Source organism: Exiguobacterium qingdaonense (genome assembly GCF_018617855.1).
Lineage (GTDB): Bacteria > Bacillota > Bacilli > Exiguobacteriales > Exiguobacteriaceae > Exiguobacterium > Exiguobacterium qingdaonense.
In genome coordinates, this window is record NZ_JACSKY010000008.1 from 1 (window position 1) to 57,671 (window position 57,671).

General features: G+C 50.1%; 53 protein-coding genes (1 of these 53 running past the window's edge). 11 read left to right on the forward strand and 42 right to left on the reverse strand.

All coding sequences use genetic code 11. The features are described from left to right. The 6 genes from KNP00_RS09730 to KNP00_RS09755 all read right to left on the reverse strand — a co-directional run. The coding region (locus tag KNP00_RS09730; protein WP_215144655.1) for an RNA-guided endonuclease TnpB family protein at window positions 1-854 on the reverse strand (854 nt) is incomplete at its 3' end. An 86-nt stretch (window positions 855-940) separates the two neighbouring features. Beyond that, window positions 941-1,651, reverse strand: a complete 711-nt coding sequence (locus tag KNP00_RS09735) for a hypothetical protein (protein ID WP_215144657.1) — start codon at window positions 1,649-1,651, stop codon at window positions 941-943. 121 nt (window positions 1,652-1,772) lie between these two features. Next, window positions 1,773-1,985: a DUF2922 family protein gene (locus tag KNP00_RS09740; protein WP_215144659.1), complete on the reverse strand. Its 213-nt coding sequence runs from the start codon at window positions 1,983-1,985 to the stop codon at window positions 1,773-1,775. Window positions 1,986-2,012: 27 nt separating this feature from the next. Then, window positions 2,013-2,225 carry a hypothetical protein gene (locus KNP00_RS09745; RefSeq protein ID WP_215144662.1) on the reverse strand — a complete coding sequence of 71 codons (213 nt, stop codon included), beginning with the start codon at window positions 2,223-2,225 and terminating at the stop codon, window positions 2,013-2,015. A 26-nt stretch (window positions 2,226-2,251) separates the two neighbouring features. Next, window positions 2,252-2,392, reverse strand: a complete 141-nt coding sequence (locus KNP00_RS09750) for a YvrJ family protein (RefSeq protein ID WP_215144664.1) — start codon at window positions 2,390-2,392, stop codon at window positions 2,252-2,254. Window positions 2,393-2,459: 67 nt separating this feature from the next. Then, window positions 2,460-2,669, reverse strand: coding sequence for a hypothetical protein (locus tag KNP00_RS09755; protein WP_215144666.1), 210 nt, complete (start codon window positions 2,667-2,669; stop codon window positions 2,460-2,462). A 279-nt stretch (window positions 2,670-2,948) separates the two neighbouring features. On the opposite strand from KNP00_RS09755, the gene KNP00_RS09760 reads away from it, so the two are divergent. Then, entirely contained in the window at window positions 2,949-3,431 is a 483-nt protein-coding gene (locus KNP00_RS09760; protein ID WP_240542822.1) for a MerR family transcriptional regulator, read from the forward strand. A gap of 49 nt (window positions 3,432-3,480) precedes the next feature. Here KNP00_RS09760 and KNP00_RS09765 read toward each other — a convergent pair whose 3' ends face one another. Genes KNP00_RS09765 through KNP00_RS09775 form a run of 3 tightly spaced genes read right to left on the reverse strand, consistent with a single transcriptional unit; the run spans window position 3,481 to window position 6,419 of the window. After that, a complete protein-coding gene (locus KNP00_RS09765; RefSeq protein WP_215144668.1) occupies window positions 3,481-3,825 on the reverse strand; it encodes a YxeA family protein in 345 nt (114 codons plus the stop codon). Between the two features lie 13 nt (window positions 3,826-3,838). After that, complete coding sequence (locus tag KNP00_RS09770; RefSeq protein WP_215144670.1) at window positions 3,839-5,671, reverse strand: ABC transporter permease; 1,833 nt, start codon at window positions 5,669-5,671, stop codon at window positions 3,839-3,841. Further along, window positions 5,658-6,419: an ABC transporter ATP-binding protein gene (locus KNP00_RS09775; RefSeq protein WP_215144673.1), complete on the reverse strand. Its 762-nt coding sequence runs from the start codon at window positions 6,417-6,419 to the stop codon at window positions 5,658-5,660. Before KNP00_RS09775 ends, KNP00_RS09770 begins: the two co-directional genes overlap by 14 nt. A gap of 106 nt (window positions 6,420-6,525) precedes the next feature. Here KNP00_RS09775 and KNP00_RS09780 point away from each other — a divergent pair, with 106 nt between their 5' ends. Then, the gene (locus tag KNP00_RS09780; protein ID WP_215144675.1) at window positions 6,526-7,215 is read left to right on the forward strand and encodes a response regulator transcription factor; all 690 of its coding nucleotides are present in this window, start codon (window positions 6,526-6,528) and stop codon (window positions 7,213-7,215) included. Window positions 7,216-7,227: 12 nt separating this feature from the next. Continuing rightward, complete coding sequence (locus tag KNP00_RS09785; RefSeq protein ID WP_338082270.1) at window positions 7,228-8,601, forward strand: sensor histidine kinase; 1,374 nt, start codon at window positions 7,228-7,230, stop codon at window positions 8,599-8,601. Between the two features lie 15 nt (window positions 8,602-8,616). Here KNP00_RS09785 and KNP00_RS09790 read toward each other — a convergent pair whose 3' ends face one another. Continuing rightward, window positions 8,617-10,464 carry a sensor domain-containing phosphodiesterase gene (locus KNP00_RS09790; RefSeq protein ID WP_215144678.1) on the reverse strand — a complete coding sequence of 616 codons (1,848 nt, stop codon included), beginning with the start codon at window positions 10,462-10,464 and terminating at the stop codon, window positions 8,617-8,619. Window positions 10,465-10,743: 279 nt separating this feature from the next. Between KNP00_RS09790 and KNP00_RS09795 the strand changes: the two genes are divergently transcribed. Both KNP00_RS09795 and KNP00_RS09800 read left to right on the forward strand, forming a co-directional pair. Continuing rightward, window positions 10,744-12,516 carry a C40 family peptidase gene (locus KNP00_RS09795; RefSeq protein WP_215144680.1) on the forward strand — a complete coding sequence of 591 codons (1,773 nt, stop codon included), beginning with the start codon at window positions 10,744-10,746 and terminating at the stop codon, window positions 12,514-12,516. A gap of 111 nt (window positions 12,517-12,627) precedes the next feature. After that, window positions 12,628-15,324 carry an EAL domain-containing protein gene (locus tag KNP00_RS09800; RefSeq protein WP_215144682.1) on the forward strand — a complete coding sequence of 899 codons (2,697 nt, stop codon included), beginning with the start codon at window positions 12,628-12,630 and terminating at the stop codon, window positions 15,322-15,324. Between the two features lie 12 nt (window positions 15,325-15,336). Here the strand turns inward: KNP00_RS09800 and KNP00_RS09805 are convergent, their stop codons facing one another. Together KNP00_RS09805 and KNP00_RS09810 are read right to left on the reverse strand one after the other, a co-directional pair. Then, complete coding sequence (locus KNP00_RS09805) at window positions 15,337-16,065, reverse strand: DUF3784 domain-containing protein (RefSeq protein WP_215144684.1); 729 nt, start codon at window positions 16,063-16,065, stop codon at window positions 15,337-15,339. Window positions 16,066-16,157: 92 nt separating this feature from the next. Continuing rightward, a complete protein-coding gene (locus tag KNP00_RS09810; RefSeq protein ID WP_215144685.1) occupies window positions 16,158-17,399 on the reverse strand; it encodes a UDP-glucose dehydrogenase family protein in 1,242 nt (413 codons plus the stop codon). A gap of 125 nt (window positions 17,400-17,524) precedes the next feature. On the opposite strand from KNP00_RS09810, the gene KNP00_RS09815 reads away from it, so the two are divergent. Further along, window positions 17,525-17,764: a hypothetical protein gene (locus KNP00_RS09815; RefSeq protein ID WP_215144687.1), complete on the forward strand. Its 240-nt coding sequence runs from the start codon at window positions 17,525-17,527 to the stop codon at window positions 17,762-17,764. A gap of 202 nt (window positions 17,765-17,966) precedes the next feature. On the opposite strand, the gene KNP00_RS09820 is transcribed toward KNP00_RS09815, so the two are convergent. The 20 genes from KNP00_RS09820 to KNP00_RS09915 form a co-directional block, all read right to left on the reverse strand. Continuing rightward, window positions 17,967-18,425, reverse strand: a complete 459-nt coding sequence (locus KNP00_RS09820; protein ID WP_215144689.1) for a GNAT family N-acetyltransferase — start codon at window positions 18,423-18,425, stop codon at window positions 17,967-17,969. Further along, entirely contained in the window at window positions 18,425-19,363 is a 939-nt protein-coding gene (locus KNP00_RS09825; protein WP_215144691.1) for a glycoside hydrolase family protein, read from the reverse strand. The genes KNP00_RS09820 and KNP00_RS09825 overlap by 1 nt, the downstream gene beginning before the upstream one ends. After that, window positions 19,360-20,334: a glycoside hydrolase family protein gene (locus KNP00_RS09830; protein WP_215144693.1), complete on the reverse strand. Its 975-nt coding sequence runs from the start codon at window positions 20,332-20,334 to the stop codon at window positions 19,360-19,362. Before KNP00_RS09830 ends, KNP00_RS09825 begins: the two co-directional genes overlap by 4 nt. Window positions 20,335-20,368: 34 nt before the next feature. Next, the gene (locus KNP00_RS09835; protein WP_338082271.1) at window positions 20,369-21,067 is read right to left on the reverse strand and encodes a WbqC family protein; all 699 of its coding nucleotides are present in this window, start codon (window positions 21,065-21,067) and stop codon (window positions 20,369-20,371) included. A gap of 37 nt (window positions 21,068-21,104) precedes the next feature. Continuing rightward, window positions 21,105-22,163 (reverse strand): dTDP-glucose 4,6-dehydratase, encoded by a 1,059-nt coding sequence (gene rfbB / locus KNP00_RS09840; RefSeq protein WP_215144695.1) that lies wholly within the window; start codon window positions 22,161-22,163, stop codon window positions 21,105-21,107. Beyond that, a complete protein-coding gene (gene rfbA, locus KNP00_RS09845; RefSeq protein WP_215144882.1) occupies window positions 22,069-23,040 on the reverse strand; it encodes a glucose-1-phosphate thymidylyltransferase RfbA in 972 nt (323 codons plus the stop codon). The genes rfbB and rfbA overlap by 95 nt, the downstream gene beginning before the upstream one ends. Continuing rightward, window positions 23,040-24,155: a DegT/DnrJ/EryC1/StrS family aminotransferase gene (locus KNP00_RS09850; protein ID WP_215144696.1), complete on the reverse strand. Its 1,116-nt coding sequence runs from the start codon at window positions 24,153-24,155 to the stop codon at window positions 23,040-23,042. Before KNP00_RS09850 ends, rfbA begins: the two co-directional genes overlap by 1 nt. Window positions 24,156-24,177: 22 nt before the next feature. Beyond that, complete coding sequence (locus tag KNP00_RS09855) at window positions 24,178-25,158, reverse strand: glycosyltransferase family 2 protein (protein WP_215144698.1); 981 nt, start codon at window positions 25,156-25,158, stop codon at window positions 24,178-24,180. A 14-nt stretch (window positions 25,159-25,172) separates the two neighbouring features. After that, window positions 25,173-26,285, reverse strand: coding sequence for a polysaccharide biosynthesis C-terminal domain-containing protein (locus tag KNP00_RS09860; RefSeq protein ID WP_215144701.1), 1,113 nt, complete (start codon window positions 26,283-26,285; stop codon window positions 25,173-25,175). Then, window positions 26,249-27,505, reverse strand: a complete 1,257-nt coding sequence (locus KNP00_RS09865; protein WP_240542823.1) for an ATP-grasp domain-containing protein — start codon at window positions 27,503-27,505, stop codon at window positions 26,249-26,251. The genes KNP00_RS09860 and KNP00_RS09865 overlap by 37 nt, the downstream gene beginning before the upstream one ends. After that, window positions 27,414-28,649 carry a glycosyltransferase family 4 protein gene (locus KNP00_RS09870; protein ID WP_215144703.1) on the reverse strand — a complete coding sequence of 412 codons (1,236 nt, stop codon included), beginning with the start codon at window positions 28,647-28,649 and terminating at the stop codon, window positions 27,414-27,416. The genes KNP00_RS09865 and KNP00_RS09870 overlap by 92 nt, the downstream gene beginning before the upstream one ends. 5 nt (window positions 28,650-28,654) lie before the next feature. Beyond that, window positions 28,655-29,698, reverse strand: coding sequence for a polysaccharide biosynthesis protein (locus KNP00_RS09875; protein WP_215144705.1), 1,044 nt, complete (start codon window positions 29,696-29,698; stop codon window positions 28,655-28,657). 125 nt (window positions 29,699-29,823) lie between these two features. Continuing rightward, entirely contained in the window at window positions 29,824-30,441 is a 618-nt protein-coding gene (locus KNP00_RS09880; RefSeq protein WP_215144707.1) for a sugar transferase, read from the reverse strand. Window positions 30,442-30,444: 3 nt separating this feature from the next. Beyond that, window positions 30,445-31,596, reverse strand: coding sequence for a non-hydrolyzing UDP-N-acetylglucosamine 2-epimerase (gene wecB / locus KNP00_RS09885; protein ID WP_215144709.1), 1,152 nt, complete (start codon window positions 31,594-31,596; stop codon window positions 30,445-30,447). Between the two features lie 11 nt (window positions 31,597-31,607). After that, the gene (locus tag KNP00_RS09890) at window positions 31,608-33,170 is read right to left on the reverse strand and encodes a lipopolysaccharide biosynthesis protein (RefSeq protein ID WP_215144711.1); all 1,563 of its coding nucleotides are present in this window, start codon (window positions 33,168-33,170) and stop codon (window positions 31,608-31,610) included. Between the two features lie 18 nt (window positions 33,171-33,188). Further along, window positions 33,189-34,235, reverse strand: a complete 1,047-nt coding sequence (locus tag KNP00_RS09895; protein ID WP_215144719.1) for an EpsG family protein — start codon at window positions 34,233-34,235, stop codon at window positions 33,189-33,191. Between the two features lie 15 nt (window positions 34,236-34,250). Beyond that, window positions 34,251-35,177, reverse strand: coding sequence for a glycosyltransferase family 2 protein (locus KNP00_RS09900; protein ID WP_215144721.1), 927 nt, complete (start codon window positions 35,175-35,177; stop codon window positions 34,251-34,253). Next, window positions 35,174-36,388, reverse strand: coding sequence for a glycosyltransferase (locus KNP00_RS09905; protein ID WP_215144723.1), 1,215 nt, complete (start codon window positions 36,386-36,388; stop codon window positions 35,174-35,176). The genes KNP00_RS09900 and KNP00_RS09905 overlap by 4 nt, the downstream gene beginning before the upstream one ends. A 9-nt stretch (window positions 36,389-36,397) precedes the next feature. Beyond that, the gene (locus KNP00_RS09910; protein ID WP_215144725.1) at window positions 36,398-37,096 is read right to left on the reverse strand and encodes a CpsD/CapB family tyrosine-protein kinase; all 699 of its coding nucleotides are present in this window, start codon (window positions 37,094-37,096) and stop codon (window positions 36,398-36,400) included. Further along, window positions 37,062-37,820 carry a YveK family protein gene (locus tag KNP00_RS09915; protein ID WP_215144727.1) on the reverse strand — a complete coding sequence of 253 codons (759 nt, stop codon included), beginning with the start codon at window positions 37,818-37,820 and terminating at the stop codon, window positions 37,062-37,064. Before KNP00_RS09915 ends, KNP00_RS09910 begins: the two co-directional genes overlap by 35 nt. A 445-nt stretch (window positions 37,821-38,265) precedes the next feature. On the opposite strand from KNP00_RS09915, the gene KNP00_RS09920 reads away from it, so the two are divergent. Genes KNP00_RS09920 through KNP00_RS09940 form a run of 5 tightly spaced genes read left to right on the forward strand, consistent with a single transcriptional unit; the run spans window position 38,266 to window position 45,152 of the window. Beyond that, the gene (locus KNP00_RS09920; RefSeq protein WP_215144729.1) at window positions 38,266-39,333 is read left to right on the forward strand and encodes a hypothetical protein; all 1,068 of its coding nucleotides are present in this window, start codon (window positions 38,266-38,268) and stop codon (window positions 39,331-39,333) included. Further along, window positions 39,314-40,171, forward strand: a complete 858-nt coding sequence (locus KNP00_RS09925) for a GGDEF domain-containing protein (protein WP_215144731.1) — start codon at window positions 39,314-39,316, stop codon at window positions 40,169-40,171. The genes KNP00_RS09920 and KNP00_RS09925 overlap by 20 nt, the downstream gene beginning before the upstream one ends. Beyond that, complete coding sequence (locus KNP00_RS09930; protein ID WP_215144733.1) at window positions 40,161-41,852, forward strand: DUF2334 domain-containing protein; 1,692 nt, start codon at window positions 40,161-40,163, stop codon at window positions 41,850-41,852. Before KNP00_RS09925 ends, KNP00_RS09930 begins: the two co-directional genes overlap by 11 nt. A 2-nt stretch (window positions 41,853-41,854) precedes the next feature. Next, window positions 41,855-43,102 carry a glycosyltransferase family 2 protein gene (locus KNP00_RS09935; protein ID WP_215144735.1) on the forward strand — a complete coding sequence of 416 codons (1,248 nt, stop codon included), beginning with the start codon at window positions 41,855-41,857 and terminating at the stop codon, window positions 43,100-43,102. A 13-nt stretch (window positions 43,103-43,115) separates the two neighbouring features. After that, window positions 43,116-45,152: a cellulose biosynthesis cyclic di-GMP-binding regulatory protein BcsB gene (locus tag KNP00_RS09940; RefSeq protein WP_215144737.1), complete on the forward strand. Its 2,037-nt coding sequence runs from the start codon at window positions 43,116-43,118 to the stop codon at window positions 45,150-45,152. A gap of 324 nt (window positions 45,153-45,476) precedes the next feature. On the opposite strand, the gene KNP00_RS09945 is transcribed toward KNP00_RS09940, so the two are convergent. The 10 genes from KNP00_RS09945 to KNP00_RS09990 all read right to left on the reverse strand — a co-directional run. After that, window positions 45,477-46,439, reverse strand: a complete 963-nt coding sequence (locus KNP00_RS09945) for an aldose epimerase family protein (RefSeq protein ID WP_215144739.1) — start codon at window positions 46,437-46,439, stop codon at window positions 45,477-45,479. A gap of 65 nt (window positions 46,440-46,504) precedes the next feature. Then, window positions 46,505-47,197, reverse strand: a complete 693-nt coding sequence (locus tag KNP00_RS09950) for an N-acetylmannosamine-6-phosphate 2-epimerase (protein WP_215144741.1) — start codon at window positions 47,195-47,197, stop codon at window positions 46,505-46,507. Beyond that, window positions 47,194-48,702 carry a DUF4127 family protein gene (locus KNP00_RS09955; RefSeq protein WP_215144743.1) on the reverse strand — a complete coding sequence of 503 codons (1,509 nt, stop codon included), beginning with the start codon at window positions 48,700-48,702 and terminating at the stop codon, window positions 47,194-47,196. The genes KNP00_RS09950 and KNP00_RS09955 overlap by 4 nt, the downstream gene beginning before the upstream one ends. A 9-nt stretch (window positions 48,703-48,711) precedes the next feature. Further along, window positions 48,712-50,370, reverse strand: coding sequence for an ROK family protein (locus KNP00_RS09960; RefSeq protein ID WP_215144745.1), 1,659 nt, complete (start codon window positions 50,368-50,370; stop codon window positions 48,712-48,714). Window positions 50,371-50,394: 24 nt separating this feature from the next. Beyond that, entirely contained in the window at window positions 50,395-52,887 is a 2,493-nt protein-coding gene (locus tag KNP00_RS09965; protein WP_215144747.1) for a glycoside hydrolase family 38 N-terminal domain-containing protein, read from the reverse strand. Further along, the gene (locus KNP00_RS09970; RefSeq protein WP_215144749.1) at window positions 52,884-54,227 is read right to left on the reverse strand and encodes an FAD-dependent oxidoreductase; all 1,344 of its coding nucleotides are present in this window, start codon (window positions 54,225-54,227) and stop codon (window positions 52,884-52,886) included. Before KNP00_RS09970 ends, KNP00_RS09965 begins: the two co-directional genes overlap by 4 nt. A 21-nt stretch (window positions 54,228-54,248) precedes the next feature. Then, complete coding sequence (locus KNP00_RS09975) at window positions 54,249-55,073, reverse strand: carbohydrate ABC transporter permease (RefSeq protein WP_215144751.1); 825 nt, start codon at window positions 55,071-55,073, stop codon at window positions 54,249-54,251. Window positions 55,074-55,086: 13 nt separating this feature from the next. Continuing rightward, window positions 55,087-56,022, reverse strand: coding sequence for a carbohydrate ABC transporter permease (locus tag KNP00_RS09980; protein WP_215144753.1), 936 nt, complete (start codon window positions 56,020-56,022; stop codon window positions 55,087-55,089). A gap of 70 nt (window positions 56,023-56,092) precedes the next feature. Further along, a complete protein-coding gene (locus KNP00_RS09985) occupies window positions 56,093-57,415 on the reverse strand; it encodes an ABC transporter substrate-binding protein (protein ID WP_215144756.1) in 1,323 nt (440 codons plus the stop codon). Window positions 57,416-57,643: 228 nt separating this feature from the next. Then, window positions 57,644-57,671, reverse strand: partial view of an acetylxylan esterase gene (locus KNP00_RS09990; RefSeq protein ID WP_215144758.1) — the 3' portion only. It continues 923 nt past the right edge of the window; only the last 28 of its 951 coding nucleotides appear in the window; its start codon lies off the right edge, out of view — the gene reads right to left on this strand; its stop codon occupies window positions 57,644-57,646.

Sequence of the window (57,671 nt, forward strand, 5' to 3'; positions counted from 1 at the left end):
ACCTGCAGGGTCTCGATGCCGATGACGTCGTGGTTTTTGACGATCTCGGTCGACACCTTGTGCAGGAAGTCGGTGCGTCTGTTGGCGATTTTCTCATGGATGCGGGCGACCTTCCGCTTCTGCTTCTGGTAGTTCTTCGCCTCGGACAGTCTCACCTTCTTGTTCAGGGCGATGCGTTGGCGACGGGACAACTTGCGTTGCTCCCGTGCCAGTTTCTTCTCGAGCGTACGGAAGTAACGGTCGTTTTGGTACACCGTGCCGTTCGACAGGGTGGCGAAGTGCTTCAGCCCGACGTCGACGCCGACCGATGAACCCGTCCTCGGCAGCTCACCGATCTCCTGCTCTACGAGAAGGGACACGAAATATTTGCCCGAAGCCGTGCGTCGGATCGTGGCGTTCAGGATGCGACCCTCGACCTGTCTCGAGTGGGCGAACCGCACCCATTTCAGCTTGGGTAACTTGAGTCGATTCCCGACGATCGAGACCTCGGGGAGCTGGGACTTCCCCTGGATGTTCGCCGTATAGGATTGGACAGGGTTCCGCTTCGACTTGAAACGGGGATGATTTCCCTTTTTCCTGAAGAACTTCTTGTACGCGTCGGCCAGGTGTTTGACACTGTTCTGGACGGCCGTGCTGTCCACTTCCGTCAACCAGCTGAACTCCTGCTTGAGCGTGGGAAGTGCTTTCGAGCAGGCATCATACGACAGTCCCTTGCCGGTCGCTTCATGGGCCGCGTCCCATTTCGACAGGAAATGGTTGAACACGAACCGGGAACAGCCGATCGTCTTGGCGATCAGGATTTCCTGTTCCTTCGTCGGATAGATCCGGAATTTATAGCCCTTGTGCTTCATCATGAGGTTCACCCCCTTTGAAGATATTTTACCCGAAAGAGCGGTTCGCGGTTCATCCCTCACTTTCTCGTAAGCCCTGTCCTTAACGTTTAGAAGTGGGCGTATTCTCGCTTAATTTTGATAAAGAGTCGATCGGTCTTCGACTCAAAATTGATGGACAACGATTCATTCGGAAACGTCGTTTTTCCTAGTTCCTCTCCCGTCTCAAGTGAGAGATGTGTGATCGACTTGTCGGACGTATTGAATGCAATCAATTCATCAAGGTTCGTCCCTAATATCAGACTTTGTCCTGAAATGAGTGGGTATGTCCTTTTGACCGTTCCAAACAGATCCGTCAACGCCCACTCGTTTTTGTACGAATCACGCCAAAGCATCACGTCTCGGCTGGCATCATACGAGACGAGATACGCCCGATGTGGTGATTCTAAAGATTCAATTCGAGACGTCGTCCCGTCTCGCTGGACGCGGATGAGGGGGCGGTCATATTGGGGAACTGCGATCCATTCTTGTCTGTCGAGACTCGCAATCCATGAGCGGACGCCGCCGTAGCCCTCCTCGTCATCGGATGAGTGCGTCGTTAAGTTCCCGGGAAAGTCGATGATAACGGTGGACTGATTGTTCGGGTCATGCAGTCGCGTCTTTCCGTCCTGATAGTCTAGGTAAAATGGTGATTGCGGGATCACTTTGATCGATTGTTCGAGTTTCGACCCGGCCTCGATGACAGAAGCAGCCCACGCCTCCTCCCTCGGCACCACAAGCAATATCATCATCAGCATGATGGCATACATATATCGTTTCAACTTTTTACAAACCCTTCCTAATTTTATTTATTTTTTGCTTCTTTAAATATAATTGTTAATTTTGATTTTTGAAAGATAATTATGTAAAAAAGAAGCATCGCGATTGCGATGCCTCTCGACCTTACTTCTCACTCAATACGGTCTGCGTGCCTTCAATCATCTTGATTTCGGTCCATTCGATCACATTTTTAGCGAGTGGGTCGTTTGCGACCATGAAGTCGGCGAGTGCTTCTACTTTCTGAGCATCGACCGGTTGCTTCACATTGTTCAAGCGGAAACGTACGACCTTGTGGAATGTGTCGAAAAATGAAATTTCAAGTTTTGTGTCAGTCATGGATTATTCTCCTCCTTAGGGTATGGGTTAGACTAAATCGTACTCACGGACGATGCCGAGATCTACGTCCTCCTGAATGACGAGGTCAATCAAGAGACGACCGAAGGCGTCGACCGTGTCCGCCGTGAGGTCGGCACGAATCGGACCGAACCGTTGTGCTTTTTTCGTCGGTTTTGCTGAGTCAAGATCATGATGAGTCGTCAAGACAAACGTCGCTTTCTTTTCAGTTAAGACAGCCATAATGGATGGCTCCTTTCAGTGGGGGATTAGGTTTCTGACAAGGTCGAGGTATCCATTCGTTCGAGCAGCTGGATCATGCGATCGAGCTTCGTCTCAATCCGGTGAAGTAAATAGAGCGAGACGACGATTGGAAACCCGAGGTTCGAGATGAGTTCGGGCCAACTCATGTGACCACCTGCTCATCGTGCCGGGAATCGGCTTTCGGACGAGTGAGGTTGTTCATAAGTCCTCCCTTTAATACACTAAAAATTCTTGGGCCACGATGTAGTTGACGGATTCGGCTTCAATCAATGCTGTGAGCAGGTCACCGAATTGTTTCATCCGTGCTTCGTCCATCTGACTTCCAAGAGGTCCGTAGCGAACGAGCTGTTTTTTCTCTTTGCCGTCGACTTGTCGCCGGGTGTCCAAATAAAGCATCGTCGCCGCTTCTCGATATGTTGCCATCTGTCTCACCTCCTTCGTCCTTATTAACCGTTCACATGAAGAAAGTGCTCATTCTATTTTTCTAATATAGTCCACGACAAAAGTCCTATATTGTCTGAATTTTTATTCATTTTTCATATAGCGATTGCTTTTCTTGAGTTTTCATACCATTTAGGGTATCTTATTGTTCGGCAGACATTGTTCAAAAATACGTCAAAAGTCCCATGAATCATTTCCCCTCTTTGAAAAAACTGTAAGTTAAATTCTTGTAAATGGGGTACGATACGTAGGAGGACATTTTTGAATGACCAGTCAGTCTTGAAGAAGGAGACCCATATGATGAACAGCTTAGACCTTGCAAGCACCACCACTATTCCTTCCGCTCAACACGACTTCGACCAAGCCGACCTGATGTTTTCAGCAACCGATTGGGATACATACCGACCGGAACAAGGAAAACCAATTTCGTATAAAGAGCAACAATTGATTGTCTATCCGCTCAAAGAATTAAGCCGGGCCTTCAGTGTGGCCGGCATCCCCCGTAGCCAACAGCAGTTGATCAAATGGGAGACAGATGGCGTCTTGCCACCTACCCCGTTTACATTCGGCCGGAAGCGATTCTATACGGAAAATCAGATTCGTACGATCGTCGACATCGCTTTAGAGTGCGGATTACGTCCACGGACACACGTCAAAAAGACGAATTTCTCTAAATTGGCGCATCATGAATTGACGTACATACTACAACTTGAACTGAATGAGTATGAAGCGCCTGTCGTCTAAACAGGCAAAAGCCATCCGCCATGATGCTCATGACGAATGGCTTTTTCTATTACCAGTGGCGAGTCACTTTTTTGGGAACGTCATCACGGCTAACCTCGTCGTACGACGTGACACCATCATTGTCATTGACGTATAAGCGTAAATATGCGCCCTCACGAAGTTCTTTGTCTGCGGTAAATGTGACCTCTTTAGACTCTCCCTCTGACGTGAATGCAGGTTGCGTATAGACGTATCGTTTCATTACACCTCCATTTTTAAGCGTCGTCTCTTCCACATCCGTTGCTGCTTGGACTTGAACGAAAAGATGATCTTTCCCCATTCGATTCCAATCTACTCGAACTAATCCGACAACGAGCAACATCACAACAAAAACAATCCCAATCCATTTCTTCATTTTCCTTCTCTCCTTATCGAATCGCCGTCATGAAACGACGAACCGTGATGACATAATAAATTGCGTAAATGACCGAATAAATTCCCATCCACACGAGGACCGGTATCGTGAAATTCATGCCCAACAAATTAGAAAATGCGATGAGCGCCACTGTTGCGTGTAGAATTCCAATCGCAAATGGGGCGAGGAACACGACGACAATCTGTTGTCGTACCGTCCGACGTACGTCACAATCGGATATCCCGATCTTCTGTAAAATCGCATACTTTGCCCGGTCGTCCTCAGCCTCGGTCATCGTCTTGAAGTAGATGACGCTACCTGTCGCGACGAGAAAGACGAGCCCGAGGAACGTCCCAACGAAGAGGAGTGCCCCGTTCATCGCCATCGTCTCGGCGTACATTTCCGGTGCACTCGAGAACGATTCGAGCCCGAGCCCCGCTAGACGTTCGGACTGATCGCGCTGATCTTTGAACGACGCCGTGAGGGCGACGTGATACGTCTCGCTCGGTTCCGTCATCGTCTTGAACATGTCGTCGTCCACAACGAGGAACGACCCTCCGAACGTCATCACGTTAAGCGGCGACTCTTCAAGACGCTTTGACACATTGACCGTCTTTCCTGACAGTTCGACCGATTTAAAATTTTCCGAATAACGTTCGTCATAGAACGGGTCGACCCATACGGCCTCATCCCGTTTGAACGGTGCTGGTTCCGCCAAGCCAACACCTTGCAGAAGATGACGATAAGTCGACTCATCAATGACCCCGAGCTCACGCTCTCCGTACTGCGCTTCGGTCCGAATCGTCTTTTGCTCGACGTTTGATTCGAACGTCGCTCCGTTCACCTCGATTGCCTCCCCTTTCCAAGCATACGTATAGGGTGTATACGAGGCGACATTCTCTTCCGCGTAATAGTAGACGCTGAAGATGGCACCACCTGCCGTGATTGCTGTCGCGCTGATGATGCTGATCAATGTAAGTGTCTTGGCGTTCCCACGAATGCGATAGAGAAGCTGTGACGTCGTCAACAAATTGAGTCGCTTCCACGACCAGCGCTCTTCCCCTTTCAACCACGTCAATCCGAAGATCAAGACACTATGGAAGAGAAGCGCCGACCCGATGACACTCAATCCGATGATGAGAAGCGGCATCACGAGTCCGAGCGTTTTCCAAAGTGAGGACGTCATCAAATCCTGAAGTGCGAGCCAGTACGCCACTCCAATCGTGAGGACGCCCGTGAGCGCGACCCAGCCTTTCGCTGTCGGAATCCCTTCCCCGCTCTTGTCCGCATGGAACAGGTCAATCAATTTGAAGTGATAGATGACTCGGTAGCCTTGGAACGAAGTGAAGAGGAAAATCGCAAGAAAGACGAGGAACGTCTCGATGAATGCCGATCTCGAAAAGGCGAATCCGATGTTCAAGTTACTGTCCATCAGACGCATCAACAATTGTAGGAGAATGTTTGCCCCGAAAATTCCGAGAATGATCCCGATGACCAAGGACACCGCTCCGATAACGATATTCTCAAACAAGAGTAAGAGTCCAATCTGTTTCTTCCGGACGCCGAGTAAAGAATAGAGCCCGACCTCTCGCTTACGTCCTCTCAAAAAGAAGGCGTTCGAATACGCGATGAACAGGGCGACGAACAACATCAAGATGAATGTCGACGTGCTCATCAACCCGCTGATTTTCTTTGACGTCTCCGCAAGCGCACTGATTTCATGGCTATGCTTCAGTGTCGCGAACGTGAAGTAGATGACGATAGAAAAGATTGTCGTCCCGACATAAAGTGCATATCGAGACAGATTCCGTACGACGTTCTTTTTAGCGAGCTCAAACAGTGTCATTGACTACACCGCCTTTCGCGAGCTCTTCGAGAATCGATTGATAGAATTCGTCCCGTGAGGCGTTGCCGCGAATGAGTTCTTTCTTCAACTGTCCGTCTTGAATATAGAGAACACGACGACAAAAACTTGCGGCGAAGGCGTCATGTGTCACCATCATGATGGTCGTCTCTGCTTCATTCAACCGAGCGAGCGTGTCTAACAGATCGGTCGCCGACTTCGAGTCGAGCGCACCGGTCGGCTCATCGGCAAAGATGAGTTTCGGGTCCGAGATGAGCGCCCGACAAACGGCCGTCCGTTGTTTCTGTCCTCCTGAGATTTGGTACGGGTACTGCTCGAGAATCCCTTCGAGCCCGAATCGCTTTGCCAACCGTTCGACTTTTGCACGTGTCTCGTGAACGGGCGTCTTCGAGACGGCAAGCGGGAGCAACATGTTTTCCCGAACCGTCAACGAGTCGAGCAGGTTATAATCCTGAAAGATGAATCCGAGATGGTCACGCCTGAAATCAGCGAGCGCCTCCTCGTTCATCGATGCAATGTCGTCACCTTCTACCAATATCTCACCTGACGTCGGCGTGTCGATTGTGGCGAGGACGTTGAGTAACGTCGACTTCCCGGCCCCGGAAGGTCCCATGATGCCGACGAACTCGCCATGTTCGATTGTGAAAGAAACATCGTCGAGCGCTCGGAACGTCGCACTTCCTTTTCCATATGTCTTTTGAATCGTTTTTACTTGTAGTAATGTTTCCATGTTCAGCACCTCTTTCTGTCCCTTACATTACGCCCCCTGTCTTAACTCCAATTCACGCGTACCTTACATAATCCTTAAATGATATGCTTAGACAGAGGTGATGACGATGGAACGACCACGGATTCTCATCGTGGATGACGAACAAGATTTATGTATGTTGATTCAACGCGCGCTTGAAAAGGAAGGGTTTCATGAGATTCGCACCGCTCACACGCTGAAGGACGGGTTGGCCGTCTTCGAGACGTTCCGCCCTCACTTGGCGATTTTAGACGTGATGTTGCCGGACGGGGAAGGCTATCAGCTCTGCCAACAGATGCGGGCGCAGTCCAATATCCCAATCCTCTTCCTATCTGCCAAATCGGAAGAAGTCGATAAACTGCTCGGTCTTGCCATCGGTGGTGATGACTACATCACGAAGCCGTTCAGCCCAAAAGAAGTGGCATTCCGTGTCAAGGCACAGCTCCGACGGATATCGATGATGGAAGCGCCAGTAGCCGAGACGACGACCGTCGGGCCCTTCCAAATGAATGAAGATGAGACGGAAGTGTATGTGAACGGGGAACGACTGGAGTTGACGGCTAAGGAGGTTGGTCTCCTCGCCTGCTTTTTACGCAACCCGAACCGAATTCTCAGCAAGGAGACGCTGTTCACGCAAGTATGGGGCGAATCGTTCTTTGGGTCGGACAATACCGTTATGGTTCATATCCGGCGCCTTCGTGAAAAAGTCGAACCGAATCCGTCTGAACCGACATATATCAAGACGGTCAAGGGACTTGGCTATCGGTTGACGGTGTAAGGAGCGGTCATGATGAAATGGAAACTGACTGGTCGCTATTTGTTGTCAATCCTTCTCATTGTCGCGCTTGTCGTCCTGTTGAACATTGCAATCTTGTTCGGTCTCCTCATCAATGACCGGACAGGACTTGACGATGTGGAAAGCAACTCGGGAGAAACATTTACTCGAAACTTCAGTACGTATCTGTCACTCGAGGATGGCGAACCTACCGTGTCAGAAGCTGGACGCGAAGCCCTTCGCCAATCAGGTGCATTCGTCCGCCTTTTAGATGAAACGGGACGTGTCGTCAGCGAGGTCGACGCCCCGAGTGGATTACCAGACGCCTATTCTCCGGTTGAATTGATTCATATCTATAAATATATGGATGATGATCTCCGACTCTACTTCGTCGGGGAATATGAATCGTACAGTTATCTCATCGGTGTGCCAGAGGCAAGTGAACGTCGGGTGCTCTTTATGTTAGACGAACAGGCGGTTCTTTCGTATATCACGAAGGCGTTCTTTTGGATACTCGTCGTCGATTTGCTCGTCGCCGCCTTGATCGGTGTATTGTTCAGCTCACGATTGACGCGCCCCGTCTACCGCTTGACCGAGCGGATTCAACAGCTGAAGCAACGTGACTTTTCGACCGCCGAACCGAAGCGATCTGGAATTTATCGTCCGGTCTTCCATGACTTGAATGCCGTCTCACAGACACTTAAAACGTATGAACGTCAGCGTGCAGAACTCGATGACCGTCGGAAAGAATGGATGAGCAACGTCTCGCACGACTTGAAGACCCCGCTCGCCTCCATCCAAGGGTACGCCGAATTGCTCGACGATGATTCTCTAGACGACACCGAGCGCAGACAATACGCCCATGTAATCGAGCGTCAGGCTAAGTATATGAAGGAACTGCTCGACGATTTCAATTTGACGATGCGTCTGCAGCACGGCGACTTTCCGCTTACCCTCGAAGAGACAAACCTCGAGCCGTTCGTCCGTGAGCTCGTGATTGACGTGTTGAACGATTCTCGCTTCAGTGAACGCCACATCGAGTTCGATGCCACTCAAGCAGCGACCATTTCGCTCGATCGGCACTTTATGAAGCGGGCCCTGCTCAACTTTTTGTATAACGCCCTTCTCCATAACGATGAGTCGGTGCGTGTGACGGTACACATCGAGAGTGACGTCATGACGATTGTAGATGATGGAAACGGGATTGCGGAATCTGACTTGCCTTATATCTTTGAACGCTATTACCGAGGCACGAATACAGACGACGCACGCGGAAGTGGTCTAGGCATGGCCATCTCACGAGACATCATCGAAGCCCACGGCGGGAAGGTCGAAGTCGACAGTACACCAGGACACGGCACCACAGTCCGAATCACACTTATGCCATAAGAAAAAGGGACGCACTTAAGCGTCCCTTGTCTGTGTCGTATAATCGCTAATCCACGCTTCAAGTTCTTCAAGCGGCAACGGTTTGGAGAAATAATAGCCTTGCATCTCGTCACACCCGAGTTCGCGTAATGCGTTCCACTGCTCAAGCGTCTCGACTCCTTCACACACCGTTTTCAAATTCAGACCTCGCGCCAAATCGACGATCGATTCGACGATGACGTTGCCGGTCGGATCATTCTCGGTCACTTGAATGAACTGCCGATCGATTTTAATCTCATGAATCGGATAATGCTTCAAGTAAACGAACGCCGAGAACCCCGTCCCGAAGTCGTCGATTGAAATCGAGAACCCTTCTTCTCGGAACGCGACGAAACGGTCGATGACGTGTTGCTGGTTCTCCATCCCGACACTCTCGGTGATCTCTAACGTCAAGTAACTCGTACAGACGCCTTCCCCATGCGCAATTTGAACAAACTTCTCGACGACCCCTTCTGATAGGAAGTGGCGAGCCGATAAGTTGAGGGCGAGCTCGTAATAATCTCCCCGGTCGTGCCAGCGCTTGAGCTGACGACAAGCCGTCACGAACGCCCATTCCTCCAAATCGATGATGACGCCCGTCGACTCGGCGAGCGGGATGAAGTCGAGCGGTGGCACGAGACCACGCTCCGAGTGATTCCAGCGCATCAACCCTTCAAACCCTTTTAGGTCACCGGTCAAGGCATCAATCTTCGGTTGGTAGTACAGCAAGAACTCGTTCCCGGCGAGTCCACTCCGCAAGTTCATCTCTAAAATGAGGCGGTTCGCTGCCTTCGTCCCCATTTCCTCCTCGTAAAAAACGATGGCTGCCCGTTGCAGGCTCTGCTCACTTGCAGCGACTCTCGTCCGATGAATCATCTGTACAGTCGTGACACCGTCCTGTTCGACCGCAATGAACGCACTCATCGTCAAAATGACTTCTAGTTCATCGACGATGAATGGATTGCGAACGAGTAATTCACAAAGCTCGTCAGCGACCGTATACAGTTTGATTCGGTCCCCATAAGGAAGCCACATCGCAAATCCCGACTGAGACAGACGACATAAGTTTGATTCATCAATCAAGCCACGTAAGCGATTCGCTACCTCACGCACAATCTCATCCGACTTCTCGATCCCAATGGCGTCTTCAATCGACCGAAAATCATCGACTTTTATATACACCATCGCACCGAGTTGTTGCGACTGTCGTTGCCGCTCGGCATCCACCTTCTCGATAAACCCAACGTCTTTCAAAAGACCGGTCAATTCATCGGTGTAGGCTAAGCGGCGAATGTGTGTATCCACGGCCTGCCGGTCAAGCCGGAAGTACAGGATGGCAATGAAGTCCGCAAGCGTACTTACAATCAACTCTTCAAGATAGCTCCACTCCCGTGGCAAAAACGTCTCGCAACAAATGACGCCTTTCGCACGATTGTTCGCATAAATCGGCGCATCGAGCATCGAACAAATGCGTTGTCCTTCGACAAAATATTCTGCATACAGCTCTTTCACCCATCGGTGATTTCGAACATCCTCGAACGTCAGCACCCGGTTCGTCTGAAGCGCATCAAAGTAGTCTGGTGCGAGTTCGCGATAAACCGTCAACTCTGGATAATGCGTCCCCGATTCATGAGAATAAGCGACTTGACATGAGATGGATTGGTACGTTGCATCAAAATGCCAAATCGACACCGTGTCGACCTTCAACATATCGGCGACGATTTCACACATATACCGAATCGCTTCTTGGACCGTTTTTTCAGTCACAATCGGCATCCGCACGAGTTCGAACAACTTCTCTTGATGTTTACGATAGGTTCGGTTTGAAAAGTTCTTCTCGATCATCAGTTTGTACCTCGCCAAATGTAGTTTGAACTTATAATAGCATGAAACTTTAGACGTGACGGTTTCCAAAATTCAACAGAAAGTCAATATTCCCTCTTTTTTTAATCGATTCAAAAACCATTAATTACCATTTATAAAATATTGACCTCATTTTCAAGAAAGTGGCGTGAATTGACCATTTGTCCCATTGCTCCCTTATTTCGTCTCACCGTACAATAAACTTGTACTGTTTCACTAGTTGAATTGTTTCGTTCTCACTTTTTGAAGGGATGTTACGCTATGAATCCAAAGTCTGGTCTCACCTACTCATTCGCGGCTCTCGCGGCGGTCAGCGTACTGGCTCAAGCAGATGAAGTAGCCGCGACAAACACACACACGGTCCAATCCGGTGATACGTTGTGGTCCATCAGCCGTTCTTACGATGTGTCCGTCGCGACAATCAAATCGTTGAACAGGCTCTCCTCTGACCGCATTCGTGTCGGTCAAAAGCTGATGCTATCGGGTAGCTCATCTGTGGTGACAGGCGGTTCAGCGTTGACCACCACAAGTACGAACAACGTCATGACGACACATGCGTTGAACATGCGACTCGCCGGGGGGTCTTGGCATCGTGTCCTCTTGACGATTCCAAAAGGGAAGACGCTCACGCCAATCAAATCGAACGGTTCGTGGACGAAAGTCAGTTACGGCGGACAGACCGGGTGGGTGCACAACGATTATTTACAAAAAGCACCTACATCAAGTAGTACAGACAAACCGACAACGGTCGCACCGAGTGGGGTGACGGCTCAAACGAAAGTCAACCTGAATCTTCGCTCCTCAAAGTCTACGAAAACGACTGTGTTGCTCACGATTCCAAAAGGAAAGACGGTCACCGTATTAGCCGTTGAAAAGTCTTGGTCGAAAGTAAAGTACGGCTCGACAACCGGATATGTCGCCAATACATATTTAACGACAACAGGAGCAGCGACACCTACGACACCGAGCCCCGATTCCTCGATCAACCAACAGTTCGTCACGACTGCAAACTTGAACGTAAGGCAAGGCGCAGGCATCGGGTACGCCCTCGTCACGACCATCCCGAATGGCACGGTTGTTCAGGCGACGAAACAGTCAGGTAGCTGGTACTACGTCACGTATAACGGAAAATCCGGATACGTGAGCGCTGGTTATTTAAAACAAACGACCACGACACCGAGTGACCCCACACCGAATGAAGGGGATGCCGGTGCTGGCAACGCCACTGTCGATTACATCGTCAATACCCCGTCATTGAACGTTCGCTCGAGCTCTTCGACGAACGCGACAATCATCGGGAGTGTCAAAGCGGGACAGACGTTGCGCGTCATCCAGTCGTCGAAAGGCTGGCTACAAATCTACTATGGCAACACGGTCGGCTTTGTTGCTTCTTCATATGTCAAGACGGTTCCGAAAGGTTCGACAGACGGGCCATCTTGGGTCGAAGGGTCTTATGATGCGAACTCCTATTATACGTACTCCCCGACATCAATCCGGTCACAGGCGAGCGAGTCAAGCAGCACGGTCGGGTCGACACTTCGCGGAGAACTGTTGAATGTGATCGGGGAGACCGCGACCCACTATCGCCTCTCATCAGGATTCGTCGCAAAGTCAGCCGTCACGGAAATCAAAGGGCAAAGTGCCCAGTCAACACGACTTTCGACAATCGAAACAGCCAAGCGATACGTCGGTACACCTTATGTTTGGGCATCGTCTAGTCCGGCAAACGGTGGATTCGATTGTTCAGGACTCATCTATTATGTATTCAACCAGTCCGGCGTCAGCATCCCACGGACAAACGTGGTGAATTACTGGGGGGGCGCTTACTTTGGACCTCAATTACCGAAGTCGTTCGTCCCGCAGGCAGGTGACCTCGTTTTCTTTGAGAACACGTACACCGCAGGACCATCGCATATGGGCATCATGATCAATTCCGATACATTCATCCATGCCGGCTCATTCGGATTAGGATATAACCAGATTAGTAAAGAACCGTACTGGCAATCTCGCTTGATCGGTTATAAGCGACCATGACTTTGGTCACACTGAAAAACCCGACGAAAGTTGGGTTTTTCTTTCATTTTGCAGGATTTTCATCCTATGACCCGAAATCGAAAGTATGATGAAAGAAAAAGGAGGTGCCGAATGGGCCAACCCCGTTTTGCGAAAGTTCCATACCGAATTTACACGATGGTGCTGGCCATCGCTTGCCTCATCGGTGTGTTGTTGTTCGGACTGGGTACGAGCTTTTATTGGCATGAAAAACGAGATGAGATTGACCGAACGATCGTAAACTTGAATCAGGCAGCAGACTTGGCAGGAGTGGAAGCGTATGTGATCTTATACGAGGCCGCGACCCGTTATGAGAAACAGTCGAGTCAGGCGACATCGTTTCTGTCCACACCTTATCAAGAACGCGCGCTTCATTATAATGAACGATTGCGCAAAGACCTTGAGGCAGGATTGAACGAACGAGAGCGGGACATATTAGACCAATTTTCAGCTAATTTGCCTCGCATCCTCGAAGAGCAGCAATTTGAAGAAATCCCTTCAGACGTCATGAGCTCAATCAATCGCCGATGGCTCTATCAAGCGTTCGAACTAACGAATCAATCGAATGCCACCTACGAGCTGACAGATGCCATCATGCGTGTACAAGCCATGCTCATGCGAAACAATGACGCCTTGTTCCGTGATCCGGTTGACGAGGAACAACTGACCGGCACCGTTGACATGATTGTAGACGAAGCCACCCTCATCCAAACCATCATCCAATCGAATGCTACGTTGCAGACGAAAGCCGTCGTCGATGTGGCAGAGAGTAGTCAATCGTTCGCCAACATGGCAAATCGCGAAGCATCCCTTGAAGCCCGTTACGTCAACTCGACGAACGTCTACGAAGACGCATACGGTGCCCTTCGCTCCATTCGCACCACTTCTGAAGCACGGCTACAAGAAGAGAGTGCTCGCTATCAAACCCTTGCCACCCTATCGTTCTTGACGACGCTCTCCTTGACGATCGGACTGATTTTCCTTCTCTATTACACACGCAATCGCTACAATCACGATTTGGCCCATCTGAAAGCGCGTGCGCTCGCCATCGACCCAAGCTTACAATCGGTCGAAGCGACATTCCCGAAGACACACGATTTCCGAGGCATCGAGGATGAGTTGCGTGAGATTGCCGCAAGCGTTCATTCGACTGTCCACGAGCTCGAAAATCGTTCGCAAGAACTGATCCGTTATCACGAGCGCTGGTCATCCCTCTTTTCTGAGACGGGACTCGCCATCGCACTCATGGATGATGCTTACAACTTGATTGAGCGCAACGAAATGTTCCGTCAATTTTTTGGGGACCGAAACTTGTATGAGATCAATCAGTCGTTCACGGAGACCGGTCGTCGTCTGTTCGAACAAGCGCTTGAAGGTGTGGCCGATCAAGGAACGAGCGCCCAGTTCATCATCCACTTGAAAGGTGAGCATCTTCGTTACTTGAATGTGAAACTGACACCGCTCAAACGTGAAGAGAAGATGACCTACTACTTGATTGTCGAAGATGAGACCGACCGGGTCGAACGGGAGCGAAAAGTCGATCGTCTCGTACGGTTCGACTTGGCGACCAACCTATATAACGAGTATGGCTTTATGCGGAAATGGGAGAATCAAGAGATTGACGGCGCGTTCGTCCTCATTCGACTGCACGACTATCACCACCTCGTCGATTGGTATGACCCGGCATATGCAGACGTGCTCATGATTGAGTTTGCGCGAGCCGTCGAGTCTCGCCTGTCAAAATATGCACAACACCTATTCGGTCGTTATCGGGACGACACCCTCATGCTATATGTCCACGGATTCACGTCCGAAGATGAGCATGAGTTGATCGAACTATTCCCGACAGAACTGATAGTCAATCAAAAACGACAAAACGTGCATATTCAAATCGGTGCGACCGAGGCGAGACAGGGTTACAACGACAGCTTGTTCGAGGCGATGAAGGCGTTGCAACATGCCAAAGAAACGCGTATGCCATCAGTCTGGTACAATTCAGATATTTTGGCCCAAATGCAACTCGCCGCAATGATTGAGCAGGCGCTTCCCGACGCCATTCGAAAAGGTGATTTGGCGGTCGCTTATCAACCGCAAGTCGAGTTGAAAACAGGTCGCGTCGTCGGGGCAGAAGTGCTCGCTCGTTGGACACATCCAGACATCGGAATCATTCCGCCAAATGAGTTCATTCGGATCGCCGAACGCTCTGATCAAATTTTGTGGCTCTCTCACAACATTCTCGACCAAACCATTCATCAACTTGTCGCATGGCAAGGGACAGCGTTTGAAGACATTTCTTTGTCGTTCAACTTGTCGGCCCACTCGGTCGACTCTTCAATCTTGACGAAACTACGGGATTCGATTGAATTGTATCCTTGGTTACCAGATCGATTGAAGATCGAGCTGACCGAATCGTCGGATATCATGTCATATGCGAGCGAGCTTGAACGACTCGAAGACATCGCCGACCTCGGCTACTGCCTCTCGATTGACGACTTTGGGACCGGATATGCCTCATTCGAAGCGATTTGGCATTTGCCGATTCAAGAAGTCAAAATCGACCGGATGTACGTGAGTGGGAAGGCGAAAGAAAGTACGTCCTTCTTACGAGCCGTCTCCCGCTTTGCGAACGAGCAACAACTGACCGCGCTCGCCGAAGGCATCGAGACCGATGACGACTTGTCACGAATGATCCATGAAGGCATTGAACTCGGACAAGGCTTCTACTTCTCACCCGCCCTCGACGCGGCTTCATTCGAATCATGGGTCAACACGAAGGGACACTCGCATTGAGTGTCCCTTTCTTCATCGTGATTGAATCTCTTCATACAATACTCGCGTCGCTTCTTCCGAAGACTGATTCATATAAATCGATTTTTCGGACCAGTTGATTCGGATGACCGGTTCCACGCCCCGGTCGATGTACAAAAGGACCGCCTCGCCTTCCTCTGTCCGAAAGTGCCCGGTCAGACGCGAATCGGTCGCTGCCCCGTTCGTTCGGAGCGCAATCTCAGGCAACGTCGTCCATGTCACGTCTTCCACATCATCGAACGGCACCTCACGACCGTAAACTCCTTCGATGACAATCGCCGAGTCGGTGACGGTCACCTCGGTCGGTTGACTGAACCAGAGGATGAGCCCCGGAACACCGATGAGCAGAACGAGCGATACGATGATGATCGGCAGAAGACGTTTCTTCCCGCCAGGTCTCAATCGTCCTGACTCATCGAAAATATTGCCGTCATATCGTTGCATGCGCCACAGCATGACGACGATGAAGACAAGCAAGATGAGAAAGAACGGTTCGAGCGGCACATCCAAACCGAGTAGATCGATGAGCGCAATGAACAGAAAGAGACCCCCGATCCCATAACACATCCAGGCGACAAGTCGCGCTACCCGTTTGATGTCGACACGTTCTTTTTTTTCTTTAGACATCGTATTGTATCCAGATATCAGATGGTACCAACCTAGTCGATCCACCGCAAAACCTAATCCGATCACGACAAATGCCACAATGATCAGAATCGACATATCCCCACCTCCTTCTTTCATTATACGTCATACGAACGATACATCCATGTCAAACAAAACAGGACCCTCTCTCACGAGGGGTCCTGCATGGTTCAATTTGAAGTCGGGGTATTCGATGGACGCTGCATGCGCCCGATTCCTTCGTACGCCACATCACCCGGATCGCGTGCGAACTTCCACGCATTCCGAGCATCGATCAATCGGCGCTGACGCATTCCGCTGAAAGCGTCAGGTGCCAAGTTCACGATTTCATCCCACTCTGTGACGAGGATGGCACAATCCGCACCTTGTAATGCCTCCTCGACCGAGTTCGCTTGCGGATACTCCCACGATGCAATCGGGTCGTATCCGATGACATCAACCTGTCTGGCGACCATGTGATGTGCGAGCAAAATGGATGGGGCGTCTCGCATATCGTCTGTCCCCGGTTTGAACGCCAAACCGAGAATCGCCACACGCGTGTTCGGTTGAAGGTTCAGTTTTGACAAGACATATTCGATTTGTGTTTCATTCACTTTTGCCGCCGCGCGAATGACACGCAAGTCTACCTCGTTATCATTCGCGACATGAAGAAGGGCGTCCATGTCTTTCGGGAAACATGATCCCCCATATCCGATTCCGGCGTTCAAGAACGACCGTCCGATACGAGGGTCAAGACCCATCCCATCCGCAATCATCGAAATGTCTGCCCCGGCCCGATCTGCCAGACGGGACAAATCATTCATAAAGCTGATCTTCGTAGCCAAGAAGGCGTTCGAGGCATATTTGATGAGTTCTGCGTTAATCGGTGTCGTACAGATGAGCGGGACGCCTAGACGTCCGTATATGCCCGCCAGCTCTTCTGACACTTCAAGATCCATACATCCGATGACGACCCGATGTGGCTTCATGACGTCCGCCAGCGCACGACCTTCTTGTAAAAATTCAGGTACGATCACAAACGTATGAGAAGGATACATGATGTTCAATAAATCTGTCGTGCCTGGCGGGACCGAGCTCCGAATGACGACTTTTTGTTTCGTGTCCAACTCCGAAAGGGCTGCTTCGATATAAGATAAGTCACAGCTTCCATCTGACTTGCTCGGTGTCCCGACCGCAAGAATCAAATAGTCGACTTGCTCCGTATCCTTGATCTGGTCCGTCAGCGTGATTTGATCGGCGTGCTCCTGTAACACCTCTGCCATACCTGGTTCATGAAATGGAGGGTGCCCGCTTATGAGAAGGCGCAGCTTCTCTTCGTCCGCCTCGACACCAATGACGTGATGACCGGCTTTTGCCAATCCACAAAGTGTCGCCAATCCAACGTATCCTAAACCAATAATTCCAAATTTCACATCAGTTCCTCCTTCAATCATCTTTCCTAAGCGTACCGAAACACGCCTCGGAAGTGAAGCTTCTAACACTCTCTCGATGTTCTTTGCTATAATGAGTCAAAATGCTAGGTGAAAGGACAAACCGAATGGGCTTAATCGCTTTCTTCTTGGTGACGATGTTCGTCTATTTTTGGTTTCCGGTCCGGGGGGGACTGAAAACTTTTTTACTCGTATTGATTATGGTGAGCGGGTGGCTCTCGATCTTCGAGCTCGTCTCGATTTTAGAAGCACGCCCTTGGGCGTTCGTGCCCGTGTTGATCGTCATCGCTTCGGTCATTTGGAAAGTACAACGTGACCGAAAAAAACAGATGAAGAAAAGTGTGTGACGCTTCAGTCAGACGCTTTTTCTGTTTATGTCCTATTCGAGAAGGAGGTTGAAACTCCTGCTCAAAACGCAGTTGAATTATGACGACCCCCGTTAAAAATGTGAATACTTGTCACATGTACCTCGATGCGCTTTCAAGAAAAATAAAAATGGAACACATCAAAAAACATGTCTCACTCCAACAGTTCGTTGAGACATGTTCTTCAATATAGTTCATTCTTTCTTTCCTTTGCACTCCTCTTCCCCTCTATGAAATGCTCCATCACGATGTCCCCACCTATGTGACCGACATCCATAAACCCTTGACGGAGATAAAATGCTCTCGCACGTCCATTTGTTGCCTCGACGTTCAAACGAATCCCGCGTTTCCCGGCCTTCCTTACCTCGGCAATCAGCTCGTTTAGGAGTTTCTGCCCACTTCCCCGAGGCGCTTCCGGCAACACACAGATATGGCTAATAAAGGCGACTTCTTGATCCATATACGCAGCAAGCAATCCGACAAGGACATCATCCTGCCAAAGTTCAAACGATGTCGCTCGCTCATGGAGCTTCGTCGCATACGTATGCAAATCAACCCGTTCCGACAACTTCGTCGGAAACAAATGATCACATGCCTCGAGGTGCGACACATAATCGGACACCGTCGCCTTGTCGCGCGTCATCATGTCGCCTCCAAGACGGCAACACCAAAGCCTTCTCTTCCAAATTCGTTCCCGTTATAGAGAAGGTAATGGCGACCGTTCATCTCAAACACATGGGGGTAACATTCCATATGTGCGTCCCAGCCATCATCACTTCGTTCGAACCCTAACGCCATATCATCCCTCGTCCAGTTCACGAGATCGTCCGAATAGGCGTAACCGAGTCGGTACCCACGCATTGGGTCGGTCCGGAATCCGAACGTGTCCCGAAAGCAGAACACCATATGATATCGTCCGTTCGCCTCAAAAACAGTCGGGAGCGCTTGACTCTCATCAGTCATCACGTCCGAGACGACCCTTCCGTGACGTGTGAACGTCTGTCCGTCCTCCGACGTGGCGAGCGCGATCTTGTACGTCCGTTCCGACACCCCATCCGGACCTTCCTTCCACGTCGTGCCATATATATAGAACATATACTGGCGATCCCGGGTGACGACGAACGGGTCGCCTACGAGAAACGGCTCCTCGACGCTTGCTGATAACACCGGTCCATCCCCGAGCCGTTCGAACGTCACCCCATCATCATGACTGACAGACAACCCGATCCCCGTCTCGACCGACACCGAGTCGCGCCGGCTCCACCCACTCGTATACCCGTATAGACCACCATTTGTCCGAGTGACATGAAACGGGAAGATGCCGTGTTCATCAAACGTTCCAAGCTTCCCGAGGGGGATGACCGGGTCTTTTGAGACATCGATCATGTCGAAGTCGTGTGTCATATCGACATATCGGACGTGACTTTTGAACATGTCACCGTCGGGTTCACGCGTAGAAAAATAAATGCGGACAAAATCTTCAAAGACGAGCGCTTGCGGGGATTGGGCGAACGCTGAATAGTCGTTAAAGAACCGATACGACGACGGATCGAAAATGTGCCCGAGCTTTTTCCACTTCATCTCGTCTCCTCCTTCCGTTCCGCAATCCCAAACCCTTCTCGTCCGACTTCATTCCCGAGATAGAGCAAATATCGCTTCCCGTTCAACGTAAACGTGTGTGGATAGGCGACCATCTCATCATCAAACCCCGAGTCAGAGCGGGTGAACTGCATGACTTGGTCGTCCCGCGTCCAATCGCTCAAGTTTGGAGAGGAGGCGTAACCTATGCGATACGTCCGTTCCGGATTTTTCCGATAGTCCGTCGCATCACGATAACAAAAGAACATATGGTACGAACCGTCCTCGTAAAACACGTCCGGACTCGCCTGTGCCTCGTTCGGGAGCACACTATCAATCAAGTCGTGCCCCGCTTTTACCCAGTTCACACCGTCTGTCGATGTGGCGAGACGAATCTTGTAAACCGGTTCGGGACGCTCCCCGTCCATAATCCACTCTCGACCGGCGATATAAAACAAATACCACATGTCTTGGAAGCGGCGAATCTTCGGACCGCTCAAAATGAAGGGCTCATCGAGCGTGTATGACAAGATTGGCCCAGGCCCGACGCGCTCAAACGTGCGCCCCCCGTCCCGGCTGATCGCTTTTCCGATGTTCACATTGAATGGCACCGATACGGTACGCGTCCAGCCTCCATAATAAGCATGTACCTCGTCCCCGACATCGATGACAGAGAAAGGATAGACGCCAAACTCGTCGAACGTCCCACGTGCACCGAGTTCGAGCACGGGGCGCTCACTCACCCGAATAATTGAAAAGTCCTCTTTATCGACATCGACAAACCCACTATAACTCGTGTAACGTCCGTCAATCGGTTGTGGTCGACAACTGAAATAAATTCGTAAATACGTGTCCCGTTCGAGGACACACGGTCCTTGTGCGAATGCGTCCATCCAGTCGAGTGATGCGTCTCGTCTAGGGCTGAACAATAGACGTCGATTGATCCATTCAAATGATGTGTTCAACGTTTTCATGTTGCTCTCCCTTCCCACATTGGATTCCACTTCCTTAGATGAGTGTATACGCGTCCAACAAATCACGCGTCTGTTCTTTCGAATTGAACATCATCACATCGATGATCGACAAGTCTGCCATGAACGGATGATGGTATTGGGGATATTCGATTTGGTTCATTTTAATAAAATCTAGCGGCACACCTGATTTTTCGAACATCTCTTTCTCATATAACGCTTGACCGCCGATCGCGTTTATATAGTGGTCCGTATTCAAGTATCGACAAACCTCCATCACTAAATGTTCTCGTTTCAGCGATTTATCATAGTCGAGTGAGGACGCGACCAAAAGCTTCGTGTCCAGACCAAGATAATCACGTACTTCGACTAGCAGTCTTTCGAGATAGACCGCAACATTCGGCTCCTTATCTTTCATGATCCGTTCAATCATCGGCATGACGTCCTCATAGTATGGAGCGTTTTTGTAAGCGTGGGTCAACAGTCGTAACTGATAACGGTCGTGTGTCGGGTCGATGAGACGATTGTGCTCACAGATTTGACGATGTTGCGTCATATGATCGATCTTCATATGAATGTGCTTCACGTCACCTTCTAACAAGATGCGATTTCGATGAATCCATCCCCGCTTCACAAACTGGACATCATCTAAGATGACGAACGTATCGACCGCATTCATCAATTGGAAGTATCCTAGATAAGGAAAGTAATAAGGTTGCATAATTCCTAGCTTCACGTGTGACACCCCCTTCCAGAAACGTGTACACGCTTTTCTATTCAACAGATGAGTACATATCCCGCTCATACGTCCGGTAAGCACCGGAGACGATTCGTTCAATCCATTCAGGATGAGTCCGATACCACTCAATCGTTTCTTCCAACCCTTGCTCGAATGAGTATCGGGGCACCCATCCTAATTCGTCTTTCATCTTCGTCGCATCGATGGCATAGCGACGGTCGTGCCCTGGTCGATCTTTGACGAAATGGATGCATTCGTCAGAACGGTCAAATGATTGCAAAATCATGCGAACGAGCTCTAAGTTCGTCTTTTCGTTATGTCCTCCAATGTTATAGACTTCTCCTACTCTTCCATTTTGACGAACCAAGTCGATGGCCTCGCAATGGTCCTCGACATGTAACCAGTCTCGAACCTGTCCACCGTCCCCATATACAGGGAGCGATTGATCGGTCATACAGCGATGAACCATGAGTGGGATCAGTTTTTCTGGAAACTGGTACGGGCCGTAATTGTTGCTACATCGTGTGATTTTAATCGGTAACCCGTACGTCTCGTGATAGGACCGGACGAGCAGATCTGACCCTGCTTTCGAGGCAGAGTACGGGCTGTTCGGGGCGAGCGGTGTATGCTCTGTGAAGAGGCCGGTCTCACCGAGCGACCCGTACACCTCATCCGTCGAGACATGAACGAAACAGACATCTTCTCGATACTCCCGGCTGTATTTGTCGTCAGGGTATCGTTTCCAATGACACATTGCCACGTCAAGCAACACTTGCGTCCCGAGAATGTTGGTCGATAGGAACAGCTCCGGTTCAAGTATGCTTCGGTCGACGTGAGATTCTGCTGCGAAATGAACGACATCGTCAATCTCAAAAAGAGTGAACAGTTCATCGATGGCGGGACGGTCACGGATATCTACTTTGCGAAACACGTATAACGGGTCCTGTTCGAACGCCTGAAGATTTTCAAGATTTCCCGCATAGGTCAACGAGTCGACATTAAGAATTCGCGACGTTGGATGTTTTTCCCGCAAGTGTCTTATGAAATTTGAACCGATGAACCCGGCTCCGCCAGTCACTAGGATCGTATGCATGGGTCTGTTCTCCTTCCTCTAGAAGTGAAATCAAGTACTGTCCATAATCTGTCATCTTGAGCGTCTGACCGATATCGGCCAACTCGTCCCGCGTGATGAAGCCACGTCGCCACGCGATCTCTTCTAAACAAGCGATATAATAACCTTGTCGTTCCTGTACCGTCTGAACGAAAATCGATGCTTTGATCATCCCTTCCGGTGTCCCTGTATCGAGCCATGCCATCCCACGGCCGAAGAGGACGACGTTCAACTCCCCTCGTTCGAGATACATTTGATTGATGGACGTGATTTCGAGCTCACCACGTGGAGAGGGTTCGACTCGTTTGGCGAACTCGACGACCTGATTGTCGTAAAAGTAAAGACCGGGCACCGCGTAGTTTGATTTCGGGACGGCCGGTTTTTCTTCGATAGATAGGACGCGGTGATTTGAATCGAACTCGACAACGCCGAATGCACGAGGGTCCTTGACTGGGTAACCAAACACCGTCGCGCCCGACTGCCGCGCCTTTGCATCTTGTAAAAAGCTCGTCAAGTTCGGTCCATAGAAGACATTATCTCCGAGAATGAGACAAACCGAATCGTCACCGATGAACGACTCCCCCAAAATGAAGGCGTCCGCAAGACCGACCGGCCGCTCCTGCACTTGATACGTGATTGAGATTCCGAGTTGGTGTCCGTCACCGAACAGTCGCTCGTATCCAGATATATCTTTTGGCGTCGAGATGAGCAAGATCTCTTTGATGCCGGCGAGCATGAGGACAGACATCGGATAATAGATGAGGGGCTTATCATAAATCGGCAACAGCTGTTTCGAGACTGCTTTCGTCATCGGGTAGAGACGCGTCCCGTTCCCACCCGCTAAAATGATTCCTTTCATCATTCATTCCCTCCTTCAAGAATTACGTCACACACACGGTCGACCATCTCCATCGTCATGTCCGGATATAGAGGTAACGTGATCACCCGATCCGAGACATAGGTTGCGTTCGGTACGATTGCATCGAAAGTGTAGCAGTCAAAATCCGTCACGAGTGGATAAAAGTACTTGCGAGCGAGTATCCCATTCTGTGCCAACGTCTCCATCATCCGATCGCGCCCACCCCGCCCTGACATGACGAGCACCGGATAGTACGCATAGTTGGAAGTAGTCTGTTCATTCCGGATGTTCAACCGAAGAAACGGGGCGTCACGCAATCGTTCATCGTAACGTTCGACGAGACGCCTTCGCTTATCGATCTCGATATCGATTCGTGCGAGGTTGCACCGTCCCATCGCCGCCTGAAACTCGTTCATCTTTGCATTTCCGCCGACGGATTCGACTGTTTCTGGACCCGTGATCCCAAAGTTGACCGCTTGATGAATCGCATGGACGAAACGGTCATCCTGAAACGTCAACGCCCCGCCTTCGATTGTATGAAAGACCTTCGTCGCATGAAAACTGAACATCGTGAGGTCCCCGAATGTTGCGATGTCACGCCCGTCGTGACGAACGCCGAACGCGTGGGCCGCATCGTATAGGACATGAAGACCGTATCGCTTGGCGATTCGCTCAATCGCCTCTACATCACAGACGTTGCCATACACATGAACAGGCAGGATGGCGCTCGTCCGTTCGGTGATTAACGCCTCGATCTGATTCACATCGATCGTATAGTCGATCGGATTGATGTCACAAAAGACGGGCGTGAGCTGTTTTCGGAGAAGTGCGTGCGTCGTCGAGGCAAACGTGAACGGGGTCGTGATCACTTCCCCTGTCAAACCGAGCACGTCAATCGCCGTCTCGAGCGCTAAATGTCCGTTCGTCAATAAAGAGACATGTGGGACGTGGAGTCGTTGTTCTAATTCTTCTTCTAACGCACGTACGTGTTCACCTCGGTTGCTTAAGTGACGTGATTCCCAAAGCGGTCGGATCATGTCGACATACGTCTCAAACTCGGGCATACTCGGCCTCGTGACAGGAATCATTGCATTCTCTACGTTTGACCCACTCATGATGGTTTCACCCCTTTTATAGTTAAGCGAGTGTGCGACTTCGCATTTTGATCAACCATTCCGTCACCTGTGGTTGCTTGACCATCAAGTAAGGGCGAATCCGATCCATCCCGATGAAACGATCGATATATCGTTCGTAGCGAGGAGACCGTAACGATTCGTAGTCTTGCTTCAATCGATGTAACCCGACTTCAAAAGAAATACGGGACAGCTCCAATGGTTCGTTGTACTTTCCTTCCGTATACGTATCGAACAAGTCGATGAAGTGAATAAAGTCTTCGTGACGCTTCACATCACGTTCTACATCCCCTTCATTCCAAAGCGTCGTCGCCGACCCGCCCACTCCATATCGATATACACTCATCACTTCCGGCATGTAATAGGCATATCCTTGACTGGCCATATACAGTTTGACCGATGCGTCTGGTGCCGGTGTCTTACTGATCCATTCCGGTGCCTCGACAAGGAATCCATTTTTATACATCATTGACATCGTCGGAATGAACCCGAGTAGTTGTAACTCCCCCGCATCGTACGTTCGGGCAACGGGTGATGCGAGCTTTCGATTTTCCGGCATCCATGGGATGACATGCCATCCTGTATGAAGTTGTCCGTCTGTTTCGACATATGCGTCATGAAAACAAAGCGTACAATCCGGATGAGCCTCCATGTAATCGACTTGTTTTTGCAACTTGTGTGGGTCGGTCCAATAGTCATCCCCATCACATAGGGCGACGTACTTTCCAGTTGCACGTTCCTCATTTAAACGGCTAACGAATACACCTTTTGAATACTGATTCTCTGTTTGATAGATGACGTTGAACTTCTCCGGATACTTCCTCTCGTACTCTCGCACGATCTCGGCCGTACGATCTGTCGATGCATCATCGTGAATGAGAATCTCGATGTCGAAGTCAGTCTGTTGTTTCAAAAACCCTTCGATTGTTTCAGCGATATACGCCTCGTGATTGTATGTGATGCAGTTGATGCTCACCATGACCATGAGAAAACCCTCCTTTATGAGACTTCTGTGTCTTCGGTAACGGTCGCCATGTACGTGTCCGGTCGACTCGCATCAAACGGCTCGTTCACCCACATGATCGTCACCATGTCTTTTGAACCTGTATTTTCAATATGATGGACATAACCAGGCGGGATATCGACGACTTCAAGTCGTTCTTCGCTGACATGAAATGAAAGGGTCTGATCGCCGTCCATCGTCCGAAGTCGAATGACACCTTCCCCACTTACGACGATGAACTGCTCATGTTTTGATTCGTGCCAATGTTCTCCCTTCGTGATACCTGGTTTCGCTACGTTTACCGACACTTGACCACGATCGGGTGTCTTGAAAAGCTCCGTAAACGACCCTCGCATGTCTTGATGCGTCGTGAGCGGGGTCACCATCTTTTCTCTCGGTAAGTAACTCAAATAAGTGCTATACAATTTTTTGATGAATGGGTCGGACACATCGGGTATGCCTCTCGCCGCGCGGACGACATTAAACGATTCAATCGTTCGGACGAGGTCGAACAGGGTGACTTGATGGGTCGGTACTTCGGGGTCGACCTGTCCTTCTCGGTCGAGTGTCTCTAAAAAGGAGGCGACGACGTCGTCGATATGAGCGAGCGTCAACACGCGGTCGGGATGTGTGATGGTGACCTCTTCCCCTCGTGCGATCTGATAACAAAATGTGGTGACGGCACTATTATAAAAAGGACGCCCCCACTTCCCAAACAAGTTCGGGAGCCGATAGATGTAGACCGCGGCACCACTCCGTTTTTCGTATAGACGCAAGATGTCTTCGGCGGCCCGTTTGCTATTGCCGTAAGGATGATTCTCGGTCGCTTGAATCGAGGAGGCAAAGATGATGGGGACCGGATTATACGAGAGTAACTCGGTCGCGACCACTTCGGTCAAATCGACATTGCCTTCAGTGAACTCCTCCAATCGCTCCGGACGGTTCACCCCTGCCAAATGAAAGACGATGTCCGCCCGACGGATTGATTCACTCCGTTCGATAGGAGATGTCGAGCGGGTGATCGGGAGAACGTGATGCCCGTTCCGTTCTAATGCATGTACGACATGTCTTCCTAAAAAACCGTTCGCACCGGTGACGACGATGTCCATGTGGTTTCCTCCTCTACATCGTTTGGTGTGATTTGAAGGGTTATCCATCGTTCCGGCTCGTTCAAGAGTCGAGTCATCGCCTCCACATCCTTGAACCGAAGAATCAAACTGCCGAGTGCCCGGTTCGCTCCTTCAAAGCGAGGGACGGTCGCCCCAATCTCATAGCGTAAAAAAGATTGCATAATCGAATAATCATCATGTATATAACGGATACCCATGAACCGTCCCTCTTGTTGACTTCCTAAAATGAAGTAAGCGGACGGTACTTTGACCGGCTCCATGACAAGTGCGACCGGTCGATTCAACGCCATATCAATCGTGGCCTGCACCAAATCGACGCCTGTTGCCTGTTCAATGATTTGCGGAATGTAGTTGCCCCCGTTTCGTGGACCGATATCCATCAAATAAACTTCCTCACCTTTCACGAAGATATCAAAGTTTAGCGGTCCGTTCCGAAGTCCGACCCGCGCGATCATTCGCTGTAATGTGTCATGAACTCGGTCGAGTACGTCTGCGGGATGCAGACTCGGGAAACTGGCGCTGACCGGGGCAAAGGGATTCACCCCCCGTTCGTTGAAATGGCTGTTTCCGAAACAACGAAAGACGAGTTGGCCGTCTACGATAAACCCGTCTCCGGCGACTTGGTAACCGTCTCGACGGATGAACTCTTCCACGACGACTTCATCTCCGAACGACGTCTCGAGTGCGGCGGACACTTGTTGGCGAAGCCGGTCTGCCCCCTCCTCAACCTGCCATTTACTAATCCCTTTACTACCTGAGGCATCCGCAGGTTTGATGACGAACTCTCCTTTGACGTCTCGTAACGCGGTCACGGCCGATTCGACATCCGTGAACGCATACGTTTTCGGGACCGGGAAGTCATGATCGCGTAAAAATGTTCGAAATTTCGCTTTATTCGTCAACGTCTCGACCGCATGAAGCGGATTTCCGTTCAATCCAAGTGCCTCTCCGACATAGGCTGCAGTCCGGGCGGCCGGATCTGATGCGTACGCCAACACCCCGTCGATGTGTTCTAACCTTGCGATGTCGAGCACACGCTCTCGGTCGAGGGAGCTGATGCAATAATAACGGTCCGCCACTTCGCGCCCGGGATTGTCTGGTAAGTAATCACAAAGGATTGTGAAAATCCCCTGTTCTTTTGCTTTTTGGATGACGGGGATTTGATGCATCGCCCCTCCGAGCAACATGAGCTTCAGCATGATGAGCGTCTCCTTTACGAGTGAGTGGTTGAACGAGGTCCGCATAGACTTTCGCGGTATTTTCGTTTAAGCGGTGTGAGACATACTGTTTCGAGAGTCGACCATGGTCGGTCAACCGTTCGGGGTCATCCACATACCGTCTGACTTGTGCGGCCAAAGCCGATGCCGTCGGTTCGCATTTGTAACAGTTGATTCCTTCATGGAGATGACGGTCGACGTTATCGACCTCGTGACTCACGACGATCCCCATCCCGGAAGCACATGCCTCGATGATGGTCAGATTTCCGTTCGAATAGGTCGCCGGCAGAACCAAAATATCGGATGTATGATACACGCGATGCAGGTCCTCCCATGACTGGATGTCATCGAGAAACGTGACATCTTGTACGTCATGGTCTTCGATGTAACGTCGACACGCTTCTGCCAAATGACCTTCTTGATTCATCGAAAGCGAGAGATGTGGATATTCTTCCTTTAACCTGCTATACGCCTCGAGTGCGACGAGTGGTTGGTATCGTTCAATCAATCGGTTGGCAAACAGCAATCGAATCGGGTCCCCTCGTCTCTTCTGTCGAAGCGGATGCTGCATGTGCGCTTCAATATCGATCGGGTAAGGGACACTGACGACTTGTCGCTCGAGGAAACCGAACTCTTCGATGAACTGCTTCCGGGCGACATTTCCCATCCCAAACAATAAGTCCGCTCGTTTGAACAATCGATAGATCCCGTTCGTTTTGCGTGGCGCATCCGCTTTAGACAACAACACGGACTCTCCACAATCTTCACTAGTGACGTTTCGAATCGGTTCGCTCATCACGACGACCCGGATCCCGAACCATTTGGCGATATGCAAGATGATCGCGTGGAATGGTGTGAATCCCGCCAATAACAGCACGTCCGGTCGAAACCGTATGAGTTGGGTCAAGACGTCGAACGAGAAGTAGTTTGTCCGTCTCGAATAGATGGTGTGTCGCATGACCCGACAGCGTGACCCGAGCGGGACTTTCCACCAGGCCGGTCGCCGATCGGTCAATCGTTCATAAAACCAAAACTCAGCATCGAAGTGCGTCTGTAGCGACTCACAAAACTTGACTTGATAAGGAGCGGCGATATTAGATAAAAAGACGAGTCGTTGTTTTGTCATCTCCGTCACCCGATCCGTTTAGCAGAAGTGGGGACTGTCCAGTTCGACAACTCGTGTTGGATGTACGGTAATTTCAATAAGAGCTCTTTCACTTCTTCCACATCGAGTTGTCTCGTGTTGTTCGAATTGTACTCCCCTTGTGCCGTCAACTCTTTACTTCCTTCGCTGAAATACTTGTCATAGTTCAAATCACGGTTATCCGCCGGGACACGGAAGAATCCACCCATATCTTCAGATACGACGTTTTCTTCTCGTGTCATCAATGTCTCGAACGCCTTCTCACCATGACGGGTACCGATGACTTTGGTCGGAAGGTCGACACCAAACAACTGCTTCAACGCCTCGGCGAGCACGCCGATTGTCGAGGCCGGTGATTTTTGAACCATGATATCTCCGGCGTGGGCGTGGTGAAAGGCGAAGACGACGAGTTCGACCGCATCGGCCAGACTCATTAAGAATCGGGTCATGAGCGGGTCGGTGACGGTGAGTGGTTCACCTTTTTTGATTTGTTCGACGAACAGCGGGATGACCGACCCTCGGGATGCCATGACGTTCCCGTAACGCGTCCCACAGATGAGCGTCCGATTCGGACCGACCGCACGTGCTTTGGCGACGAACACTTTTTCCATCATCGCCTTCGAGATCCCCATCGCATTGATCGGATAGGCCGCCTTGTCCGTCGAAAGACAAATCACTTTTTCGACGCCCGCTTCGATGGCCGCGTTCAGTACGTTCTCTGTACCGAGTATGTTCGTTTTGACCGCCTCAATCGGAAAAAATTCGCATGAAGGGACTTGCTTCAACGCCGCCGCGTGAAAGACGTAATCCACGCCATACATGGCATTTTTGACACTGTTCGGGTCACGCACGTCACCGATGTAAAACTTCAACTTATCGTGGTGATAACGATTGCGGATATCTTCCTGTTTTTTTTCATCACGTGAGAAGATGCGAATCTCTTTGATGTCCGTATCGAGAAATCGTTCCATCACGGCGTTCCCGAACGATCCGGTACCGCCCGTAATGAGTAATGTTTTGTCGGAAAACATAAGGAGGCTCCTTTCTGCGCTGTCTATTCATTGGTGTAGGAGTTGGGTATGTCATCATTTACCCGTCTCGTCCTGATTGAATTGGTAACTTAATGGAAACCATTATCATTTTTTCGCAACATGCATCATCTTCTTTTTTCAGTAGGTCGGGGCGTCGGATGCGTCCCTTCGACGATCCCTTCCCGGAGAATCACGTTTCGGATGGTCAGGGCGATGCAGCGCATGTCGAACCAAAAGCTCATCTGTCGCACGTATTCCCCGTCGAGTTTTGCTTTCACCTCGATCGGGAGCTCATCGCGTCCCTTCACCTGTGCCCACCCCGTCAATCCAGGCAGCGCTTCTGTCGCCCCCACTTGCCGCCGCGCCTCGACCAAATCGTCTTGATTCCAAAGCGCCGGTCTCGGTCCGACGATGGCCATCTCTCCTTTTAAAATGTTCACGAGCTGTGGCAATTCATCGAGGCTCGTCTTTCGCAGAAACGCTCCGATACGCGTGATATGTTTCGTAGAATCGTTAAACAGGTGTGTTGGAACATCGTTCGGTGTGTCTTGGTGCATCGTGCGAAACTTATACATCCAAAATCGCTTCTCTTTCTCGCCGATCCGCTCTTGTTTGAAAAAGACCGGCCCTTTCGAATCCAACTTGATTAAACATGCGATTAACAGAAAGAATGGTGCGAGAAGAAGAAGGGCCGACCCGCTAAGTGTGGTGTCAAAGATGCGCTTGAACGTTTCATAGCTCATCTGTCACACCTCCTTTTTTTCGGTCGGCATCCCGTCTCGTTTCCACACTTCCCGCATGACGTAATCCGTGTAGGACAACAAGATGCGCAACACTTTATCCGAGACGTTCGGCATCGCGTAATCGTTCACGAGTCGCATCGGCCCCTCTGTCTCCTCTAAGATACGTAGCGCCTGTAGCACTCGATCTTGTTTCAATCCGACCATCATCGCCGTCCCTTCTTCCATCGCCTCCGGACGTTCGTGCGCTTGGCGGATATTCAGTCCTTTTATGCCGAGAATCGAACTCTCCTCGCTGATTGTTCCGCTGTCCGAGAGCACCGCCTTCGCATGAATCTGCAAGTGAACGTAGTCGTTAAATCCGAGTGGCTTGAGCGTACGGATGTTCGGGTGAAGCGTCACCCCGCTCTCCCGAATCCGCTTTGCCGTCCGTGGATGGGTGCTGACGATGATCGGCAGTTGATAGGTCGACGCGACCGCATTGAGCGTATCGACCAAATCGAAGAAGTTCACGTCGTCGCTTATGTTCTCATCGCGATGGGCCGACACGACGAAGTATGTCCCCCGTTCAAGATCAAGTCGCTCAAGTATGTCCGACCGCTCAATCTTTTCACGCTGTCGATGCAACACTTCATACATCGGACTCCCTGTTTTGATGATGCGGTCTGACGGCAACCCTTCACGAAGAAGGTATTCGCGGGCGATGTCGCTATAGGTGAGATTGATGTCCGCGATATGGTCGACGATGCGTCGATTCGTCTCTTCCGGGACGCGTTCGTCAAAACATCGATTCCCTGCTTCCATGTGGAAAATCGGGATGCGATGCCGCTTTGCGGCGATCGCTGCGAGACAGCTGTTCGTATCTCCAAGCAGTAACACCGCATCCGGTCGTTCTGTCGCTAAAATAGGGTCGACTGCGATAAGGATGTTGCCAATCGTCGCCGTCGGACCGTCTGCGGACGCGTCTAAAATATAATCCGGTGTACGTAGTCCGAAATCTTCGAAGAATATCTCGTTTAATTCGTAGTCATAGTTTTGTCCCGTATGAACGAGAACATGATCAATCGCCTCCGATGTTTCGAGTCGTGCCATCACCGCAGATAATCGAATGATCTCTGGGCGTGTCCCTACAATCGTCATGACTTTGAGTCGTTTCATGTCATTCCCTCCTAGGATGTGTGGTGTATGGAAAGGATACGTAGTTTCAGTTGGGCGAACACTTGACGGAACATGGCTTTTTCCGTCTTGTTAAACGCAAGATTCCACATGATCAGCGCATACATACAAATTAGAAGAAGTCCCTTCGTACAGAAACCGAACCAGTTCGATGCGGGAAAGAAGAATTGAATCCCCCAGCCGATGAACGTGTAAAGGAGTAACCCGGGTAACAGTTTCAGGTGACACATCCGGAAAAAATGAAGGATATCGAGTCCGAGCACTCGGTGATAAATGATGTTCATATAAAGGACGAGTCCGATGACGTTGCCTATACAGATGGCAATGGCAGCACCGATCGGTCCGTAATATGGAATTAAAATCGGGGATAATGTCATGCTGATCAACGCTACGATGAGGGAAGCGATCGCCCGATACTTCACCTTGTTTTCAGCGATGAGTGTCGTATTGCCAATGTCTTGCGTCAATGTGATAAGACTCGGGACGATCAGCAACAACGCGATGACGTAAGAATCTTCAAATGCCGGACCGACCCATAAATCCATAAATTCCCGACCGAGGACTAAAAAAGTAGTGAGAATCAACCCGACGATATAGAGCTGGATTCGACCGATGCGAATGAACAGCTCCCCGATTGCCGCCCGGTCGTTTCGCGACAACATCCGACTCACTTTCGGTAGAAATAAAAAGCCGAGAGCCGAGGCGATCGTCCACACGTAACCTTCGATGACCATTCCGATTGAGAAGAGCGCGATGGAGGCGCTACCGGCTAAAATCCCTAATAGACTCGGTGTGATGTTGAGAACGAAACGCTGTGCCACCAGCGTGACCGTACTCCAAGACGTGAAACTGAAAATGTCTTTATACATCCCCTTCTCCCGATTTCGAAAATGGGCTCGGACGAGTGTTTTCCGACGGATGAATAGGTACTCGATCAAGAGGACGACTGTTCCGACGAGAGCATTGACGACGACGAGCGCATACAGTCCATATCCGAGTAGGAGTGCGGTGACCATCAAGGCGACCGTAGCTACTTTTTCAGCAAGGTGAAGCGCACTCGAGAAAAGGAACTGTTCATGGGACACGAGAATCCCGGAGAACGGCTTTGTCGGGAAGGAGATGACGATAAAGAGTCCTGCCACGATATAGAGCACTTTCAACTGCTCAAGCTCGGTCGAAGTCAAACCCGCATAAATCGAGTCGAGAAAGAAGTAGACGGTTGTGAGGATGAAGAACAAGATGATTGAGATGGCGATGAACAGCTTATACGCGATGCCTAAGAAGCGAGCTGCCCGCTCATGATCTCCTTCAGCTATATATTTACTCATGAATCGTGATACGGCTGCGTCGAGCCCGAAGTCCATCGCGAACATACTGATGAGAGAGATCGTCAACATGTATAACCCGTAACTCGCTTGCCCGATCTCATGAATCATCCATGGCGTGTAGATGAGCCCGGACAAGATCCCGAAAAAGATTTGCGTATACGACATGAGCGCTCCCATTTTGATTTTTCGATTGCTGCTCGCTTCATCGACCGTCATACGTGTGGACACCTCTCCCACCTCCTCGCTTTACCAAAAGAACGAATACACCGGGGCGTCTCGGATGAATAACAGACCGAGTAACAAGACCGCCGAATAATACACAATTAGCCGTTCGCGCCGTGCGAATGTGACGACAATCTCTGGAATCATGAGTAGTAAAAAGAGAGAAAAGTATTGGACGAGCCGCATCATGGACGGATTGATAAACGTCAAAGGCAAGAAGCACGCTGCGAGTAATAATGCATTGAAGAAATGAATCGCGGCGGGATTGTGTGCCAAAATATCCTCGCGTCGCCAAAGCGCAACAAGCAACACGGTGATTAACATCAAACTGAAGTTGACGGCGCCCGCCCCGTCCAAGGCGTTATACGTGTCATAACCGGACACTTGAACAAGTAGATCGAAAAAGGTGTTTCTAAACAGGAACAAGCCGATGATGACTCCGAACATCGTGATCAAATACGTTTTGGTCAGCTGTTTATTCGCCAAAAAATAGAATGGAAGAAAGATGAACGCCGATTTATGGATCGTCATGGCGACGAATACGACCAAGAGGAACCAGCCAAGTTTACGGGTACGGACGAAGTGATAGCCGATGAGTACGACGAGCGCGGTCGCAATCGTCTGGCGAAGTCCGGTGATGGCGAAAAACTCATAAAATAACACCGAGAAGAGAAGGAAACTGATGAGCGGTTCACTCGAATATTTATAGATGAAATAGCCGAGCGGGATCATGAAGATCAAGGCGACAATTACCAAATACGCTTGATAGTCCGTGATCACATATTGCAGGAGGCGTTGAAACAAGTAATAGCCCGGGTCCTCGCTCTCCGTAAACACGATTTCAAAGAAACGGTCGGTGAAAGCACCGAGCGGCAACGTTTGCGATTGAAGGAAGAGCGCCTTATATTGTGCGGTGTCATCCCCGACCGTGATATGCCGGAATCCGGACAAGACAATCCATTGAATCGTGGCGAACGAGACGAACCACCCTCGTCGACTCGAAATATCATGACGCATCAACAGCATCGCCCAACCGACCAACATCGCCATATTGATCAAATAGATTGTCATATCGCTTCCTCCTTTCTAACGATAAATGAGATTCGTCATCCCGCGATAAAGTGAGAGCAAGTTCGAAAATACGATCCCGTTCCATCGGAGAACACGATACTCGATCGGTCCGAAGTAACGACTCACGTCACGCGTCTCCAAATAGCGTTCCCGCACGTCCGTCGCATTCTCTTTGAACGTATGCTTCAAGATGATTGAAGTTAACTCTTCTCCGTTGTCGCGAAACTCGACGTCCTGCAGGAGCCGCTTCAAGTATCGGTCTGATTCCATTGTGGCCCGATGTGCAATCTTTTTCGTCTGTTGCTCGCCATGAATCCTTGAATAGACGAGTGGTTCGTCCATCACATAAAAGTCGAATCCGTCGAGCGTCAGTTCGACCCAACAGATCCAGTCTTGAATGAAGCGGTCCTCTAACGAAAAACGTCGGTGCGCGAACGCTTGTCGCGGAATCAAGAGTGCGCATCCGTTCAGTGTCGAAGATAAGAGCAAGTGACGAAACATGGCTTGACTCGGATAGAACCCCTTTACTTTACGTCTGACCCGTCGAATCGCCTCTCCCTTCTCGTCAATGAACGCCGTACCCGTGACGACAATCGTCTGATTCGCCGAGAGGTTCTGCTGACGCATCACATCGAGCTGTCGTTCCACTTTCGTCGGAGCGTACACGTCATCATGGCTGAGCCAAGAAAAATAATCCCCGGTCATCTCTTCGATGCCACGATTCAGTGCACTGGACACGCCCCCGTTCTCTTTTTCCACGTAACGAATCCGTTTGCCGTAGCTTTTCGCAATCGCCGCCGTCCGCCCCTCATCGTTCGAACCATCGTTGACGACGATCACTTCAATCGCCGGATGCGTTTGGGCCAAGGCGCTGTCGATACATGTTCGCAAATAGTCACTTCCGTTATAGACCGGGATAATGATGGATACGAGTGGTGTCATAGGACGTTCCTCACTTTCTCTGTTTGAAGCTCTTCATACACGTGGAGGTAATCTTCCGCTCGCTCGTGTAAATTGAACCGTTGACGTGCCTCGTTCGCACAAACGATTCGCGAAATCGAGGCGTGACGCAGGCGCTCGAGCCCGTCCGTCAAGTCAGCGATCGAGCGCGTCGCGACGACGACCCCCGTGCGTTCTGTCACGAGTTCTGGACTTGCCGTCGAATCAAGTACGAGGACAGGAGTTCCACAGGCGAGTGCCTCAGCCGTCACATTACCGAACGATTCTTCTTCTGACAGATTCAATAAAACATCCGCAGCTGCATAATAGGTTGCCAACTCCTGTGGGTCGTGTGTCTCTTCAATATGAACGATGTTCGGAGGCAAGGTCTGTTGCGTCGGCATATGACCGACCAACACGATTTGGTCGGACGGTCGAGCCTTGGCCAACTGAATAAAGGCAGTCAGCCCTTTCGCCTCCGTCCAATGACTTGCCACACCGAGAAGAATAGATTGTCCCGTCAACCCGAGCCGCCCCCGAAGAGCTGTCGCATCTTTTGGAATGAACGTCTTCAAGTCGACCCAGTTGTAAATGCGACGAATGATCGCGGCATGTTGGAGGATGGAGAAGTGGGCCTCTAGCGTGATCCAATCAGACACGCCGATCACAGCTAAACGCGGGATGGCACCGAACCATTTGCGCTTGTCTATCAACATGTCCTCTGTCCGGTCGAAAAACCAACTCGGGATATCTTCTTTCAGAAGTGGACACTGACCACATCCATCCTTCCAACGATCACATCCGACCGCTGTATAATGGGTACACTTTCCCGTGAACGCCCAACAATCATGAAGTGTCACAACGGTGGCGATATCTCGATTCGCCAAATAATCAAACAACGTTCGAAGGTGAAGGTAGTTGGCATGAAGATTATGAAGATGGACCACATCCGGTCGGAAACGATCCATGAACGCAATCAAATCGCTAGTAGACCGCTTCGACGAATAGCCTTGTCGTCCCGTCACCCGGGCGTGAAGCGCATGTCGTTTCGTCTCCCACGGCCGTCCGATGACGAAGCTCCTCTCTGAAACCGGTCCAACCGAATGGGCGATCCGTACATCGTGTCCTTTTGAGGCATGAACGGACGCGAGTTCTTTACACATGCGACCTGTGCTTCTCACTTCGTTGATGGCATTGATGTGTAGAATATTCATGATGACACCTCATTCGTATGCATAGTAGGTGTTCGTATCACGAGACGAACGTCTGTTGAGCACGAGTCCGAGAAGTTGCGACCCGGTCCGTTCGAGCTGTTCTTTCGCCTTCAGCACGAGTTGACGATCCGAGTTTTCACATCCGATTACGAGAATCGTCCCATCCGACACATTTGCCAACAGACGTGCATCGGCGACGTGCATCATCGGTGGCGTGTCGACGATGACGATGTCAAATTGATTGCGCAAATCACCGAGAAGATCGGTCATGCGCTCGGATGCGATCAGTTCGGTCGGATTCGGTGGAATCGGCCCGGCCGCGAGCAAGCTTAGTCGAGGGATATCCGTTTTTTGAAGGGCGTGCTCAAGCGTGACGCGACCTGCCAATACGGTCGATAAGCCGGCGTGCGCTGACAGTTGAAACGTCTGATGTGCGGTCGGTTTACGCATGTCACAATCAATGAGGACGACACTTTTACCAAGTTGCGCATAGACGACCCCTAAGTTTGCGGCGGTCGTCGACTTCCCTTCTCCAGAGGAGGCAGAGGTGATGGTGATCATCTGTAACTTATGTCCGACAGAGGTGAATTCCAGGTTGGTCCGAATCGTCCGATATTGCTCGGAGATTGGTGACCTCGGGTTTACTAGCGTAACGAGGTCCCGCTTTTTATAATCAAGACGATTGGCGTTCTTTTTTCGAAGAAACATGCGAAACGCCTCCTTTCACTTGGGGTGTCGTTTCTTTTGAATTTTTCGTTTTCAAGTCACGTCGTTCAATCGTTGGAATCGATCCGATGACCGGCAAGTCAAGTAACCGTTCCGCTTCCTGCTCGTTTCGGATCCGCTTATCAAAGACGTGGCGCAACAGACCGATGAAGCCGCCTAACAAAAACCCAGCGAATAGACCGACTGCTGTGTTTAACAAAACGTTTGGTGAAATCGGTGCACCTGGAACTTCGGCAGGCGAGAGGATTCGAACGTTGTCGATATTCATCAAATCCGGGATTTCGGCGACGAACACCTCGCTGATCACGTTCGCCGTTTCGGCTGCCACGACCGGGTCGTTTGCGGTGACGAATACGTTGATGACTTGTGACTCTTCTTCACTCTCTACGGTGAGTGCATCAGAAAGTGGGTCCGGTGCGTTCGGCACCTGTTCCTTCACTTTTTCAAGGACAGCCGGGCTTTTCATAATGACGCGATACGTATTGACGAGCGAGAGCGACGAGAGTACTTCTGAACTGTCTACACGGTTCCCTTCTTGTTGTGTCACGAGTAGCACTTGTGTGGACGCCTCATACTTTGGCTGAATGAATGCAGTGCTCACGTAGTAAGCGAGGAGTCCGACGAGCACCATACTCACGAACAACATCCACCTACTCTTCTTGAGCACCTCTACGAGATCGCCCACGATCGTCGTCTGTTCTTTCATTTTGATTTCCTCCCTATAGACAGATTGAATAGGCGCAGGTTAACTGTAATACCTTCTTACCCCCTTCCTCTTCATAATTGAGAAGAAGGCTTTATCATTTTTTCGCAACATCATGTCATGATGCCGTTCCGCTTTCTTCTTTTTCGTTGTAGTCACGAAGCTTTAGGAAATCATGCATGATTTCATTGATAAAAACAGATTCTTTATTGTCTGTTCCTTTACAGTTCGGTAGCATAATGAATAAGCATCATTTTCTCGACAAACGTTCGAGTCACACACGGATTGCAAGGAATAATTTTATCCAAAAATTACATTTTGTTAAATTTTTATTAACAAAAATAACCTAATTAACCTAAAGTGAAGAAAAAATGTATAAATATAATGTTTTTTCGGGTATTTCTTATTTATAGGTGTTTGAAAACCATCATTTTCTAAGGGGGAACCTATGCGACACCTTATCTTTCTCTCGCTCTCTTTTCTGTCTTTGTTGTACGGATGTTCAAACGAAGAACCTGAACCTCCTAAAGAGTACACGAGTGAGTTTCCGACAGAATCGTTCGTCCGAGAGCACTTACTAACTGAAAAAGGTCTAATCCAGACGAATGTGACCGATCGCGACCATGAGTTTTTATCTGAGTCACTCGGACTCTATTTGCTCTTTTTAGTCGAACGCAAGCGAGCGGACGAGTTTGCTGCACAAGTCGACGTACTCACGGAATATTTTTTGCACGCATCTGATTTAGTCAGCTGGCGACTAGAAGGGACGAACGACGAACTGACACCAAGTCCAGCGAATGCCTGGATCGATGATGCTCGAATTGTCCACGCCCTATATGAAGCAGGGGAAACGTTTGACGAACCTTCTTATTTTGAGTTGGCCGAACGAATTGCCGCCCCGCTCACTTCAACCGGGGTAAAAGACGGACTCCCCGTTGACTTTGTCGATTTGGCGACAAGCGCGAAAGGAGACGTTTTGACTTTGAGCTACTTAGATGAGGACGCCCTACGCCATATGGCCGTGGACGATTTGTACGAGAACAGCAAGCGATTATTGAAAAATGCGCCATTGAGCGAACCGTTCTTCGCAAAATCGTACGTCATCTCGACACAGACGTACCAATTCGATGAAGAGATCAATATGATCGATCAACTGTATGTCGCCTTACGTTATGAACAGTTCGGGTTATCGACCGAACCGTTTTATTCTTTCTTTAAAGAGACGTTCAATGACGGGATTGTCTATGGGCGCTATGACCGCGACTCGAAAGAACCGACTGTCAACTTTGAGTCTCAAGCAGTCTACGCGTTGGCAATCTTTTATCTACTCGAGCGTGATGAACGGGACTTCGCAGAGCGCGTGATGAATCGACTCACCTCATCGATGGTCTCGGACTCATCATCTGATTACTATGGCGGGTATGTTGATGTAGGAACGAAAGAGACTCATGCTTTCGATAATTTACTACCTTTATTGGCAGAGGGGGGACTAATCGATGGATATCTCGTTCCGTAAAACGAGTTTGTTCAGTTTACAGGTCGGATTGTTGCTAGTCGCTGTCACCTTGTTCATTTTATATATGCCAAACTTAGGAAGTGTCACGACCGAGGGCATACTGTTGATTGCTTTGGCAGTCTTCATCAGTCTGTTTATAGGATTACGGGCAGGCTTACTCACAGCGTTATTGATTTTGTTTTTGTTCGGAAGTTTATACTTCTGGAACTTGTTCTTTCGACCGTCCGATCAACTGTTTTTATTTTCAGAGGCCACTCTCTTTTATTTCGGGCTATGGTTAATCGGCCTTGTCATCTTGAGCGGCGGCGTATATGAACGAATTCTTCAATTGAATCAGATGAACTTGTCCTTACAAGAAAAAGTAAAACGCCTCGTATCAATCGACGACGAGACGGGACTCGACAATGAAGAGCGGTTCGAGCTCGAACTCCAATTGGAGATTGACCGTACGAACCGTCACGGAGAGTCTTTCACCGTTCTACTCTATCAAATCGATTACTTTACTGAATTTAAACGCCTCTATGGGAATGAAGAAGCAGACCGCTTCTTGACCTTCTTCAGCGAACGTCTCCATGATTCGACACGAACGACGGACAAAAAATTCCGTCTGTCCACGGAAGAGTTCGCACTCATCTTACCGTATGCTTCAGAAGCAGATATGACCATCATTTTAAATCGCTTTCGACAAATGATCGGAGACTACGACCTGTCGAATGGGAAAACGGTATCTTTCACGAACCATATCGCCCACTACACCGTCACAAAAGAAGCAAAAATCGAATCGCCGGATGACGTCCTCGGATTATTAAGAAATGAGTTGAAAAGCTATGCGTTATAAAACGATTATGCTCATCCTATTTCTACTCTGTATACCGTATGAATCACATGCAGAAGAACAAAACGTGACAATCATCTACAGTTCTAAATCGAATGATGTCCCGCCTGAAGTCTACATGTTAGATGCGCTCGTCTCTCATTTTTCAGACAACGTCGATATTCTTCGCGACACGGAAGTTTCACCCGATTCGCTCGAGGAAACAACCCACTTGTTTTATTTCGGAGTGAATCCTGCGACAATCCCGGAATCGACCCGTGATCAAATCAATCAGTCGGAATCTCCGGTGTATGGGGTCGGGTATAACGTGAATCAGCTCGAAGCCTTTGACGAGTTGAATCTGATGACGAGACAAGGGGTCTCTAAGTTCCATCAAGCGCGGACTGATCAATCGCTGACTTTCGACTTGGCTGACACGATTTTATCAGTGGACGGCTCGTCTTCGGTCGTCCACGCCGACTCGATTCATCAGGGCGAACGACATCCGGTCATCGTGCAAACAGACCGACATTTTTATTCAGGGATTTACAACCTGTTAAACCGTTCCTCTCTCTTTGTAGCTGACAGTCTCTTTGATTTCTTTCAGGTCAATCCAGTCGGTGAGCATGTAGGATATCTTCGATTAGAAGACATCAATCCGAGCACGGACCCAAAGCTTCTTGAGGAAGTGGGAAATTATTTGTTAGACCGTAACGTCCCCATCCTTTTGGCTGTCATTACTGTGTATGTCGAACCTGAAAGTAATCAACATGTTCACTATATCGACCGTCCTCAGTTACTAGACGTCATTCGACGACTTGAAGACCGCGGTGCGACCGTCCTCTCTCACGGCTACACCCATCAGTATCGCTCGTCCGAGACAGGAGAAGGCTTTGAGTTTTGGGATGTCGAGAACAATCAACCCGTTCTCGTCCCTTCAAACGAAACACCTCCACTTTTGAAAAAACGTGACGTGTTTAGTAACGAGCAAGACTACGATGAGTATATCGAAACACAGTTAGAGGGCGAGACGTCTTACATTCAATCAAAATTGACGAACTCGATTCATGAACTCGTCTCGCTCGACCTCGAACCTCTAGGTTTTGAGGCACCTCATTATACGATGTCGCATTCTGGCTATTCGTTAACCTCAAAGTACTTCTCCAATATATTCGGACAAGTACAGTTTAGTAACACCAATTGGGAAGTCATGGGTGCTCCTCCCTATATCGCAAAACCGTCTCTTCTCGGTGGGATGACTCTCTACCCAGAGACGATCGGGTATATTCGAACCGACCTTCCAAGGCCGGTCGACGAAATGCGTCGTGCGCGTGACGAACTGATGATTGTCCGTGACTCGATGATTGGTGGTTTTTATCACCCTTATCTCGGGACAGAACATATATCGGACCTCATCGACATGATGGAGTCCACTCCCGGCTTCCGCTGGCTTGATTTACGCGAACAAACGGAATGGGTCCGTACGGAAGAGGTCTCGATCACAGCCACAAACGGTGCAATCACTATGCAAGATGAACGCTCTCGCGTCATGAGTCAGTTGAGCTTGTACGCACCGACCTCATTTCTTGAACGGGCGCTCTTGGTCCTCGCCCTCATCACGTTCATCGCTGTTCTCACATTTTTGTTGTATACGTTCTACCTACGTGGACAGCGCAAAAAACGATTATTTAAGGAGCGTGGATAGTCATGGCAAACCTGTTGTTCCTATTTTCGCTCGTCATGATTTGGACGATGCTTCTCTATCACATGTTTTTAATGCAAGGTGGTTTTTGGCATTACATGACATTTCGTGACCCGATCCCGGAATGGTCGAAGAAGATGACGGACTTGCCGAAAGTTTCGGTCCTGATTCCCGCCCACAATGAAGCCGTCGTCGTCGCCGCCACGTTACGGGCAATGTCCCGCATCAACTATCCGCACGATAAACTCGAAGTCATTTTGATCAATGACAACTCATCGGACCGTACGGGTGAAATCGCCCAAACGTTCGCGGACAAGTTTTCGTTCATCCATGTCGTTCAAACAACGCCCGACTACGCAGGGAAAGGCAAGTCCTCCGCTTTGAACTACGGATTGACCCAATCGACCGGGGACGTACTCGTCGTATACGATGCAGATAACACGCCTGAAAAAGATAGTGTCTATCATCTCGTGATGGGGCTCGTCAACGACACGGGCGCGGGGGCCGTCGTCGGAAAATTTCGTGTGACGAATGCATACGAGACGCTGCTCACTCGCTTCATCAATATCGAGACGATTTGTTTTCAATGGATGGCGCAGGCAGGCAGATGGAAATGGTTCAACATCGCCACCATCCCTGGGACAAACTTCGCCATTCGCCGGTCGATCATCGAAGAACTCGGAGGGTGGGACGAAGCGGCACTCGCCGAGGACACTGAACTGACGATTCGCGTATATGAACTCGGTTGGCATATTCGCTTCTTCCCTGCAGCCATCACTTGGGAACAAGAACCACAGACGCTGAAAGTATGGTGGAAACAACGAACTCGATGGGCGCGCGGGAATCAATACGTCGTCCTTAAATTCATGCGTCAGCTGTTCTCGTTGAAGCGAAAAAAAATCGTCTTCGACATCATTTACTTTTTCTTCACCTACTTCTTGTTTTTCTTCGGGGTCATCCTATCGAACAGTTTGTTTGTCATCAATTTGTTTGTCGATATCGGCCTCGAGGTCGGAAACATCACCTTGATTTTATGGGTTCTTGCATTTCTTCTCTTTGTGACCGAAGTATTTGTGACACTTAGTATCGAGCGGTCTGAATTCAACATTCCAAACTTCTTCACCGTCATCCTGATGTACTTCACGTACAGCCAGTTATGGATCATACTCGTCATCTACTCGCTTTATCTTGAAATCAAACGCGTCTTGTTCAATCAAGAAGTGAGATGGTACAAAACAGACCGATTCGAATGAAGGAGAGGATATTATGAAAAAAATCACACTTTACTTATTGACCGTATTCTTCGTTTTCTCGACGGTTTCAGTACAAGCTGCAACAGAGATTCGCTCCCCGTTGCCCATCGATTCGGCAAGCGATGCCGGAGATCGATTATTGACGACCGGGGATGATGTGTTGCCTGGCGAGACGTCTTCTCGAACATACACATATACCATGCTTGGAGACGAGGAAGCGGATTCCTCAAAATACGTGTCCGTCGACTGGGCCCACTCTGAGCTGTTAATCCCCCCGTCGGCGCTCACCATCGACATCGATGGTGAACCACTTAAATCAATCGCATTATCCAAGGAGTCCTCGCAAGGTAACGTACGTGTACCACTTCAAGACGAGCACTTGACGAAAGGGACACATGAAGTCACCGTGCGCTTCACGGGCGTGATTGAAGGGCGCATGTGTGATACCGGAAACACATCGGGAAGTTGGCTGACGGTCCTTCCATCAAGCTTTCTTTCAATCGGAAGCAAAGTCGAACTCGCCTTAAACGATTACCCGAATCCCTTTATTCAAACGACCAACCAGAAGTTGACAATCGTACTCCCGGACTCACCGGACACGATGTCTTTAGAAGCGGGACTTCTTCTGTTCCGACAGCTACAAGGGGACGCAGCCAACCCAAATAACGTATCGCTTCAATATGAAGGACAATTGAAAACATTGGATGGACGGTACGTGTTCGTCGGTCAGACGGATTCGTTCACCGGTCCCGTCCAAACGTTAATTGAGGAACTAGAGACCCTCCCTGAAGGTGAGGATGTCTTGTTTGAGCAAGCTCGAATCGTCAGCGACGATACGGCCGTCGATGCGATGTTCGTCCTCGCAGAAGACGCGGCTTCCTTCGAAGGGACGGTGGACCATCTTCTCATCACGACGCAGCGGCAACAGCTGAACGGAAGTCAACTCGCCCTATCAAGTGCACCTTCCGTTCAAAAAAGTGGTGACACGATTGATTTACGTACACTCGGAGCCTCTGACTTCATGTTGAGCGGGACCCAAGCTGTCAGTCAAAACTATTTCTATCCGTTGCCCGTCATCGATCGGCAGTCTACCGTCGAGATGGATGTCCGTTTCAAGACATCGGCGTACGTAACGTCTGAAGAGAACAATGACGCGTCTCCGGAATTGATTGCATGGGTGAACGGCACCCCGCACTCCATCCCGCTCTCGCCTTTAGAGGACGATCAAGAATGGCAACAACATACGATTCAAGTCGATGCATCAACACTTCAAAAAGATACGTTTTTAGATGTGTCGTTTGAAGCGAACGGTCTCCGTTCTGAAGCACCGTGTAACGATAGTGACTTAGATCGCTGGATCTTCATCTCAAGCGACAGTCAGTTGACGTTGCCACAAGGGAGTGGGCAAGCAAATAACGAAGTGTTCTCGAACATGGCCAGTTTGTTCTCGACTGACCCTGGCGTCGTGTTCGTCATCCCAGATGAGTCGAATGCTCAAACTTTGCAAAATATGACCGGTGTGATGAGTGGCCTACCGGTCACCCCTTTGACGCAACAAGTCGAGTTCATTCGGGCTAAAGACGTGACCGAGGAGGCGGTCTCTAACCGCTCGATCATCTATATCGGAGATCCGGAGCAAAGTCCGCTCTTTAACGAGCAGAAAGAGGACTGGCTCGTCACAAAAGACAATCAAGTGGATTTATCGCAGTATGGATTCGTTCCGGAGACGTCCTCTGAATATGCGTGGATTCAGCCCTCTCCATGGAACACAGAAAAAGCGATGATCGTCGTGTCAACGACTGATACGATTGATTCGTCCCTCATCCAAACGCTCGCTTTTCCGAATGAGGCGTTTAGTGTCGCAGTCAAAAACCAAAACGGTGCCATCTTCACAAATAGCGCCAGCATCCAAAATGAGCAATCAGAAGGGGATGACACGTCAAACGAGTCTACCTCCATGAACTCGGCATGGTATTTCGTCGGATTCATCGTATTGATTGCCGTCATTGGCGCAATATTGCTCTATCTACGTCGCAACAAAAAGAAATAACCGACGTGTCTATGCGCTTGAAGAGCTAGATTAACTCACATCTGCTTGTCGAAGAGGGCCGGTAAAATTCAACATGACCTTGAACAGAGGAGCGTCATCCCGAAAAGATGGCGCTCCTCTGTTTTCCTTTCCGTGAACAATATGCACATAGCGGGTCTGATACTGCATCAATATAAGTAACGGGATTGGGGTGATTCCATCCCGTTACGAACCTATACAATAGTCGGTCATACGAAAAGAGTCGGAAATGAGCTAACGCATCCTCATGCTCCACTACTCCATCACCTCAAAAAAATCCATCACACTCTCGCGTGATGGATTCATTCATTCTACCCCGAATCGATACACCGTCCGCGAGTGATACAACTCACCCGGCTTCAGTTCGATCGAGGTCGCGATGTCTGGATGGTTCGGGGCGTCCGGGAACGCCTGCGCCTCGAGACAAATCGCGCTATGTTTTTGTCGGCCGTCAAGCGTCACTGGCGTCTCTTCACTGAGGAAGTTGCCCGTATAGACGACCATGACGGGTTGGTTCGTCTCGACCGTCATCGTCCGTCCGCTCACCGGGTCATGCAATCGGGTTGGTTCGTCCTTCAAGATGAACGGATGATCAAGTCCATCGGCTTTTTTAATCGCCTCGTCTCCCGATTCGAGCGCTTCTCGAACCGCTTTTCCGAACCGAAAATCAAACGGCGTCCCGCTCACGTCTCGCAACTCTCCTGTCGGCAGCGACTCTGCATCGAGCACCCCGACCGAATCGGCTGGTAGCGTCAGCTCATGATCGTGGATGGTCGGGCGTCCCCCGAGATTGAAGTAGTTGTGATGGTTCAGGTTGACCCATGTCAATTCGTCCGTCTCCGCTGTCATCGTGACAATCAGCTCATTATCATCTGTCAGTTCATAAATCACTTTGAAGAAGACGTTTCCCGGATACCCCTCCTCCCCGCTCGGACTCATATAGGTAAACTGAATACAACGCTCCTCAGCATCCATCTCCCAGTAACGGGCCGTGATACCTTCGTCTCCACCGTGGATATGATGAGGCGCCTCGCTTGGGGTCAAGGCGACACCATCAATCTCCGCGTTTCGAATGCGTCCGGCGATCCGCCCGACGATAGATCCGAGATAGATCGGGTTTTCTAAGTATTGAGAGACGTCCCCGTACTTTAAAATGACCGATTCGAGATTGCCGTCTCGGTCCGGGGCCGTCAGTTCCGTCATCGCACAGCCATAGTCGATGGCGGATAGTGACATGCCATTGCTATTTTGAATTGTTGCTTGTTTCATCCCATCACCCATTCTATGAAGTCGTTCAGTATTGATTCCCTCAATTTGAACAACTCACACTTCCGTTACCTCGGTGACAGGTTGTGAATCCCCTCGACAAATCGCTTCGCAATCTGTTGGGGTCTTGTGATGGCGCCACCGACGACGACCGCATACGCCCCGATTTCAAGCACTCTTCGTGCATGCTCTGGTGTGATCACATTCCCTTCCGCAATGACCGGAATCGATACGATTTGCACCATCTCCCTCAAGAACTGAAAGTCACCTTCATACACTTTCTTGCCCGCCGTCTCTGCCGTATACCCGTAGAGCGTCGGTGCGACGACATCGAAACCTAGTCGTTCAGCGCGAACCGCATCTTCGAGTCTGGCACAATCGGCCATGAAGCGTTGATTCGGATACTTCTCTTTTAACAGCGGAAACAACGTGGCAATCGTCGACCCGTCCGGACGCTCTCGATGTGTCGCATCGAGCGCAATCAAATCGACGCCTGCCGATACGAGCGCATCGACCTCATCCATCGTCGGTGTGATATATACATCGGAGCCTTCGTACTCGCGTTTGATGATTCCGATGACGGGTAAATCAACGACAGATCGAATCGCTTGAATATCTTCGATGCCGTTCGCACGAATCCCACTCGCCCCACCTTCTTTTGCAGCGATGGCCATGCGAGCCATAATGGCGGAGCCGTGGAGCGGTTCATCCGGGAGTGCCTGACAGGACACAATCAACTGGTTTCTCAATTGTTCAATCATCGGGTTGTTCCTCCAAACTCTAATCGACATTCAAACATGCGATTCCAAGGTGCAGATGTGTGGAATGTCCATGCTTCTTTGAATGCGTGACGAATCACGTGTCGCCCGACCTCCGTCATCAAGGAGTCACGCTCTCGCGAAATGGCTTCTGCCTGGTCATTTAAATCAAAATAGTTGGCCCCATACTCTGGTAACACCGCATCCGTCATCGCCATGCGAACCTTCGCCTGATAGACAAAATCATCAAGCAAATGATAGAGAACGTTCGCACGAATCCGCTCCCGGTCTCCGACTTTTGCAAACACACCTTGCGCAAGCGTCGTCCCGAGCGTGTTCCCGTTCGTATTCCAGCCTTTGTAAGAGTCTAACTTTTCGAGAAGGTTGCAGTCATCCATCCACATGATCAGCTCTTGATCGCCACCATTGGCATAGGCACTGTCAGCGACGATGACTCGTTTCCCTTGTGCGAGCGCGTCCCCCATCTTCGTGACGAACTGACGCATGTGACGAAAACTCGTATACGTCACGTCGCGCTTGTGCTGATCCCACGATTCCTGCATCGTTCGCCCCGGGACGTTGTAGGCGAGAACGAGGTCGGCGTCTTCCATCGTTTCCACGAGTTGTAATCCGACTGCGTCAAGGTGGGCATACATGCTTTCCACGAACGGACGATCTTCATACATCGGAATCAAGGTGGGGCCGAGCGCACTACTCCAAATCGGATATACGCGAAGTCGTGTCCCTTGCTGGTCTAAAAAGGCTCGGGCAACCATGGTGGCTCCCACTTCATCTGCTCCCGGATACATGTGAACGTTCGTCAGCACGCGTCTTTCTTGAATTTGTCGTAACACGTTTGTCTGGTCAATCGATGTGTAGCCATACTCAGCACTGTCATCCTGTGGAATGAACAGGCGCTCGATGACACCTTCCTCGACGAGCTGAATCATCGCTTCGTTAATCGACCGATTGAATGCACGTCTCGTCTCATAATCGATTACGTATTCTGTCGGAATCAATTCGTTCAAATATGCGAGTTCATCTCGTTCTTCTTCAATCAACCCGTCCCGTCCTTCTCTATCGTGTAACCAGGAACGGCGATAGATGTCGGCTCCGAATCGACCGTAATAGTCAGGTTCTTCATCATCCGAGCTATACTTCGGTGTGCGCATGATCATCGTCGCGACATAAATCGGTGCCTTCGTCTCCTTTCGGAGCGTCCGCATCCACTCGATAAAAACGTCACCGTCTCCTTCCGTCATATGATGCAACCGTGAAGGCAACAACCCACCATAGCACAGCATGTCCGCGCTAAGGACGAGAGCGTCGCAATCTTTGACGCGGCGTACCCACTCTCGCATCCCCATTTTGTCGGCAGCTTGTTTTTTATATCCATACAATTGTTCGGGTGGCGTGAGCAGCTCGACTTCGTCGGTCACCCCGACAATCCGCTTCACCACGTCGACGTTGCATGGGCGTTCATCGATCGGTACATATACAATCTTCATCGTCCCACCTCAAACCGTCTCACCACTCGGCTCTTCCGTCCGAACGGTGTGCGTGATGACATCTAATAGATAAAATAGGGCCACTTCACGAATCGACGTGACATCCGCGTTTTCCGTTGAAGCGACAGTCAATCGAACGTCTGACACGGAAAAGAGTGGTGAGTCACTCTGGGTCGACAGTCCGACGGTGACGGCACCGATTCGTTTCGCATTCGTCAACCCGTCGATGACTTCTTCACTATAACCGTCGCGACTTAGCCCGATGACGAGCGTCTCTGGACGAATCGCCCGTTTCGATAGTTGAATCGCTTGCGCTCCTGAGAACATGTCCGTCATCACACCGAACTCTAACAACTTCATTTTGATCGCAGGTAAAAGTGGTGACCATTCATCCGTCGCGTATAAGACGACCTGATTCGTCGACCCGAGCACTTCTTTCAGTCGAAGCATCGCCTTTTGATCGTACAGTGACTCGGACTTCTTCATCATCATGAAGTACGCTTCATTGATTTCATCAAGTCCATCGATATTCGAAGGACCGTAGTAGCGATTGCTGACAGTCGCTTCTTTAGCAAGTAAGCGCAGCTTGTTATACGACCCGAACTCAAGTTTCTGACAAAAACGGGTGATCGTCGCTTCTGACACGTTAATTTGGCGAGACATCTCGGTGATCGTCTTGTTCGGCACCGCTTCGAGGTTTTGGATGATGAAATCGGCGACGAGCTGCTCGCGCTTCGTGAAGCGATGATGGTTTGATTCGATGATTGTCGTGATGCTCCGGAGTGGACGCATCGATTCCTGTAGCAAGAAGTGACGAAGCGCCCCGATCATGCCGGCGTTGTTCAAGTTTCGGGCAATCTCGATCGTCGTCTTCTCCAAAATGGCCGGAATGATGTCGGCAGCGAGTTGCTTCATGATGCGAGGGTACAAATACTCTTTTTGTGCCGTGATCCCGCCACCGATGATGATTTTCTCAGGGTTCATCATATACGTCACCGTAGCAATTCCTTTAGACAAATAGTAAACGAGGCGGTCAATTTCTTCGATGGCGATTGCGTTCCCTGCATGTGCCATCTCGAACACGTCTTTCCCATTCAGTCCAGACTGTTCCGTTCTCGCCTCGACACGCTCGATCAGGACACGAGTCGATGCCAATTCTTCGAACGCATATCCTTCGATTGGGATATAACCGATTTCGCCTCCGCTGAAGCTATGCCCTGTATGGAGTTTGTTGTCGAGAATGTAACTACCGCCGATCCCTGTCCCGATTGTCAGACAGAATAAGCTCTTGGCTCCCTTGCCGCTCCCAATCCATGATTCGGCTAGCCCTGCGCAGTTCACATCGTTCTCGACCTCGACCGGCAAACCAAACGTCGCCTCTAACGTTTCTTTTAAACGAGTTCCTGTATATTCTGGGATTAACTTCGAGGCATAGACGACGACCCCTTCTTTCGAATCGACTTGACCTGCCGTCGAGATGCAGATCCCTTGCACGTCGTGTCGTGTCTGCAAATCACGGATGAACCCCGTCACTTTCTCTAAAATATGAGCCCCGCCCTGATTGGCTTCGGTCATGCTTTCATGCTTTTCGATAAAAATCGCATCTTCCGTCAACACACCGTACTTGATAAACGACCCGCCAATGTCGAGCGCTACGAATTTTCTCATCTTTGTCACCTTCTTCGTTAAAGTCTATATCTCTTCGCTCGTCACCCGGATCGTCACGATGTCTTTTGGTCCGACCGTGAACGTTTCGCCTACTTGTTCGATGACGTCTCCTGTTAACGTTACTCTCTCTAATGTTACCTGTTGTTCGAACGTCATGGTAACTGAAACACGTTCCTCCGTCGGATTGAATAGACGGATCTCGCTGACGTTCGGTTCAATCCCTGTCACACTCGAGAATACCCCACCTGTCATCGTGAACCAATGCCGCGGTGTCGCTGCACGCGTTTGATGAATGATTGGACGGCGACGGAAGCTTGAAACATGCGTTGCCGTCTCCGCTTCCCGGTTCAACAAGAGGCCGTATTCGAACGTATCCGTTCGCAGGCATTGTGCACCCGGCACTTCAAACCCGGGCCCCGCACCGTTTCCTCGCGTCCGTAAATCTCGACGAGACAACCAACCGACCGCCCGGAGCATCGTCAGTTCGACGACGTCTCGGTCGTCATATGTGCTCACTTCGTATTCTTGTAGACCGCGATGGACAAGCGTGTGCGCATTTGCCTGAACGAACGAATATGTCGGTGCTTGTGCCATGACACATTCTTCATTTTTCTCTGCGTCAAATTGTTTGTCTCGCATCGTCTCCCGTTCGTTCCAATCAAACGCCGTATCCGCCGTCGTGACCTCACACGTCCCGACGTCAAAGGCGACACGGAGCTTATGGTCTTGCGCCTTGTTGTCCACCGTCGTCTTGAAACGGATGAGCGGGTCGTGTGCGTAAAGAGTGACCGTGGTCGTAATCTGGACAGTCACCGTATCCTCGCTCCCTCTTTGTCGCGAAGCATCAAGGGAAGTCGGGACCCTCAACGTATAGTCGAGGCGCATCGTTTCGTGAGCTTGACCACGCTCCGTCGTAGTATGAAGAAGCGTCGCCTTCGACAAACGGTCTTCAAATGGCGGTGAATAGTTATACGTATCGCCCGCATCTAGACTTGAGTAGAAGACGTGCTGTCCTGGATATCGCACCCCGCTGCCTACGTCTGTGATTGTCAATCCATGTTCGCTCGTCTCGATTTTATAGAACGCATTCTCGATGACGCCCTCTGCTGGAACGGGTGGTGTGACTGTTTCTTCGACTCGCTCAATCTCGCACACGTAGGCTCCCGCCCCTTCGACCGGGATTGAAAAGACGACGTCATACTCGACATACTCGTCATAGTGGGGCTCCGCCAAAATGTGACGTAAAAATACTTCCTTCTCTTCTCGGCGCAATACGTCAATTTCGATCGGTTTCCCGTTCATGCTGAGATTGATGTGCCCGAGGTCGAGTCGTTTCGGGATTCGAATCGTTGTTTCGATTGGAAGCGTCCGTTTGATCGGAACGGTTGAGATCACCACAAGCTGATTGTTATATCTTTCACCAAAATACGGTGCCGGATAATGCTTATCGAGCTGCGTCTGTTCGAACTGTTTCATGGCAGCGAGTGCACGTGCCGAACGCGTCTCCATCTCCTCGTGGACGGCATCGATGCTACATCCACAGATGCTATCGTGCGGCTGGTTTTGTAAAATCAATTTCCATACATACTCTCGGAACGCATCATTTCTTGTCTCTGTCCCGAGGAAAGCGTTCAAGAATCCGAGCGTGTTGAGTGCTTCATCTTCGACGAGCTGATTGTCACGCTTCAAGTAGGTCCGTGTCGAGAGAACACCTGGGAGAATGAAAATTTTCGACGGGTCCCGTTGTTCACCGCGAATCGTCGCGGTCGGGCGATGTGTCGCTACCGCATCCAAATAGTCAGACATGAGCGATTGACGGGTCGGCAGGTCGATCGCATCGAGACGTTTTTTCAGGTCTGGTGCCGTGAACGTGTGATCGGCCCCGTTCATGACCAAATAATGACCACTCTGTACGTAAGGTTCGTTACGTTTCACATAGTCCATTATCTCTTCTTTGAACGCCTCATGCTTCAAGAACGTCTGATAATAACCTTCAAATAAGGGAAGGACGAACGTCTTGACACCTGACCCGTTCGGCGCGATCCATGTATTCTCGAACGAGTCTGATACGGCACCACGCCAAAGGATGGCGTGACCGATTCCGAACTGGTCTAGAATCTGTGGCATCTGTCCGATATGTCCGAACGTGTCCGGCAAGTATCCGATATCATGTTTCGATCCTAGGTCGCGCGCCATCTTCGTCCCAATCTTCAAGTTTTGAATGAGCGCTTCACCCGCCACTAAAAACTCATCGGCGAGTAAATACCACGGTCCGACTTCAATCTTGCCCGCTCGGATCCATTCGACGAGCTGCTCATATTCTTCTTCACTCACCACGTCACGATAGTCATCGAGCACAATCGTCTGCCCATCCAAAAAGAAATTCTCAAATTGACCGGCCTGCAGTCGATCGACGACGTAGCGTAACCCTTCCGTCAATTTGAAACGGAACGATTCGAACGATTCATACCATTCCCTATCCCAATGCGTATGATTCAGGACATGTACTTGTTTCATTGGATGACCTCCAGTCGTTCCCGAACCAAACCGCCGTCGAGTTCATTCAGCGACGTGTTCGTTTCTAAAGCGAGTGCGACGGCCAATCCCGTCGCCTCCCCGACGTCCCGTAGCGTCGGCTGAATCCGAAGCGATGCTTGCATCAAAAACGTACTCGAAATGTGTCGTCCGGCGAAGATGACGTTCGGCACTTCGTTCACAATCAGAGCACGGTACGGGATTTCATAATATTCACCGGCTGTATATTTCTTCGGTAACGCCTCGTCTCCTTTGACGCGATGCACATCGACATACCAGTCTCCTTTGGCGATTCCGTCATGGAAACGGGCCCGGTCCGCATAGTCTATCTCAGATAACACATACTTCCCTTGAATCCGATACGATTCACGAATCCCAAGCTGTGTCGCTTCTTTCAATAAGAAAGCGGACTCGAACCCTGGTAAGTGACGAATTAAGAACCGGCTGAGACGCTGCATCATCTGTCGACCGATGCGCACCGCTTCAGAGCGGGCGAACGGGTCGGTCGTGTCCGTCAGTCCCGGGATATGGGGACAATTAAAGGAGAGGACACCTGGTTTGCCCGGTTGCGTGAACGCTTGGAAATATTTCAAGTCGTCAGTCGTGAGTTCACCTGTTGCCAACCCGTCTCGGAACAACGGTTCGAGCACATGCCCTTTCCCTGGGACCATGACGATTTCGAAGAAGTCTGGGTCCTCGATTTGACAGAACGTTTCACCGAGTCCGAGCACGTATCGTCTGACACGGTCGATGTCGACACCGCCCATTTCAAAGCGGAACGTCATCTGTTGATTATGTCCGTTCTCGTCGCCAGACGATGTCGGGATGTCCGAGACACGTGCGACGACGGCATCCGCCGAAGCATCGATGACCGTCTTCGTCCGAATCGCAACGAGACCGGCACATGTGTGGACAATGACATGTGTGATCGTACCTTCCTCTTTCAATACGTCGATGACAACCGCGTCGTATAACACCTGACATCCGACCTGTTTTAACAGATCGTCCAACACCGAAGTGAGCGTCTCGACGTTGAACCAGCGGCAGTTCGTCGTCCCATCGTCCGTCTTGACGCCCCGCTCTTCCAAACGATCTAAAATCGCTCGATTGACACCTCGCGGATGGACATGGGTCGGCATCATCGGAGAGACGAGCGCATTCGTCTGCGTCCCCCCGAGTGCGATCGTTTTTTCAATAAGAAGTGTGTCGATTCCCTCACTTGCTGCCGTATAGGCCGCCGTCACGCCAGCCGTTCCGCCGCCGACGACAACACAATCGACTTCTCGTACTCGTTTTATCGTATGCCCTGCGTAATGAATCATCTCTTCCGCGTCCTTTCTCTCTTACCCTTTCACGGCACCATCTGTCGCACCGGAGATAAAGTATTTTTGGAGCGCCATAAATAGGATCAATGTCGGGATTGTCGTCAAAACCGACGCCGCGCTAATCAGCTTCAAGTTCGAACCATCAAAGTTTTGGGACAGTTGTGCCAATCCAATCGAGAGCGTGTACATGCTACTCTCCGTCGAGTTGAGGAGTGGCCATAAATAATCGCCCCATGTCCCCATGAACGTAAAGATTGCCAACGTGACGAGTGTCGGTTTCACGAGTGGCAACGCGACTCGATACCACACTTGGAAACGGTTCGCCCCGTCCAAATATGCTGATTCCTCAAGCTCTTTCGGGATGCGTAAGTACGCTTGTCGCATCAAGTAAATCCCAAACGCGGTCGCCACCTGCATCACGACGAGGCCGATGTAGGAATTGCGTAGACCCAGTTCTCCCGCGAGTTGGAAGAGTGGTGCCATGTATAGCTGGAATGGGACCATCATCGTCGCGATAATGAGCGAGAGAACGACACCTCTGCCCCGAAAGTCCATCCGGGCGAGCGGATATGCCGCCAAACTACAAAAGAGCAAGTTTAACGGGATGGCAATCGCCGTCACGATGAACGTATTTAAAAAGTAGAGCCCAAAATTCGCCTTCGCAAAAGAATCCGTAAAGTTTGCGAGTGTCGGATCGGTCGGGTAAATCGTTCCGTAAATGCTTTCCCCTGGCGACTTGAGTGCCATGAACAACGTGATCAAGAACGGTCCGACCGTGATGACCGAAATGAAAATCATCAATAGATACAACATGATTTTTTGTGTCGTTTGTTTACGTTTCATCTTCACCTCTCCTTTACGCTCGTAAATCTTCTTCTCGTGAACTCGTCAACTTCATCTGAAGCAAAGATGCACCGATCGCGAGAAGGAGCAGGACGACACCAGCGGCGGATGCGATACTGACGTCCAATGCCATAAATTTGTTGAAGATGTACATGACGAGTGTCGTCGTCGCGCCTGCCGGACCACCACCTGTTGTCAATGCGATTTCTTCGAACACTTTCATCCCGGCGATGATGGTCATGACGGAAACGAGCGTGACGGATGGCGTGAGCATCGGCACCGTAATGCGCCAGAATTTTTGAAAGGCGTTCGCCCCGTCGATTTCGGCAGACTCATAGACGTCTTTAGAAATTGATTGAAGTCCTGCCAAATAGATGATCATGTAGTAGCCCAAGCCTTTCCATACGGTGATCGCGGATACTGCGACAAGAGCGGTCGAGCTTTGAACGAGCAAGTTTGTCGGATTGTCAAACAGACCGAGCGATACGAAGATTGACGAGACCGGTCCACTCTGTGAATAAAGCATCTTCCACATGAGCGCGGCGACGACCATCGGCGTGACGACCGGCAAGTAATACAAAATACGGAACGTCGAGACGCCTTTTATGGCCTGGTTGACGAGAACTGCTAAAATCATTGGCAAAAAGATATTCAATGGAAGGACGATGATTAAAAACAAAATCGTATTCCATAAAGCGAGCCAAAATGTCCGATCCGTAAAAATCTCTTTGAAGTTGGCGAGTCCAACGAACTCTCCGGTTCCCGCAATGATTTTATAGTCCAACAAACTCCAATGGAACGCCTCGACAATCGGAACGACAAGGAACGTGCCGAGGACAAGGATAGAGGGGAGTAGGAACAGCCAAGGCGTGAGGAGGTTTTTCTTCTTCCGTCTGACGACCTTCGTTTTCGTGGTCGATACAGGGAGTGCTATATTCTCTTTATTCATCTTTAGGTCTCCTTCCAATAAAACGAGCTGAATCAAAAGAGGGGTCTCCTTTTGATTCAGCTCTCAACGTTTAGAATGTCACGCTCTCTCCAGATTTCTCAAACGCGTCATCCCAAGCTTTCGCAAGTGCTTCTACTGCTTCTTTACCTGACATTTTTCCTTGTAAGTTTTGAACGAAGATGTTTTTCGTCGCCTCACGTAATTCTGCGCTGTTCTCTGTCGGTGGAACGAGCACTTCTGCACGTTCGAGTGATTTTGAAGCTTCCATCATCCCGAGTGCTTTCGGTGAGTCGCCAGGATTCGTGAAGTAGTCGTCCTCGAGTGACGCCGTCGTAGAAGGGAGGACCGTTCCTGCCGTCTTCGCGAACTCGAGTTGATTGTCGGCATTCGTGACAAACTCCGCAAACGCGACCGCTGCTTCTTTATTCTTTGTCTTCGCCGGCACGGCGAAGTTCATGACCGCGACATTGACCGGTGCGTCCGACGCTTCGAGCGGTTGTCCTGCTTTTGAGGCTTCATAGATGTCTGGTGCGCCGCTCTCGACTGGTCCGAGGAAGGTCACGCCGCCTTCGAGTAGTGAGGTATTGCCTGCCATATATAGTTCTTGACCTGTTTTGATTGATCCTTCTGCCGCTTCTTGCGGGATCAACCCTTCGTCATACATCTTTTGCATCGTCTCGAAATAATTAATGATGTCTTCGTTGTCAGCGAACGTCGCTTTTCCATCCTCTACGATTGGTCCACCGGCGATTGAGACCATTTTCTCCATGATCGCGTTCCCGTCATTGATGACCGGATAGAATGCCGGTTTCCCCGTCTTGTCCGTCAACATTTTTGATGCTTCGTAAATGCCTTCCGTCGACGTCGGGACTTCTTTGATGCCCGCCTGTTCGAAGTGGTCACCGTTGTACCATGAGACGGTCGTCGTCAAATACCAAGGAAGTGCGTATAGTTTGTCATCGAACATGCCAGACTTGTATGGACCTTCCACGTAAGCTGTTTTCGCCTCTTCTGATAGCATGTCATCGAGTTCGAGCAATCCACCTTGTGCCGCGATGTTCGACATGTAGTGCGGGTTCAAGTTGACGACGTCCGGGACATCGCTCCCCGTCAGAGACGTCAGTACTTTTTGCTCCATCTCATTTTGTGGCACGTCTTCAATGACGACATCGACGTCTGGGTGCATTTCTTCAAACTCTTTTTCAATCTCATCGAAATAAGAGTCAAACGGTTCACCCGCGAGCGAGGCTGTCCACATCGTCACCTTACCGGACAGTTCGCCGTCACTCGATGCAGAGCCACTATCAGATTCTTCATTGCTACAAGCCATCAAGCCGACTGACAAGGCAGCGATCGAAGCGCTCGCCGCGAGTTGTTTCGTACGTTTTTTCATCTTTCATTTCCTCCCCGAGATAAAATAGAAAGCGTTTTCACAAATCCATCATATCGCTTAAGAAATCTTTTTGCAATACTATAATTAAAATGAAAATAATTTTCTTTATTTGGTGTCATGCGCTTTTCAGCTTACCTTTTCCTAACCTGTATCGATTCCTTCAGTTTCATCTAATCGCCTGATCGGTTTGAAGAGAATGAAAAAGGCTCCGTCAAAATGACGGAGTCCTCACAATAACGGGGCGATGAATTTCAGT

What these genes read in the sequence shown, in the direction of transcription:
- KNP00_RS09740 (WP_215144659.1), bottom strand. Translation starts at nt 1,985, where the DNA reads ATGACTGACACAAAACTTGAAATTTCATTTTTCGACACATTCCACAAG.
- KNP00_RS09745 (WP_215144662.1), bottom strand. Translation starts at nt 2,225, where the DNA reads ATGGCTGTCTTAACTGAAAAGAAAGCGACGTTTGTCTTGACGACTCAT.
- KNP00_RS09750 (WP_215144664.1), bottom strand. Translation starts at nt 2,392, where the DNA reads ATGAGTTGGCCCGAACTCATCTCGAACCTCGGGTTTCCAATCGTCGTC.
- KNP00_RS09755 (WP_215144666.1), bottom strand. Translation starts at nt 2,669, where the DNA reads ATGGCAACATATCGAGAAGCGGCGACGATGCTTTATTTGGACACCCGG.
- KNP00_RS09765 (WP_215144668.1), bottom strand. Translation starts at nt 3,825, where the DNA reads ATGAAGAAATGGATTGGGATTGTTTTTGTTGTGATGTTGCTCGTTGTC.
- KNP00_RS09770 (WP_215144670.1), bottom strand. Translation starts at nt 5,671, where the DNA reads ATGACACTGTTTGAGCTCGCTAAAAAGAACGTCGTACGGAATCTGTCT.
- KNP00_RS09775 (WP_215144673.1), bottom strand. Translation starts at nt 6,419, where the DNA reads ATGGAAACATTACTACAAGTAAAAACGATTCAAAAGACATATGGAAAA.
- KNP00_RS09780 (WP_215144675.1), top strand. Translation starts at nt 6,526, where the DNA reads ATGGAACGACCACGGATTCTCATCGTGGATGACGAACAAGATTTATGT.
- KNP00_RS09785 (WP_338082270.1), top strand. Translation starts at nt 7,228, where the DNA reads ATGAAATGGAAACTGACTGGTCGCTATTTGTTGTCAATCCTTCTCATT.
- KNP00_RS09790 (WP_215144678.1), bottom strand. Translation starts at nt 10,464, where the DNA reads ATGATCGAGAAGAACTTTTCAAACCGAACCTATCGTAAACATCAAGAG.
- KNP00_RS09795 (WP_215144680.1), top strand. Translation starts at nt 10,744, where the DNA reads ATGAATCCAAAGTCTGGTCTCACCTACTCATTCGCGGCTCTCGCGGCG.
- KNP00_RS09800 (WP_215144682.1), top strand. Translation starts at nt 12,628, where the DNA reads ATGGGCCAACCCCGTTTTGCGAAAGTTCCATACCGAATTTACACGATG.
- KNP00_RS09805 (WP_215144684.1), bottom strand. Translation starts at nt 16,065, where the DNA reads ATGTCGATTCTGATCATTGTGGCATTTGTCGTGATCGGATTAGGTTTT.
- KNP00_RS09815 (WP_215144687.1), top strand. Translation starts at nt 17,525, where the DNA reads ATGGGCTTAATCGCTTTCTTCTTGGTGACGATGTTCGTCTATTTTTGG.
- KNP00_RS09820 (WP_215144689.1), bottom strand. Translation starts at nt 18,425, where the DNA reads ATGACGCGCGACAAGGCGACGGTGTCCGATTATGTGTCGCACCTCGAG.
- KNP00_RS09825 (WP_215144691.1), bottom strand. Translation starts at nt 19,363, where the DNA reads ATGAAGTGGAAAAAGCTCGGGCACATTTTCGATCCGTCGTCGTATCGG.
- KNP00_RS09830 (WP_215144693.1), bottom strand. Translation starts at nt 20,334, where the DNA reads ATGAAAACGTTGAACACATCATTTGAATGGATCAATCGACGTCTATTG.
- rfbB (WP_215144695.1), bottom strand. Translation starts at nt 22,163, where the DNA reads ATGCATACGATCCTAGTGACTGGCGGAGCCGGGTTCATCGGTTCAAAT.
- rfbA (WP_215144882.1), bottom strand. Translation starts at nt 23,040, where the DNA reads ATGAAAGGAATCATTTTAGCGGGTGGGAACGGGACGCGTCTCTACCCG.
- KNP00_RS09850 (WP_215144696.1), bottom strand. Translation starts at nt 24,155, where the DNA reads ATGAGTGGGTCAAACGTAGAGAATGCAATGATTCCTGTCACGAGGCCG.
- KNP00_RS09855 (WP_215144698.1), bottom strand. Translation starts at nt 25,158, where the DNA reads ATGGTCATGGTGAGCATCAACTGCATCACATACAATCACGAGGCGTAT.
- KNP00_RS09860 (WP_215144701.1), bottom strand. Translation starts at nt 26,285, where the DNA reads ATGGACATCGTCGTCACCGGTGCGAACGGTTTTTTAGGAAGACATGTC.
- KNP00_RS09865 (WP_240542823.1), bottom strand. Translation starts at nt 27,505, where the DNA reads ATGCTGAAGCTCATGTTGCTCGGAGGGGCGATGCATCAAATCCCCGTC.
- KNP00_RS09870 (WP_215144703.1), bottom strand. Translation starts at nt 28,649, where the DNA reads ATGACAAAACAACGACTCGTCTTTTTATCTAATATCGCCGCTCCTTAT.
- KNP00_RS09875 (WP_215144705.1), bottom strand. Translation starts at nt 29,698, where the DNA reads ATGTTTTCCGACAAAACATTACTCATTACGGGCGGTACCGGATCGTTC.
- KNP00_RS09880 (WP_215144707.1), bottom strand. Translation starts at nt 30,441, where the DNA reads ATGAGCTATGAAACGTTCAAGCGCATCTTTGACACCACACTTAGCGGG.
- wecB (WP_215144709.1), bottom strand. Translation starts at nt 31,596, where the DNA reads ATGAAACGACTCAAAGTCATGACGATTGTAGGGACACGCCCAGAGATC.
- KNP00_RS09895 (WP_215144719.1), bottom strand. Translation starts at nt 34,235, where the DNA reads ATGACAATCTATTTGATCAATATGGCGATGTTGGTCGGTTGGGCGATG.
- KNP00_RS09900 (WP_215144721.1), bottom strand. Translation starts at nt 35,177, where the DNA reads ATGACACCACTCGTATCCATCATTATCCCGGTCTATAACGGAAGTGAC.
- KNP00_RS09905 (WP_215144723.1), bottom strand. Translation starts at nt 36,388, where the DNA reads ATGAATATTCTACACATCAATGCCATCAACGAAGTGAGAAGCACAGGT.
- KNP00_RS09910 (WP_215144725.1), bottom strand. Translation starts at nt 37,096, where the DNA reads ATGTTTCTTCGAAAAAAGAACGCCAATCGTCTTGATTATAAAAAGCGG.
- KNP00_RS09915 (WP_215144727.1), bottom strand. Translation starts at nt 37,820, where the DNA reads ATGAAAGAACAGACGACGATCGTGGGCGATCTCGTAGAGGTGCTCAAG.
- KNP00_RS09920 (WP_215144729.1), top strand. Translation starts at nt 38,266, where the DNA reads ATGCGACACCTTATCTTTCTCTCGCTCTCTTTTCTGTCTTTGTTGTAC.
- KNP00_RS09925 (WP_215144731.1), top strand. Translation starts at nt 39,314, where the DNA reads ATGGATATCTCGTTCCGTAAAACGAGTTTGTTCAGTTTACAGGTCGGA.
- KNP00_RS09930 (WP_215144733.1), top strand. Translation starts at nt 40,161, where the DNA reads ATGCGTTATAAAACGATTATGCTCATCCTATTTCTACTCTGTATACCG.
- KNP00_RS09935 (WP_215144735.1), top strand. Translation starts at nt 41,855, where the DNA reads ATGGCAAACCTGTTGTTCCTATTTTCGCTCGTCATGATTTGGACGATG.
- KNP00_RS09940 (WP_215144737.1), top strand. Translation starts at nt 43,116, where the DNA reads ATGAAAAAAATCACACTTTACTTATTGACCGTATTCTTCGTTTTCTCG.
- KNP00_RS09945 (WP_215144739.1), bottom strand. Translation starts at nt 46,439, where the DNA reads ATGAAACAAGCAACAATTCAAAATAGCAATGGCATGTCACTATCCGCC.
- KNP00_RS09950 (WP_215144741.1), bottom strand. Translation starts at nt 47,197, where the DNA reads ATGATTGAACAATTGAGAAACCAGTTGATTGTGTCCTGTCAGGCACTC.
- KNP00_RS09955 (WP_215144743.1), bottom strand. Translation starts at nt 48,702, where the DNA reads ATGAAGATTGTATATGTACCGATCGATGAACGCCCATGCAACGTCGAC.
- KNP00_RS09960 (WP_215144745.1), bottom strand. Translation starts at nt 50,370, where the DNA reads ATGAGAAAATTCGTAGCGCTCGACATTGGCGGGTCGTTTATCAAGTAC.
- KNP00_RS09965 (WP_215144747.1), bottom strand. Translation starts at nt 52,887, where the DNA reads ATGAAACAAGTACATGTCCTGAATCATACGCATTGGGATAGGGAATGG.
- KNP00_RS09970 (WP_215144749.1), bottom strand. Translation starts at nt 54,227, where the DNA reads ATGATTCATTACGCAGGGCATACGATAAAACGAGTACGAGAAGTCGAT.
- KNP00_RS09975 (WP_215144751.1), bottom strand. Translation starts at nt 55,073, where the DNA reads ATGAAACGTAAACAAACGACACAAAAAATCATGTTGTATCTATTGATG.
- KNP00_RS09980 (WP_215144753.1), bottom strand. Translation starts at nt 56,022, where the DNA reads ATGAATAAAGAGAATATAGCACTCCCTGTATCGACCACGAAAACGAAG.
- KNP00_RS09985 (WP_215144756.1), bottom strand. Translation starts at nt 57,415, where the DNA reads ATGAAAAAACGTACGAAACAACTCGCGGCGAGCGCTTCGATCGCTGCC.